Raw genomic sequence first — 57671 nt, forward strand, 5'->3', positions numbered from 1 at the left:
TCTTATAAACTCGATCTTGAATTACCCGATGGTACTCAAATAGAGCTATTCTCTTTTCCTCATCCACCTGAAAGGCTCAATCGACCTGAAGCATTGGGGTTAAGGCACTTGGCGTTTACTGTTGATTCGATTGAGGAAATGACAAGATTTCTAATATCCAAGGGCGTATCTGTCGAACCCATTAGGGTTGATGAATTCACAAATAATCGATTTACATTCTTTCGTGACCCTGATGGATTGCCAATAGAGATAGTGAGCTCTTAGTTCTAACCGGTTCGTTCGACGATTACCATTATGCGTTGTATGCTGCGGCGAGCTGCATTCTTCACTGGTGATAATAGAGGTGTAATTAGTATGGCAAGATTAATTTTAGTTTGTGGTCCAACAGGCGTGGGTAAAACGACGTATTCACTTTCTCTCGCAGAAGAAATTAAGGGCATACGGTTTTCGATTGATCCTTGGATGCAGACTCTGTTTTCCAAAGACATGATAGAGCTTGATTTTGAATGGATGATGGAACGAGTAAACCGTTGTTCAGACCAGATTTGGCAAGTCAGTGAGCAAATCTTAGCGCTCGATGGCAATGTCATTTTAGACCTTGGCTTTACTACCAAAGCACAAAGAGACATATTTGCCGATAGAGCAAGGCAGCTAAATATCGACCCCGAGATACATTATTTAAACGCTTCCAGCGAGACACGAAAGCAACGAGTCCATAAACGCAATACCGAAAAAGATCCATCGGTATACGCTTTTGAAGTGACAGATATGATGTTTGAATTTATGGAGCCAAGGTTTGAGGCTCCAGGTGAAGAAGAACTTAAATTTGGCCGAACTGTTAGCACATAAGGCGATAATAAAAGTCGTCAACGCTATGGTTATTAAACCGACAATGTTTGGTAAGTGGTGTTATTGAACTTCGCTTACAGATCCGTGTCTTAATCGAATAAATTTAAAATTGGAGAGGCAGAATGAGTAAGCATTTATTGTCGGTTTTTGCGGTATTGGTTGTTGCAGGGTGCAGTAATGAACAATTATATAAGGCCGGTCAAGATTACCAAAGAAGCCAATGTCTAGCAGACGCTTCGTCTGGACAGCACCGAAGCGATTGTGTCAATTCTGAAGATATCAGCTTTAAAGAATATAGTCGCGAGCGTTCAGACAGCATTCATTAACTCGTGGTGCTTGGAGACGATTCTTTTGGTTCTGATGGCGTTCTCTCTTGACTCAAAATGACGCCAAAAAAGATCACCCCAATCGTAATCCATTGTATGGTCCCTAAACGCTCGCCCAGTAGTAGCATCGAGAAGATCAACGTAAAGGCCGGAAGTAAGCTGACATAACCTGCTGAAGTAGAAGCTTTAATGTAAGAAAGCGAATAGTTATACAAGCCATAGCCACCCAGAGATACGATCAAACCTAAATAGATGATGCTACCAACCGCGTTACTTGATACCTGACTTGGCCAGTCTGATGCCAATGCCAGCGGCAAGAAGAAAATCGTACCGGCAAAGCTTTGAAGTGCGGTTAAAAAAAATGCCGAATATCGTTGGGTTAAGTGCTTAATGAGTAGGGTATAACCCACCGCCATCACCATCGCACCAAACTCAAGTAAATTGCCCAGTATTGGGTTAGGGGCTTGTTCACTTTCTGTCCCGCTTAGAGTCATCCACACCACACCAAGAACGGCAATAAGCAATCCAACCCATTGTCGTGGCGTGTTACGTTCTTTCAAAAGAAAATATGCCGCCACAGCCACCATCAAGGGCAACATAGCCGTTACCATTCCAGCTTGACCTGCACTGGTGTAACGCATCGCTTGAGCTTCGAAAATAAAATAGAAACAGGGTTCAAATAGGGCCATTCCCACCAACAATTTCCAGTCACCAGCTTGATAGTCGATTTTGTGATTAATCCATTTCCAGATAATCAGAAACGTCAGTGAACCCAAGACCATTCGAGAAAAGATCACTATCATTGGTGCGACTTCGCTTACCGCGACTTTTAAAGCAATAAACGACGTTGCCCAGATAACAACCGCGGCAAATACCGCCAAATGGGCTTTAAATATTTCTCGATTCATAAGGGTTCCAAGAGGAGTGAAACGTGGTAACCAAGATAGCGCTCAAAGGTGATCATAGCGGACGACATGGTAAGTAATAACTTATGATGCCTAAAATTCTATTGGGTTACAAACAATGGTTTACGGCTTTTTAAAAGTCACCCTCAATGACGGAAGTCACGAAAGCAACCTGAAAAGCAGCAGTATGTCTCAGCTTGAAATAGAGCAATATGATCCGAGTCCAAAATGACAATGTTGTCATACTTGTTGCGATTTCGATGGGTCAAATGAGATACTTTATTTCTCTTATCAAGGTCTCCCATTCGATGAAAATATTACTTGTTGAAGATGAACAGAAAATTGCTGATTTTGTTTGCGAAGGTTTGCAGACTAAGCATTTCACGGTCACTCATTGTTCAGATGGCAACCGAGGCTATGAAGTCGCGAAAGAAAATCGACACGATGTTATTGTTCTCGATATCATGCTTCCCGGTCGCGATGGTCTGAATATCCTCCACTCTCTTCGACAACAAGGTATCGATACTCCGATTATTTTACTCACCGCTCGTAACGAACTAGGCGACCGGATTAAAGGCTTAGAGTTAGGCGCCGACGATTACTTGGCGAAACCGTTTTATGTGGAAGAGTTGAATGCTCGTCTTCATGCCTTGCTTAGGAGACACGAAGGAACACAGCAACACATGGTTGAGGTGGGGGCGTTGCAGCTTGATTGCATTCATCGCAACATTCATTGCCATGGACAATCTGTGGATCTGACCAGTCGGGAGTTTAGTTTGCTTGAGTACTTAATGCGTTCGCCAAATCAAATATTCACACGAGGACAATTGTTGGAGCATGTTTGGGGCTACGATTTTGATCCCTGTACCAATGTTGTTGATGTGTGCATTAAACGGATTCGCCGAAAACTGGCCTCTTTGGAGAGTGCCGGGAAAATGGTTGGCGCGATAGAATCGGTACGTGGTACTGGCTACCGTTTAAGCCCTCGTTGAGGAAGTAACATGTATTTTCGTACTCGGATCTTTGCTATCTCGATTCTAACGGTGAGTGTCGTGCTTGCGGTTGTGATTACGTTTGGGTGGTCTCGAATTATGAAGGTTGAGCTCGATCATCTCGATTCTCGCCTGTGTATGGAAGCTAAGCGAGTCATGCCAACTACGGGTGACCAGTATTCTCCGATTAACGTTACTCAATTAAGTGGTCACGATGTTCAGGGTGGCAAACTGATTGATGACTTGGTGGATAAATTAAGAGTCAATCTACCGAATGAGTTGATGGTATTTGTTGAATCCAATGACCATCATATTCTAACCAAATCAGACAATGCGGATATACAAACGTTTACAAATAGGTTTGATTGGGAAAACGTTGATTCAATAGAGTCAACCACGTCAAATAACACTCATCTTCCATGTCAGTTTATTTTCTTCGAACATCAGCAGAATGAATGGCGAGCCAGTTCATTTACTATTTCGGGTATACAAAGTGTGATCGCTGTTGATATTTCGGCCACGACCAGAGAGTTAAAAAGCACGGTAAAATCCGCGCTAATCGTTATTGTACCTTTCTCTCTGATACTGAGTATCCTTGGCGCAGGGTTTATTGCCACTAATTCCATTCGGCCAGTGAAGCGCTTGCATAAATCTATGGATAAGGTGACCCAGAAAGATCTGAGTCATCGTTTATCTACTCACAAAGAAGATAAGGAATTTAAAGCACTAATTGATACCTATAATGAGATGTTAAATCGATTAGAAAACAGCTTTCAACAATCCTCGAGATTTACCGCCGATGCGGCTCATGAATTAAAAACGCCACTTACGATTTTAAGAGGAAAACTAGAGCAAGCGGTGATTAGTGAAGACTTAGCGCAAGTCGATCTTAGCGCCATTCTCGATGAAGTCGGACATCTTTCCGCGATAACTCGAAAACTACTGCTTCTTTCTCAAGCCGATTCTGGCTCGCTGGCACTTCATCTTGAGTCGATAAATATCACCGATTTACTCGATGAGTTAACCGCTGATATGGAGCTATTATCGGATGATTTAGTGTTGAAATGTACGATTGAACGAGAGCTGACTCTTAAAGGTGATGTGGTGTTACTAAGACAGCTCCTCAATAACCTGCTGGTGAATGTGATGCATTATAGTCTTCACGATAAAGGCGTCACTATTCAAGCCAAGCAGTCTGAAACGACAATTGATGTGCTGATCATCAATGCGTGCAAGCCCATTTCTAATCAGACTCGAAGCCGACTATTTGAACGCTTTTTCCGAGGAGAACCTGACTACACACAAGGTATCTCTGGTAGTGGTTTGGGTTTAGGTTTGGCTCGCGAAATTGCGCGTGCCCATGGCGGTTCTCTCACCATTGAACCCTGCGATCAAGAGACGTTTTCTATCCGTTTAGTTCTGCAAAAACACAACGCTTAATATCGTTAAATGACAGCATTGTCATCCTTCTCAGAAGCCCACTGTATAGACTTAAGGTAACGCTTACATTGTTACCTTAATCACTATGGACACTGGGTTATGAATCGTAAAATCATTGTTTCTATCGCAAGTATGATACTGCTTGTTTCGTCGTCAGTAACCGCCGATGCTTCACTTGAACTGACCAGTTCAGCCTTTTCCGATGGTGATTCGCTACCGATCTCCTTTACATGTGAAGGAGAGGGGATTTCTCCACCATTAAGTTGGAGGGGGGTGCCAGAAGGGGCGCAGTCTTTGGTTGTGATCATGGACCATCAACCACAGTTCAACCCAGACCCACAGTTAAAACCGGAACCGAGACCTGAACCCAAACCAAAGTCGGAACTAAATCAAGGCACTAAACCGATGCAAGTTGGGGATGGAATGCCGCCACCGCCACCAAATTCGAACAAGCCGGAAGGACTTCGTTGGTACTGGACGATGTACAATATTCCCACGGATGTATCTGGTGTTGATGCTGGGAAGTCAGTTGGGATTCTAGGTAGCAATGTGGTCACTGAAGGTAACGAATACGCCTCACCTTGCTCAAAAGGCCCAGGTCCAAAAAAGTATACCTTTCACCTTTATGCCCTGTCAGACTCATTGGCAATCCCTCATTCTGAACCCGTTTCAGAAGCCACACTTAGAAAGCACATGAGTGGCATTGTTCTGGATTCGGACTCTCTAACGGTCAGTTTTACACGAAGCTGCCGCTCTCCATCAAACATGCTCGACCAACCTCGACGTCAGCCGATAGATTCAGAGAAAGATCACAGCGCTGGGCAAGCAAAACATCAACGTCCTTCACCTTCAGAGTTACCGTTATGTTCACAAGTTGAAAAAATATCCGTGTTCTCACCAATTTAAGCCAAATAACCGACAAAAACCTGAGAGATTAAGATGAAGAATAAACGTTCTAAAGTTGTGATATTGCTCCTTGTCTTCGGCAGTATTGCGGCCGGTATTACCTATAAATACAGCGTGGCAGGAGAAGATCATCCGGTGTATACCACTGATATTGTTTCACGAGGCAACATTGAAAATGTGGTACTAACCAACGGCGTGTTATACCCGTCAAAATTGGTGAGTGTGGGTTCTCAGGTCTCTGGTCTAATAGAGAGCATTCATGTTCAACTCGGCGAACAAGTAAAAGCAGGTGACTTGATTGCGCAAATCGATAATCTGACGCAACAAAATGCATTAAGAGAAGCTAAGGCATCCCTGAAGAGTAATAGTGCGCAATATCAGGCAAAGCAGGCTCAGATAAAAGATGCATTATCTGAATTTAAACGTAAGAAAAAGATGTTGAAAGATGGCGCGACGTCGCAATCGGATTACGACACTGCGGAGCTCGTATTGTCGGTCTATCAAGCAGAGTTGGAGCAGCTCGACGCTGAGAAAGAGAAGTCGATTATTAGTGTCGATAATGCGGAGTTGGAGCTTGGTTATACCACGATTGCCTCTCCCATTGATGGCACCGTGATTTATGTCTCGGTTGAAGAGGGGCAAACCGTAAACAACAACCAAGGCACACCGAATATTATCGAGCTCGCGCAGTTGGATGTTATGACGATTAAGGCACAGGTGTCTGAAGCAGACATCATTCGTATTCGGGCAGGGCAGGAAGTTTACTTCACAATATTGGGCGCAACGGGAACGAAATTTCGTGGCACATTGCGCGCCATTGAACCAGGGCCAACATTGCTCACGGGCGATGATAGCGATCTGATGATTGGTGATGAAGAAGCCATTTACTATAACGCTCTGTTTGATGTTGAAAACCCGGAAAACCTGCTGCGTATCGGAATGACCGCTCAAGTCTCAATTGTGTTAGATAGCGCAAAGGATGCTTTACTAGTTCCGTCGCAAATCTTGCTCAAGAAGCACGGACCAAATTCATCTTATCAAGTCAAAGTGAAAAACGGATCGACCGTTGAATACCGTGATGTTGAAGTCGGGATCAACAATAAAATTTATGCTCAAGTTCTATCGGGTCTTAAAGCAGGTGAAGAGATTGTAGTCGGTGAAGCAAGCGGCCGCAGTATTCAGACTTCTGGATTATCAATGATTAGCGCTCAGCAAGGCGGTATGCCAAGGCAAGGTGGTCCTCGTCCTGGCGGGGGGCGATAGGTTATGACTGAAGCACTATTGAATATTGTCGGTGTGAGTCGTTGCTTTGCTGCCGGAGAGCAGGACTTGACGGTGTTAAAGGAGATTGATCTTAAGATTCACCGTGGTGAAATGATCGCGATTATCGGTACCTCTGGTTCAGGAAAATCTACCTTGATGAACATTCTTGGTTGTCTTGATAAGCCAAGTAAAGGGCGTTATTTCATCAACGGACAAGATACATCGGCTATGGGGGAAGATGATCTCGCGAAACTGCGACGAGAATATTTTGGTTTTATCTTTCAACGCTATCACCTTTTAGGAGATTTGACCGCGCTCGGCAACGTTGAAGTCCCCGCCTTGTATGCCAATGAAGACAAGCACTCTAGACAAGAAAAGGCAGCAAAATATCTGACTAGACTCGGATTAAGTGATCGCTTAGATCACAAGCCCAGTCAACTGAGTGGTGGGCAACAGCAGCGTGTCAGTGTCGCCAGAGCCCTAGTGAATGGTGGTGATGTCATTCTTGCCGATGAGCCAACCGGTGCATTGGATAGCAGCAGTGGCGAAGAAATGATGAAACTTCTTCAAGAACTTCATAAAGATGGGCACACCATTATTTTAGTGACCCATGACCCGCATGTCGCGAGCTTTGCTGAACGAGTGATTGAAATCAAAGATGGTGAGATTATTCGCGATACTCAACATTGTGCAATAGACAGCAATAGTCAACGTCAAGTACCGAGTGCCAAAGAGAGAAAGCCCAAAGTAAAAATGGCCATTAACTGGGCAGGGCATATGGAAGCGTTGAAAATGGCACTACTCGCCATGTCGAATCATCGCTTACGTACCTTTCTTACCATGCTCGGAATTATTATCGGTATTGCCTCTGTGGTTTCTGTGGTGGCGTTGGGCACGGGATCGCAGCAAACGATTTTGGATAATATTGCTTCAATGGGTACCAATACCATTGAGATCAAACCCGGAACAGGACTAGGGGATCGCCGAGCTGGGCGAGTTAGGTCACTCACAGCAGAGGATGCCTTAGCACTCAAGACATTGTCATTTGTTGATAGTGTGACGCCCACGGTACGAGCCAATGTTGTCATTCGGTATTCGAGTGAAACGGTGAGTGGTTCTGTTCAGGGAGTGGGTACTGAATTCTTTCGGGTGCGGGGGTATTCGTTAGCGCAAGGGCAGTATTTTGACCAGGCAAGTGTCGATACGTTGGAACAAGTTGCAATTATTGACGCCAACACAGAAGAAGAACTCTTTTCTGATGGTGACGCACTCGGCAGTGTTATCTTTCTTGGTCGCCTTCCGGTTCGAGTGATTGGTGTTGCTGAGCCGATTGAAAGTGTGTCAGACAACAGTGATGAACTTAATATCTGGTTGCCTTACACCACGGTTTCCGGACGGATATTTCGGCAAAACTACGTTAACGATATCACGATAAGAGTGAAAGATAGTGTATCCAGTGATGCAGCCGAGCAGGGGATCATTAGCTTGCTCACTATGCGTCATGGCTTGGTTGATTTCTTCACGATCAACACTGATACGGTGCGCAAAAGTATCGAGCAAACTTCAGAAACCATGACATTACTCATTTCAGCCATTGCCTTTATCTCGCTTGTGGTTGGTGGCATTGGGGTAATGAATATTATGTTGGTTTCCGTGACCGAACGAACACGAGAAATTGGTATACGAATGGCCGTAGGCGCAAGGCAAATGGATATCATGCGCCAGTTCTTAATTGAAGCGGTATTGGTCTGCTTTTGTGGGGGTGGTTTGGGCATTGGACTCGCCTATCTCGTTGGCGTTATTTTTTCCTATACCAATAGCGGATTTTCGATGATCTATACCAGTTCTTCCATCATTGCGGCATTCGCCTGTTCAACATTAATTGGTGTTTTGTTTGGCTATTTGCCAGCCCGAAATGCCGCAAAACTCAACCCAGTTGATGCACTCTCAAGAGATTAAGGTGAGGAAGATATAATGAAAATAAGTAGATTCAATTTCATTACGGTGATGTTGTGCTCGACAACGTTAATTGGGTGCAGCACAACTCGCAGTGACTTTCATTCACCAGAACTCGATATATCTACAAATTGGTCTCAGACACAAGGCGAGAAAATTGAAGCGGTGCATCAGCCAAATAAATGGTGGGAATTATTTAACGACTCACAGCTAGACAGTTTAATTGATCAGGTTTTTGCTTCAAATAGTGACTTGGCAAAGGCCACGTTGACCTTAAGAAAAGCTCGATTAGAAGCAGGGTTAAGCGAGAACAACAAATTGCCTAATCTCGGATTCTCAAACAAATCGTCACTTGAGTATGATATTGGTGATGACTCAACGGTGAGCTCTAGTTCGAGTTTGTCTCTAAGCTATGAATTGGATCTGTGGGGACGTGTCGATGCGGTTGCCGATGCGGATGAATGGATGGCGAAAGCGAGTTATCAAGATAGAGAAAGCACCGCACAAAGCTTAGTCGTGACGACGGCAACGCTCTACTGGAAGGTAGGGTATCTCAATCAGATGATAGGATTAACCCAAAAGAATATCGATGGGACTGAGCACGTTGCAAGATTGACTCAAAATAAATACGACAGCGGTTCAGCGACTCGTTTGGAGGTCTTAGAGTCGAAGCAAGCTTTGTTTACTCAACAAATACAACTTAGCAAACTGCAACAAGAGTTAGCGGAAGCTCAAAATGCGATTTCGATCTTGGTTAATCAACCTTTACAGGACATAGGAATCCGTATTGACCAATTGTCGACGATACCGGTACCCGAGGTAGAAGCGGGGATACCTTCGGATCTGTTACTGCGCCGGCCGGACGTAAAAGCGACTTTATATGCGTTGAGATCTTCTCTTGCTAATCAAGATGCCGTAGCGTCTAGTTATATGCCAACAATTACCTTAACCAGCTCATTGAGTTCTTCTTCTTCAAATCTAATAGACTTACTTCAAAACCCCATCGCGACATTAGGCAGCGGCATAGTTCTCCCTTTTCTAGAATGGAATAAGATGAAACTAAACAAACGTATTTCTGAGATAGATTATGAGATTGCGGTGATAAATTATCGAGAGACCATTTATCAAGCGTTGGAAGAGGTTGCAAATCTGCTGGCAACCAAAGAGAGCTACCGTCAACAAGGCAGCGTGTATCAGCAGCAGTATCTTAATGCTCAGGAGATCGAACGTATCTATTCCAGTAAATACCAAAATGGCGCGAGCGATATGATTGACTGGATTAATGCGATGGAATTAAGGCGGAGTATCGAATCGACGGTATTAGAAAACCGATATAACCAATTTGTTACCCAGATTAAACTTTATCAATCACTCGGTGGTGCCGATAGTGTTCCTCAAAGTTAACGTCCTAATCATGCCACGACCGAATCTTTATTGAATTATCACCTAGCAGCCTAAGGTCGTGTTTTGTATTTGCTATCGAGCAGCCTATCCGCGACCATTAATTTCGGGATGATACTGCCGCACTTATCCAACTGTGGCCTAGAGCACATATAATCCTGCTGCGGTTCGGCAATCTATAGACACAAGACTCAGCCGATTCAAGCCAATGAGGTACGGTTTATTGCAAACTCAATGATTCTCATGGCCTTGTTTGAAAATAAATGGAGTTTACATGTTGAATAAACAGCGCATTTCTTTAGTGGTAAATTAAAGAATGTGTTACTTGCTTTGAGAGTCATACAAATATTTAAAATGTTGTTCCAACGTTTTCTCGCCATAGGTTGGTGCGATCATATCTTGGGCACAGACCGTCAGAAAGAACTCGAAAGGGCCACCAATACGTTCCGGGAGACGACGGGCGATAAGTAAAGAGGCGGTTCGAACCCAATCGGGTAAACAGGTTATCTTGGCGGGATTTTGTTGAGTTGAAAACCCAAGTTCAGCAATGTCATTGATTGAGAGAATGTCTGGTCCACCGACATCTAATTCTGTGTCATTTCTATCGATGGCTTCGAGGCAGAAATTGGCCAAATCACTTCCGTGAATAGGGTTGAGCTTAACCTCACCTTGGCCAAATACGTAAGCTCGACCTTGTTGGGCCATCTTATAGTACTCTTCCAAATCTGAGAAAAAACCATTCGGTCGAATCACACATGGGGTGATTGCTTGAGCATTGAGAAGTTCGCTTGCAAACATTTCTTTCGCTTTAAGCAATCGTACACCCTGATAATTTGGAGCGTTAAAGGCAGAGATATAGATGAATTTTTTTACGCCCGATTTTTGTGCTTCCTTCAATAGGTTACTGTTCGCCTGATAATCCACATCTTGATAGCCTAAGCCATCTTTTTGTTTTGTAATCCCGACACACGAAATAACGACATCAATATCGTCACAGCACCCTATCAAACTAACGGGGTTGGTTACTTCTGCGATGGTGATCTGTTTATCGCTCAACCCCATTGTTTTTAGTTTGTGGTCGTGTCTTGCGAGCGCATAAAATTCAGCACCTGAACCTTGTAAAGCTCGGATAATGTAACTGCCTAGATAACCTGTGGCCCCTGCGACCAGAATGCGTTGCTTCAAATTGTTCATTCTCAAATCCTCTTACTATTAAGTCGTCGGTATTATCAACAAATTGATGGAAATTTAAATCACCATATCTGGTGATTCTAAGCTTGGTCATGATTGTTAATCTGATTCTTTTTACAGAAAAGGAGACAGCTTGTCATGACTTCAATTAAACAGGCTCAATATGCGCTTGTCGTGAACCTAGTATGTTTTGCTTATGGTTTCGCTCTGTTGGTGGGAAATTTTACTTACCTTGACGGGCCTTTTAACCATAGTCATACGATACTCGAGTCCTTGCTATCTGATGTTTATCTTTATATCAGTTGGAACGTGGCGATTTATTTTATCTATGGCATTTCCTTATTTGTTCTGAGCCTCTCATTTTTTAATTTAACAAGAAAAGTATCTCCAGACGTCGCTATCGCGATGCTAATTATTGGCAGTATTTGGTCTGGTTTTATGCTTCTAAGTGGTGGTATTTCGATAGAAGCCATTCATCAAATTTCTAAGTTGTACCCTGAAAATAGCCAAGCTGCAATTGAACTTTGGCTAATGCTTGGCGTGATTCAAGAAAGTGTTGGTGGAGGCAATGAACTGGTTGGTTCGATATGGATTTCTTTGGTTTCTCTTTTATTGGTCGAAGAAGACAAACTAAGTCGGATGACAAAATGGATCGGGTTCTCGATAGCGATAATAGGGCTCGGAACCTTGGTTGATTCTGGAGATGTGTTTGCCAGTCTATTTGGCGTCGCGTTCATTGCTTGGTTTCTTCTAATGATTAAAGTGCTGCCATTGGCCTTTGCGGTTCAGCGTTAATGATAATGCTACGGACTAACTTGGCATCTGGTTAGAGCAACAGGTGTTGTGCGGTTATTTTTGCCGATCTTGAGTTGCACAGTGATGTCGAATATTGCATCTTAGATCTTAAATTTAGACTTCATACTGGCTATTAATACCGATTAAGGGTGTACCATGATTATCAAAACGAAGCTCTATTGCCCAGTACTTAAATCTAACGCCATTGCTAGGCCAATATTGACAGAAAGGCTTGGCAGGGCGTTAGACATTAAACTCACGTTAGTTTCTGCTCCTGCTGGTTTTGGTAAAACTCAGTTGGTTGCCTCATGGTGCGCTGAAGCGAAAAACACGATTTGTTGGGTGTCGTTGGATTCAAAAGACAAAAATACCGATACCTTTGTGACTTACTTAATCGCCGCAATCAGAGAAATGGATAGCACACTTGTATTAGAGGCGTGGAACCTAGTGCAAGCAGGAAATGCGAACCACCAACATGTAATTACCTCGCTCACGAATGAATTAACGTATTACTCAGATCAGATCACGATAGTGTTAGATGATTATCACCTTGTGGAGTCACTACAGGTAAACGAGTTAATGAATGCCCTCATTGAACAGTTACCGCATAACGTTCACATCGTGCTTATTACGCGATCCGATCCCACGCTAGCTTTGGCAAAGTTAAGGGCATCAGGTGAGCTTCTTGAAATTAGGTCGTCCGATTTAAGGTTTAGTGATGATGAAGCCAATGAGTATTTAAAGCTAAATACGACTGCAGACTTAAACCGAGCAAATATCGTTGCGGTGAATCATAAAGCTGAAGGATGGGCGGTTGGTTTGCAGTTGTCTTCTTTACTGTTTTCTAACAGTGACACGATTGAAGAAATCGTATCTCAGTTTACAGGTTCCAATACCTTTGTTCTGGATTATCTGACCGAAGAAGTTATCGCCAACCTGCCAAATTCAATTCGTCATTTCTTACTCGAAACCTCAATACTTAGCGAGTTATCTGTCGAACTTTGTAATGCTGTTTTGGATATCGACAATAGCGCTGAACACCTTAGTTATTTAGAGCAAAATAATGTTTTTTTAATTCCTCTCGATAATCAAAAAACGTGGTTTCGTTACCACCATTTATTTGCTGACGCGCTTATGACTCGAGCGCAAATGACCACAGAGCGAAGAGAAGAACTTAATTGGCGAATTGCAACCTGGTATGCGGATCGTGGGCGTCTATCAGATGCGATTTCCTATGCCTTTTCGACTCGAAACACAGAGAAAGCATTAGAGCTTATTGAAACCCATTGGCCTCAACAGCGAGCTGATGGTCATGATTCTATACTGGTTGAATGGTTATCAAACATTGATATAGACGTTATTCAGAAATTTCCCGTGTTGGCTGGCTACTATGCACTTGCCATGCTCTATTCTAACCCTGAAAAAGGCATGTATTTGCTTGATACAACCAGAATATATTTTGAGAATTTAACGTCACGATTCACTCCTCAAGAGAACACAGCATTTGGCATTGTAAATATCGGAGAAGCCTATATTCATGCTGCTCAAGGCAATACCGAAGAGGTGTTATTGAGAGTGCGAAATGCACAAGCGGTGCTCCCATTCGAAGAGCAGGTGTGGCGAGGCTCCTCCAGAGCGCTAGAAGGGATTGCCTTATGGCGCCAAGGAAACATTGAAAAAGCAGAAGATTGCCTTAAAGCCGCCGTTGCCAATATGGATCATTCCAATGATCTAAGTGCTCAAATCACCAGTCGTTTTTTACTCGGTGATTATTACTATCAATTAGGTTGGCTAAACAAGGCGAAAAAGGCTGCCGAGACAGCGGTGACAATGAATGAGCAGCACTCTGGATATACCGTCGAAGGAAGTGCAGATGTGTATCTATTGTTGGGCGAAATAGTGTTTGAACAAGGTGATATTGTTAGCGCGCAAAACCTTCTTGATATCGCTAAGCAGTTCGGTGTGCTGGGTTTTATGCCCGAGGCTCGATACCGATATCCATTAATTGAAGGGAGAATAGCCTTAGCTCAAGGACAAGATGAACAAGCACAGCGCTTGTTTTATGAAGCTGATCAATGTTTCTGTGAACCGCCTAATCCGTGCCACCGTCCACCCTCTTTTTGGTTAAAGTTATATCAACTTAACAAGGGTAACTCGACCAGCGTGACACAGACTCCTCCTTTTGAACTTTCGGTTTCTAGTCATAGTTATTCTTATCTTCTCTATATGTTGGCAGAGCCGACCTCGCGGCTTGATGTCCAACAAGCTCTGCATTCTTTACCATTGAATCGGAGTTTTCCTTGCTTACTGTTTACGCAAAAAATTGCTGAAGTGTTACACGCTGTTGAAGTAAAGAACAGTGAGCTTGTTAGAGAGACGTTCGATCAACTAATACTCATTCAACAAGAACACCAGAATACGATTTGGATGAGTGAGCTCGGTCCCATCCGTGAACTTATCGAATTGAACCAGATCAATGTTGAAAAACCGAATTCAGAGGTCATTGAAACGACGCTACTCGACCCATTAAGCACAAAAGAAACTGAAGTGCTGAAATGGCTAGATACAGAGCTAACCGGCCCTCAGATAGCATCTAAATTGTTTGTTAGCCTGAACACGTTTCGCACTCATACAAAAAGCATATATTCGAAGTTAGATGTGTCCAACCGTCGAGCGGCCATTAACAAAGCTCGCCAATACCAAATCCTCAATTAACCTAAATTATTAAATATCACATCATGTGGTGATGTGGGTAATCTGCACTGTGAGTAATCTAGTGGTTAAGCAATAAGGCTTAACCATTTTAGAAATTAAGGACTCACTATGAAGAACACTTTTAACACTGTTGCTATTGCCAGCTTATTACTTTTACCGTTCGGGTTTGCAAATGCGACCGATGGAGACGCGTCTTTTAAAGTACTACTAGGTACCAAATCCCTTGAATCCGATTGGGGAGACGACGATGTGATGGACACTATCGGGTTTCAGTTTACCTACTTACCATCCTCTATGCCGCTAGGTGTTGCACTCGACTTTTACGGCAGTGGGAGTGAGAACAAAACCAATGGCGTGAAGACAGAAACCACTGTTGGTGAAATTAACCTAGGTTTACGTTGGCAAGCGCCTGTCTTAGCCGACTCATTTATGCCTTATTTAGGTGGTGGTGTAAGTTTCGCTGCAGCAGAACTTCAGACTGTCAATTCAGGCTCTAAGAATACTTATGAAGATGAGTCAACAGGCTACTGGGTTGGCGGTGGCGTAGATTACATTGTTGCTGACAATTGGTCTGTTGGTATTAATGCTCACTATTCAAGTATTGATGTAAAACTGAATGGTAATGAGCAAGATGCTGGTGGGGTAACTTGGGGTGCGACCGTAGGTTATCATTTCTAAGTAAGATAAAGGCAGAAGCGCATGACAGATTCAGCAATGGATACTCCTAAAGCATATAAAATCTATGTAGCCGAAGCTCTTTCGTCTGATTGGCAAAAAACATTCACAAATTTGGCAATCAGACACCGTGATGGTGGGACATGCATCACCGTTATTTGTCGTGACCAATCTGAGCTCCATGGGGTGATACGCATGGGGTTCAATATGGGGCTAACGCTGCATGCTGTTGTCGAAGAAGGCTACTTCATTGACTAGTAACAAAAATGGCATCGCGGCTTCAAGGCTTCAGTTTGTGAACCTTTGGATAGCCGCGGTTCATTTAAAGCATCTTAAACGTTTCCAATTTAAACTTTTTATCCAGTCCGTTCACATAAAAACGGACATGTATAGAATAGGTTACCTATGATCGAGCTTGCTGCAGTTTTGTATTCTGTAATGGTTGTCGCCGTGATTATCTTTCAATTTTGCTTAATTGGCGGAGCGCCTTGGGGAAGAATAACACAAGGGGGCACTCACGAAGGTTCTTTGCCAATTACTGGCCGAGTCTTCGCCCTAATATCTGTTTTTGTACTGTTCGCTATGGGAGCAGGAATTACGTCGGCTGCTAATATTGAACCGAATTGGCCGATCTGGACAACTTACGCCGCCCTAGGTGTACAAGCTCTTAGCATGATATTGAATTGGGTCACGCCATCTCAACTTGAAAGGCAGTTATGGGCACCAATTACTACGCTGATGTTTTCATTGGCTGCTTATGTGGTACTAGGATGAAAACGATTATAGTTGCGCCACCTTTAAGGGGAATATGGCACGCCATCACCACACCAGGAGATAAAGTTCCTAGTCATGGTACTGATGAATGGGGAATGACTTATGCTTATGATTTTATTAAAACACAAGCTGGAACCGACGGTAAACAGAGCTGGCATCGAAAATCAAACAGAGATTACTATTTAGGCCAAGTGACGTTACTTGATACTTATGGTTGGGGTGAACCTATTTATGCACCGATGAAAGGAAAAATCATCGCCATTGAAAACCACGTACAGGAGCGTCATCGTTTAAATATCTTCTCTGATTTAGGTTTAGCGATTATAAATAACCTGTTTTTCTCGTATCAATCTGGTGATATAAAAAAGTTAAGTGGGAACTATCTTATGATCGAAGGTAAGTGCTGTGTTGCGTTGATCGCTCACGTGAAAGCTGGCTCCATAAAACATAGTGTGGGTGACATTGTTGAAGTGGGTGAACACATCGCACAGGTTGGACATTCAGGAAACTCGACTGCACCACACTTACACTTTCAAATAATGGACAATGCCGATATTAAACGAGCAAAGGGGCTTTTATGTGGTTTTGAGGGTTATGAAATATGCAAAAATAATGTGTGGCTTACTGCTACAGAAAAGGTCCCGCGCAGCACCTATCCAATGAAATTTCGCGTTTAACTTTTCGTTTTACATTCCAACTCTTAGTAAGGTAATCCGATGTTTAGACTAGAGACGAATCGCATGATTCTTCGAGACATGAAGCCCGAAGATGAGAGTGTATTTGTTGAAATATCTCAAGATCCCAAGTATCAGCGTTTCTACGATGAAAGGGATTGTGAACCTAGTAAGTATCGAGAGCTTACTCAGTTGTTTATCTCTCAGGCTTTTGAAAGTCCGCGCCAGACTTATCAACTTTCGGTTGAAAGTAAACGAACAGGAAAGTTTATTGGTACCGTTGGCCTACGTCTTGAAAAGAACCAACAGGCGTCTATGGGGTGCGCTTTCTCCAGGGAGGCTCAGGGAAGTGGATTAAGTCTTGAGGCAGCAAAGGCTCTTGCTCATTATGGCTTCACAGAGCTCGGTATTCATCGAATCTATTGTGAAACGATCAGTAAAAACTTAGCAGCAATTAAATTATGTTATTCGCTAGGTATGAGGCAGGAAGCGTATTTTAAAGAGCATCGATTTTTCAAACAGCAGTGGTGGGATACCGTAGTATTAGCAATGCTGCGAACGGAGTGGAACAATATTACGAGTGACCATTAAATCAGATAGGTAGTCATTAAAGAGTGAGTTAATAGGTGAGAGTTATGGAAGATAAAAGTCAGGTATATTTGGATGCGTATCTAGGTTCTTTGCCTCTAGAAGATGCGAAAAAATACACCTCGTTCAGTAGCGATTATTTTTGCGCTGATGAATATAACGCCAATGTTTGTGCTGATCTTATTTTGCGTGGAGAAAAGCGCGCATCGTGCAGCATGGAATATTGGTATAGCCATGAAGGTGAGTTAATGCCAGAAGTTGGTCATCTCCAAGTTGTCACGGATTGGAATGGTAAACCAATCTGTATCATTGAACTCACTTCTGTGACCAAAAGTAAGTATAGTGATATTACCGCCGAGTTTGCTGCCGAAGAAGGCGAGGGCGATAAATCATTAGCCTGGTGGCGGGAAGCCCATTGGGAATTCTTTAGCCTAGAGTGTGCAGAATTGGGTATTGAGCCAACAGAAGATATGTTATTGGTGTTAGAGCACTTCAAGGTTGTCTATAAGTGAATATTTGCAAATATTTCTTTCGCTTTTAGTAATCGTATATCCTGACAATCAACATCTTGATAGCTTAAGCCATCTTTTTTAGTCGGTGGCCCTTTCTTGCAAACGCAAAAATTGAGTATATGAACCTTGTAAAGATTGGATGATGTAACCGCCTTAATAATCAGTGGCCCTAGAGACCAAAATGTTTTGCTTCAAATCGTTGATTCATAAACCCTCTAACGATTAACTCCTCGGTTTTATTCTCAACGAATTAACGGAAATTTAAGTCACCATATCGGGTGACTTTGGATTGGCAAATTGCTGGGGCGGTTACTGAGTTTGGGGTAAATGGCTAACCAGTAACGCTTAAATGGTAGATCTGTGGCGCTTCTTCTAGTGCGTTTTGGTAATACTCAAAGATAGGCGTAATGTAAGGTTGAGCATAATGCTCTTCTAGTGCTGCGTGATCTACCCACGTTTCAACTAGAACCAATTGTTTCGTGTTTTGTTCTTCATATACCTCAAAGCGCAAGCAGCCGTCCTCCGCTCTTGTAGCCTCCACGATATTTGTGATTTTATCCTTGCAAGCTTGGTAAAACTCAACTTTAGGTGTGATAAAGGCGACGATGTTTAACATTTTAGATTTCTCCTTTGGCTAATGTATTAATTAAAAAGTGGGTAAATTTCATAACAGAAGAACTAAGTAGGTATGCTGCGGTAAATGCGGCTGGCCATGCGTTTACAAATGCAAATGCCCATCGATCAATAAAGTCATGGGTTAACCCAATATTTATGTACGTTACCCAAGCTGACACAATGAAAGAAAGGCAACATGAAAACAGAACTGTAAAAATTAATTTGGTCATATGTTTCTCCTTGTGTTTGTATGTTATGAAGATACTTTCACGCTGACTATGTCAGATTTAGAACTCTAAGATTGCTAGGATTTACATGCTTGATGACTTTTTATTATTTGTTGAGGTGGCGCGCCGAGGCAGTTACGCCAAAACGGCGCACGACCTTAAAATTACGGCTCCAACGCTTTCGAAACGTATTCAGTCCTTAGAAGATCAGCTCGGAGATTCACTTTTTATTCGTTCATCACGAGGGGTGAAGTTAACCAGTTTTGGCAAAGGGTTGTTTGATAAACTTGGAGAGATGACATTAGATTTACAGTCAGCGATATCTGAAAGTAGTGAGCAAGAAAGTGTTTCTTTTGTTTTACATTGCCCACAAAATTTAATGACAGGGCTTCTTTATCCCGCAATTGAAAAATTTGTGTTGGAAAAGCAGCAAGTCAATATGGTGATTGAGCCTGCAAATAATAATGTGTTGTTGAGTCAGACATCATTTGACTTGGCGGTTCGTATTGGTAAACAAAAAGATTCGAGTTTCTATCAAAAACGTATTGCTGATGTGGCTGTGTGCTTAGTTGCGAGGAAGGATAGTAATAACAAAGGGCGGTTACTTATCCCATATTCAGATTCACAGTTACAAGGGAGTAAATTAAGCCAAATAGACAAAGTGTATGCGCAAAAAAACTTTGTAAACGATATTACCTTGGTTCGAAAATTGGTGGCGTCTGGTGCGGGTGTTGGCTTATTACCGATGACAGAAATCAGTGAGTTATGTGACGGTCTACCGGGTCAAATACAATATCAATCGGATATTCTTTTTACTCGTCCAGTCTATGCTTTATGGGCGAACAAGCCGAAACCAACGCTATTAGCGGCTTCTTTAATTCGTTCAATAGAAGAGTGTGTTGAGAATACATCTGCGTTGCAAGGCAAAATGATCGCGATGGAATAATCGAACGCTCCACATTATAACCAACTACTTTAGTCCGCTTAAACTGGTATGCGTATATGTCAATTTTCATTTTGTAGGAGATAAAATGAAGTATATAACGCTATTATTTTCTCTTTTTTCATTTTCTCTGTTTGCTGGAGATAAACATATTAATGAACCATACCTAAAAGACATCTATCTGATAGGGAATACGGCTATTAAGTTACGCTTTTCAGAAAGAATGTCTGAAGAGGCGTTATTAAACTTTGAGAGTTACGTGCTAACGGGAAGCCAGCAAACAGGAGTTGATCATTACACTTCTAGAACTTTAACTATCAGTTCAATAGAAAGTGTTTTAGGGGAAAGTGAGAAGACAGTGATCCTTGTTACTTTTATTGAGCCACTTGAGTATTTTGAAACAATAGTAGTCACTGTCGTTGGGGTTAAAAGCAGAACCGGAATTATGATTAATCTTGATAGAAATTCGTTAAGTGATAATTCATTCACCCCGCCTTTACTTATATAGTAAACAGCCATTTAATAAGATATTTGGCCCCTCGTGGGCAGAATCCCTATAGCCACGTTATGTATTTCAGTTAAGGATTGAATCACCTGTGAAAAGTTCTTTAATTCAAAAGCAAAAAATTGCAGTAGAATTTATTGAAACTGCTGTTGAACTTTTTGAAAAAGGAAAATATTTTTCTTCTTTACATTTAGCGGGTGCCGCAGAAGAAATTTTTGAAGCATACAAGTGTCTCAACAAAACTTTTAACTACATCTATCTAAAGGCCTAACCATGATTAAGCTCAGACCAATGGTCTCAAATGAATACCCAGCGTATTGTGATTACTTCATTGACGATTACAGCCGTGAAATAGCTGAAAACTATGGTCACTCAATGGATAAGTCGACTGAATTGGCTAAATACGAGCTCCTTCGTAGTTTTCCCAATGGTTTGGACACCGATGACCATGAATTATTGTGTATTGAATCAGGGTCAGACTTGGTTGGTTACTTGTGGCACTCGATTAACGCAAATGATAAATCGACGTTCATTTACGACTTCTACATTTTTCCAAACTGCCGCAATAATGGTTATGGGAAATTGGCCATGACTATTCTCGATTCACAATTGAAATCGATTGATATTGAACAAATAAAATTACGTGTTGCGTATCAAAATCAAAGAGCGTTAAAGCTGTATCAAGAGGTGGGTTTTGCTATTTCTGGCTACAACATGTCAAAAAAACTCGTAAGTTAGCGGTCTCGATATAACAAATACATCAGCAAAAATCCTCTTACATGGGAGTTTTACTTCTATAAACCCGAAGATAATTGGTTATTGAGTCAAGCTATTTTCGTAGATCAATTTCAAAATTTGGGTGTTAAAAATTAAATATATAACAATTACTTAAATACTATAGTAAGCACATTTATAGCCTTATTAATGTTTGTCCCTTTTGTGAATTTTGTCATGATTTTCGTTCTAGGTGCGAAAGGGAACGAATGAGCTTGGAAGAATCGCACTTGGCGTGATGTCGAGCACTTCAAAGTTTGTCGAAAGATGAAATGATGCTCGTCTCTTAGCTAGCGTTTTCTAAGCATGCCCCTAACCGGTTATGTCATCTTCCTCTTACGGTTTTTCATCTCTCCAATATAAATAAGCCCAGACAAAAATCCGGTATCGTAACTTGATTTTATTGTTGCCTAAATTAGAACAATTTGTTGGTTAAATAGCACTATTCCTGCCCGGTTGCCTATGGTCTAATCAAAATAGTTCAAGTTGTTTATCTATGTATGCAAGGACGCAAGTGTAGAAACTGATTCTTTTTTATTTGCGTGAATAACATATAAAGATCGACGTAATTTATATTTAATAAGGAAGTTAACGTATGGATAACTTAAAAAATCAGTTGGGAAACTGGAAACTGCACCTTTTGGTTATTGGCATATCGGTTGTTGCTGAATTGGTTGGTGTATTAAAAGTGCCACTTGGTGGTGGAATTGTCATCGTTCTATTGCCTCTATTCTACGCTTTTATCATTGGGTTGTTGTTTAACCCGAACGTCGTTAGTAAAGCAAAAGTGGTTCTGACGTCGAAACAAGCAGAACGCGCCACTCCAATTATCATCATTTCAGTTCTGCCTTTCTTAGCCAAATTCGGTACGCTCATTGGGCCATCACTCGATAAAATATTAGCGGTCGGTCCTGCCATGATTTTTCAGGAATTGGGAAATCTAGGAACGCTAATTATCGCAATACCTGTTGCTGTCATCATTTTGAAAATGGGCCGAGAATCCATTGGCTCGTGTTTTTCCATTGCCCGTGAGCCAAATATTGCGTTAATTTCCGATAAATATGGCCTCAAAAGTCCCGAAGGGATTGGTGTTATGGGGGTTTATGTCATGGGTACTATGTTTGGTACTTTATATTTCTCGATCTTAGCGTCTTTCTTAGCGTCTACCGGCTGGTTTGATATTCGCGCTCTTGCGATGGCTTGTGGTGTGGGTAGTGGCAGTATGACAGCAGCATGTTCAGGTTCTCTGGGTGAAATGCTACCGAATATGAAAGAAGAGATCATTGCGTTAGCTGGAGCCAGTAACTTGCTCACCAATGCGACCGGTTTATTTGTGGGTCTATTTATTGCGTTACCTTTAGCCGAGCGACTCTATAAAATTTGTTCAAAAGTAAGCACGAATAAAACCTCAGAAGAAACAGTAGCGGAGTAATGACCATGACAAATTCAGCAGTTAATAAAAACGTAAATTCATCGATTGATCTTGTGAATTATACTTCGACGTTAGTGATTGTGTGTTTGGTTGCGCTAATCAGTAACTGGGCGGGCACGGGTACGACGCCTCTCGCTTCTCTACCTGGGATGTTTATTATCTTTTTGATGGTAGTGGCGAGCTTAGTTATCGCTAAAATTGTGCCATTTTATTTACCTTCAGTTGCTTGGCTTTCGTTAATCAGTGTATTACTAACCATACCAGCGTCACCTGTTTCTGAATGGATGTTAGGATATATTAGTGAGGTGTCATTCTTAAGCCTTGTAAGTCCTGTTCTTGCTTATGCAGGTATCGCAATAAGTAAGCAAGAAATTACGACGTTTAAGTCGTCTGGCGTCAAGATTGTTGTTATTGCAGTGCTTGTGTTTTCAGGTACATTTATTGGCTCGGCATTGGTTGCGAACCTTCTACTGTAGTGCGTATTCATTAAGTTGATATTCACCAGCGTTTTTCTAAATTTAAATGAGCGAAGTAAAGGCTATGATAAAAGATATTGAACATAATTCTGAATTCCACGAACAGCTGATTCAATGGAGAAAAGATATTCATGCGAATCCAGAAACAGCTTACGAAGAGTTTAGAACATCTGACATTGTTGCTGATATCTTGAGTGCAAACGGGCTACAAATTCATCGTGGCCTCGGTGGTACAGGGGTAGTTGCAACTCTACATGGTAATTTAGGCGCTGGTGATTCTATTGCACTTAGAGCCGATATGGATGCATTGAACTTAACCGAATTAAACTCTTTTTCTCATTGTTCTAAGCACGAAGGTAAAATGCACGCTTGTGGGCATGACGGCCACACGACGATGTTGTTAGGAGCCGCGATCACGTTAGCGAAAAGTCCTATATTTAAAGGTACGGTTCATTTTATTTTTCAACCTGCGGAAGAAAATGAAGCGGGCGCAAAAGCGATGATTCAAGATGGGTTATTCGATTTATTCCCCGTTAAAGCTGTTTATGGTTTGCATAATTGGCCAGCATTACCTTCAGGAAAGGCGGCCGTACATGATGGTGCAGTGATGGCCGCGTTTGATACGTTCGACATCCGTATTATCGGCTCGGGTGGACATGGCGCGATGCCACATGAAGGTGCTGATCCTGTTTTGGCGACTAGCCTTATTATCACGGCGTTACAAGGTATTGTAAGTCGTAGTCTAGACCCTCAAAAAGCTGGCGTTGTAAGTGTGACTCAGGTCAATGGCGGTCATGCGTATAACGTGATTCCTGAAGATGTCACCATTAAAGGGACAACACGATCATTTTGCCCCGATGTGCGTGACTTGATTGAGAAGAGAATGGCCGAAGTTGTCAATAGCATCGCTGCCGCTCAAGACTGTAAAGCTGAAATTACCTACACAAGATGCTATCCCGCAACCGTCAATGTTCCTGAGGAAGCTCAGAAATGTCGAGAAGTGTTGGAATCGATGTCAGACATTGAGAGTGTCGTTGTCAATCCTGCCGCGAGTATGGGAGGTGAAGACTTCGCCTTCATGTTAGAGCAATGTCCTGGAGCGTATATTTGGCTTGGAAATGGCGATGCTGAACACTGTCATAGCTTGCATAATCCTAACTATGACTTTAATGACAAAGTATTACCTATTGGCGCGAATTTCTGGGTCAAGTTGGTACAACATATTCTGGCAGCATAATATATTTAAATGACAATTGATTAGGCTGAATTTATAAGATGGATAATCGTGCATTAAAATATTTTGAAGTGGTCTGCAATACGGGTAGTGTTCGATCTGCGTCAGAAGTACTGCACGTTTCTCCGTCGGCAATCAGTCGCAAAGTCGCTCAACTTGAATCTAAGCTGGGTGTGAAGTTGATGGAGCGAGTAGGGCGAGGGATAAAAATTACCGAGCCTGGATTAAGGTTAGCGGAATATATTCGAGATGTTAACTTGCGTCAAAACATACTCATTACAGAACTTTCAGAGTTAGATAATCTAAAAACAGGGACGCTCCAAATCTCAATTGGTGGCGGCTTTATTCCCGATTTTGTTGATACGGCTTTGTCGAAGTTTTCGAGTCGACATCCGGGAATTAAAACCATTCTTCATGTTGGTGGTGGTGATGACATCATTGAGCGCATCACCCACGATGTAACCGATATCGGAATACTGCTCAACGCTAAGCCAGATCCCAGAGTTGAGGTGCTTTATTCATGTCGTTTTCAGGAACTGAGTCTACTTGTTCCTAACTCAAGCCCGTGGGCAAAGCTTAAACGTTGTTCATCTCAACAGTTAACCGATATCCCCTTAGCGATTCTGAATAATACTTTCGACATCCGAAGAGCGATTGACCTGTTTGAAGTTAGGCAGGGAATTCGTCTAAAACTGGCGATGGAATGCAACTCTTTTGAGGCTCTGAAACAATACGTTGAAGCGGGATTAGGGGGAACGTTGTTGCCACAAGTCTGTGTGACTAAAGAGTTACGTAATCATCATTTTACGACGGTACCTGTTGATGGAATGCACTCACTGGATACGACAGTAGATCTAATTATCCGCAAAGGTAAGGCACAAAGTGCGTCGGTGAAGGAAATGAAAGCGTGTATTATTGATAATATGGGAGCTTTCAATATCAAAGATAATTGCACTTGTGGGACAAAAAGCTAGCTGTTTTATTATTGATAGTGAATAATTTAGATTCTAGAGAGCTCTATATATTACGAGGATAGATAATGAAACTCCAGCAACTGCGTTATATTCGAGAGATACAAAGAAATAGATACAATATATCGTTAACGGCTGAGACGTTATTTACTTCTCAGCCGGGTATAAGTAAACAAGTTGGCTTACTCGAAACAGAGCTCGGGGTTCAGATATTCGAAAGGAGTGGTAAGCATTTATCCGGTGCAACAGAAATTGGCCAAGAGATAATTCGAGAAGCATGCCAAATGCTCGATATCGAAGATAGAATCAAGTCTATTTCTTCCGAGCTAACATCGCCCGATAAAGGTCGTCTAAATATATTTACTACCAACGCAATTGCGAATTTTCTTTTACCAGAAAGTGTCGGTTATTTTATCAAACGCTATCCCAAAGTCGCTCTACACATGGGAACGATAGAGCCAGGTTCAACGAACAATACCTTAGATGCCGGCCCACATGATTTGTTTATTATCGCCCAGGATATTGAAGAAAACAGCGATCTTAGAGTGTTACCTGTTTACAAATGGTCTCTGAGCCTTGTTGTGCCATCGGATCACCCACTCGCAACAGAAGAAAACCTCACGCTAGACTTAATCGCAAAAGAGAAACTGATCAGTTACGAACCCAAATCGACAGGGCGTATGGCCGTCGACAGTGCGTTCCAAGCTCACGGGTTAGATCCTGAATATATTATTACCGCAATGAATGTTGAAGTAATTAAAGAATATGCGAAAACAGGTCTTGGTGTTGGAATCGTTGCTTCCGTTGCGAAAGATAAAGCGGATGATTCGCTTACTTTCCGATCATTAGATGGTTTAATTCCAGATTGTTATGCTTGGCTCTGTTACAGCAAGAATACGTATTTAAAAAAACATGCATATGACTTTATAGAGAAATTTGCACCGCACTTAACTCGTTCCGTTATTGAAGAAACATCGACAATGAGTAAGGCAGAATTGGTCGAACGATTTAAAGATTTGGTGACGTATCGGTAGGGTGTCAGTTCAGACTATTTAAATGTGATTCGTAACGTCTGGCATTGCACCTTTGCTTAGTTACCTTAGCTTAGAGCAACGAAGGTAAGGTGCAATGGCTGAATTCCAGCATCGTTGCGAATCACTTTTTAAGCTCACAAAATATTGGATAGGAACTTTTTTAATCTTGGGTGAGAAGGGTTGTCGAAAAAGTTTTCCGGCGTGTCATCAACAAGCAGTTGTCCATCTTCCATAAACAATACTCGGTCGGCAACTTCATTAGCAAACCCCATTTCATGAGTCACCACAACCATTGTCATCCCTTCTTCTGCCAAGGACTTCATGACATCGAGAACCTCACCGACCATTTCTGGATCTAGCGCTGATGTTGGTTCGTCAAATAGCATCAGATCGGGATTCATCGCCAGTGATCTGGCAATAGCAACACGCTGTTGCTGCCCACCGGATAATTGACTTGGGAAAACATCGACCTTGTCTGCAAGACCAACTCGTGTAAGCAGTTTTACCGCATCTTTATCAACTTGCTCTTTATCTTGGTTTAATACCTTTAGAGGAGCGAGCATGACATTTTTCTTCACCGTTAGATGAGGGAAGAGGTTAAATGATTGGAACACCATCCCGACATTTTCACGCAGCGTATTAATGTTGGTAGAGGGGTCATACATATTGATCCCATCGATAATAATCTCGCCTTCAGAAACGGTTTCTAGCTGATTTAGCGTACGTAAAAATGTCGATTTACCTGAGCCAGATGGGCCAATAATCACGACAACTTCACCACGTTTAACTGTAACGGAGACCTTTTTAAGGGCGTGACAATTATTGGCGTAGATCTTATCGACACCAGAGGCGATCACCATATCTTCGCCTTTATATTCAGTTCTAGTCACTGTTTGATAACCTCTTCTCGATACGTTGAACACCAAAGGACAATGTGGAAGTCAGTACAAGGTAAAGCGCCGCGACTGCAAACCATACTTCAAAGGTGGCGAAACTGCCGGCAACGACTTCACGACCTGCTTTGGTTAGATCGGTGATGGAGATAACAGATACCAGTGATGAATCTTTGATCAGGTTAATTAACTGTCCAGCCATTGGCGGTAAGGTACGTTTAAAGGCTTGAGGCAAGATAACGTAGGTCATCGCCTTTGGGTAACTCATTCCTAGAGAGCGCGCGGCTTCCATCTGCCCAGGAGGAATAGATTGAATGCCCGAGCGAATGATCTCGGCAACATATGCACCGGTAAAAATCGACAATGCCGTAATACCAGCGGTAAATCTATCTAGGTCGAAAATGGTTCCCAAGAAAAAATAGACAATAAATATCTGAACAAGCAGTGGTGTACCGCGAATTATTTCAACATATAAGAAAGAAAAATTTCGGTTGAGCGGATTACCTGAAATACGCATCAATGCTGCAATTAGACCAAGTATGATTGCGAAAAATAGAGAGATAACAGAGAGCTTAATGGTCATTAATAGACCCTTTAATAGCACTCCCATGCTTTGCTGATCGACGTTAGAGATTCTGTCGCCGGCAAAAACAATGTCGCCATCACTCACAAACACTTCATCCGCTTCTTCAATCACTAAAGCGGGATCACCATTGTCAAAATTGACCGTCATAATGCCCGTATCACTAATGGATACCTCACCATCACTTTCAACAATCGTTTCTATCGGAGATGAATCGATTATATAAGGGACAATTCGACCCCATTGCCAAGTATAATCAATCTTTTGCGATGCAGAATAGACTGCATATCCAACCGCGAGCAAGGAGAGTATAAATAGTACCGTCCACTTCCAGTTGCTTTTTTTATATTGCATTTTAATACCAAGATAAACGTGACAAGTAGCCAGACACACAAAGTATCTGGCTTAATGAACTTATTTAATTTGCTTTAACCAAGCGTCACTCTTGAACCATTTGTCGTAGATGCGATCATAAGTACCATCACCTTTGATCTGGCGAAGGAAGTTATTTAAAAAGTTAAGCATATCTGGATCGCCTTGTTTCACTGCGATACCGAGTGGCTCAAATGTGAAGGGTTCAAGTATTGATGCGACTTTATCGCTATTTTGAGCGGCATAGATAGAGACAAATGGCATATCATAAATCATGGCATCGGCTTTACCATTGATGACTTCCATTGCGGCATCGGTTTCTGTTTCAAATGCGTTATATTTCGCCTTGCTAAGCATTCTCTTAACTACCACTTCACCTGTTGTACCAAGCTTACTGGTTACCGTGTGTTCAGACGTGTTCAGATCTTTATAACTCTTTATTTTACCCTCTAGCTTTGGGTTAAGAATAATAGATTGACCAACGATGATGTACGGGTCTGAAAAGTTCACTTTCATATTGCGCTGCGCATTGATAGTCATGCCCGCAATGATCATGTCACATTTACCTGTGATAAGCGCTGGAATAATGCCATCCCACGCGGTGTTCACTGGCACATATTTTACGCCCATCTCTTTTGCCATCACTTTACCTAAGTCGATGTCAAAACCTACGTAGCTGTTATTTTTTGATTTCATTTCAAATGGCATGTAGCCAGCGTCAAAACATGCGCGTAGCTCACCAGATTCGGCAATGCGATCCAATCCTTCACTCGCGTTTGCGGTAGCAGAGCAAAGCACTATTGCACCAAGAGCGAGAACTTTATTTAATGTCACCTTCATTCTATCAATTCCTTGTTATATTTAAATACTATATGGTATGAATGATTATTCATTTATCTGCATAAATTTTCATTTTAGCGGAATAAAAATGTATTATATTTAATATTATTATTTAAATATTGATCTCTCAGTGTATTTATATGCATTCTGGTGGTTGTTTGAGCAATATGTCTGCTGTTTGTGATGATATCCAGTTATTTGCTCTAGCTTTGATGGTGAGCTTTAGCGACTTTTTCTAGATAACAAAACGTGTTTAAACTGGATATGGGTGGTAGAAATAAGCTGGCTGGCGAATAGAAATGTTATGTTTTTGAGGAAAAATCATGTTTACATTAGAAGTAGAGCAAGGCTTAGAATTAGCGCTCATAGAACCTAAATTTGCTCCTTTATATTTTGATATCGTATCAAAGCAGCAAGAATACTTGAGTGAGTGGCTCGCGTGGCCGGCTCATGCTGAAAATGAAGAGTTCTTCCTTAGGTTTATTAAGCGTTCACTACACGACTATGCAGACGGAAAATCTCTTGTATGTGCGGTGATGTACAACGAACAGCTGGTAGGAAATATTAGCTTTAATAGCATCGATCATTCATTACAAAAAGTTGAGATTGGCTATTGGTTGAGAAGTGACTATCGAGGTAAAGGGATAATGAGTAAATCGGTTTCTAAATTGGTCGACTTTGCTTTTACCGAGTTAGATATGCAAAAGGTCCAAATTTCGGTCGCTGTTGAAAATAACCCTAGTCGGAATATTTGTAAGCGTCTTCAATTCAATTTAGAAGGTGTTGTCACAAGAGCAGAAAACTTAAATGGTAAGGTTGTCGATCATGCTATTTATGGGCTTAGCCGTACAGAGTGGGTCAAAATTCATTGCTTAGCCCCACATGGAGTAAGATGATCGACATACCATTTAGTTTTTTGCAAATAGTGTAATGGCTTATGGTGGAGGTTGTCGTAAAGGCCTCCAACTGGGCAATGTTGCTAGAAGGATAGCCTGACTGGATCGGTTCACTGGCATTAAATAATATTTCTAGAAAAAGGCCACTATCACAGTGGCTTTAATACCTAATCAGTCTGCTTCAAACGTAACTACATACTTTTCAAAGTAAAGTCGGCTTACACCTCGATCTAAGTGTTCAAATTTAGTGTACTAGTACAATATTTCCTTATTATTTGAGAGTTGGAATTTAGGCCTTTATTGATAATGTTGCACCAAAAGCAATGAGACCCAAACCACACGCCTGATTAATTCTATGACTCAACTTTTTAATTATGTGACTTGCGTGCACAGAGGTGACTAGGTAAGCGACTATGCAAAACCAAGCCATATGTAGAAGCGCAATGTAAAAGCCATAGCTAATGACGAAAGGCATACTGTCATTATTGGATGAGATGAGTTGGCTAAAGACGCTTAGAAAGAAAAGCATTGTTTTAGGATTCAATACATTACACAAAAAACCTTGAAATATGTACTTTCGAGTATGTAAGGGTTGGTCTGTCGAGTTTTGATCGTCTAATTTCAACTTAGAACTGACTAACCCTGTCACACCAAGATAAATTAAATACGCAGCACCAATATACTTCACTATGCTAAATAAAATAGCATTCTGTGAAACTAAGTGACTGATCCCGATTACAGAATAGGTAATATGAACACAAACGCCAACTCCTATCCCAATCGCCGTCAATATGCCTGATTTTCTGCCAAAGAGTGCACTATTTTTAAATACTAAAACGAAGTCAGCGCCTGGGCTTATTACGATTAAAACCCCAAATACTGCAAAACTTAATAATTCCATTTTCTATCCTAATTACTCATATTATTTAAAATAATTGTATAGATTTATTGGTAAGTTATAATCGAAAAAAAGGCACCCTAAGTGTGAGAAAAAGTCACAGATGAGACATTTAAAAGCGTTCCATGTATTTCATATTACGGCAGAGTCATCGAGTTATAGTGAAGCAGCAGAAAGACTTCATATCACTCACGGCGCAGTGAGTAAGCAAATTAAATTGCTAGAAAGCCATTTGTCGCAGTTACTGTTTTACAAACAAGGTAGAAAAATGTATCTCACGGAAGAAGGTGAGTTACTCAAGGAGTACACAGATATTGCGTTTAATGCTCTAGATAATGGAATTAAGAAGCTAACGAGTGAAAGCAACAAGCATCTTGAAGTTTCCTGTGAGCCTACGTTAACTATGCGGTGGCTAATGCCTAGGCTGACCAGTTTTTTCCAGCTTACGGGTATTGATGTTCGACTATCAACAGCAGGAGGGCCCGTCGATTTAGATGAATCAGGTTTATCTTTAGCTATTCGGCGCGATGACTTCGATATTAGCCCAGAATATACAACACACAATTTAGTCAATGAGTGGGTTGGCCCTGTTTTTTCTCCTGAATATTGGAACAAAGTTAAGCGCAACTTGGATGACATTGTTCTGCTTCATAGTGAAACGAGACCTTCTGCATGGTCGGATTGGTCATTACACTCAACACAAGCCTTCAATATAAATAAGTCTAAGTCCTTTGAGCATTTCTATTTCTGCTTACAAGCAGCAGTTGACGGTTTAGGGGCTGCTATAGGGTCATATCCTTTGATCGTCGATGACTTGAAAAGTGGAAGACTAGTGGCTCCATTTGGGTTTACTCAATCTGGACATGGTTATGTGCTGCTTAGCCATACAGAAAGACTGGGAAGCAATGAAATGGAGTTCTTACACTGGTTAGAAAAGACAATGTCCTTATCTCAGCCTGAAACTCTAGGTTCGTAATTTGTAGTGGTTGAGTGAATCTGATCTGCTATTTGTAGGCGACTCGCGCGGTTTGGACTAGAAAACGTTATATAAAAGAGAGGGCTCTTCATCTCGTAGCGCCTCGGTAATTTCCAGAGACTTGTTGAAACAACGGATTGGCTAACATGATTTTGCCCCAATCCAAGTTTCAGTACCTTGTAAGATCTATAAACAAAACTCATTCGATTACCTGCGAGAGAAAAGTTTTGATAATCTAGTCCCTTTCATCTTTCCGATCCAAAAATCTTTTATCCCGACAATGAGAACTATCTTAGGTGCTCCGTCTTTGAGGTGTGCTGACCATGATGACCTATCTTGTTGCGATGGTTGAGGGAAGTCCTCAGGGTGAGTATGCCACTCTCCGATATAATTAACCGTTCCCTCAGACAACTGGAAACAATTATCTACTTTCTGTTGATGGTGTTTGCCTCGTCTATCCACTAGGTTTCTCTGTCTAAGATCACCAAATCCGGGCTCAGACAGATCAGTAATAACTATATGCTGGCCTCTTTGTTCACCAAGTAGTACACCTGCTGCTTCAGTATCTTGCATTTCAGTTTGTCTATATTTTTCTAGAACGGCTAAAACATGTTCAGTTATTACGACGAGGTGTCCATTGCTATCTTGATACGTAAGCTCTCTCTCAAACTTCATTGCATATCACGCATTGCATTTGAGGCTGCAGTACCTTTCTCTTTCCGGTACGATGGCGAGGGTCTAAGATAAACTCACTGTAAGTCCAAGGTGTGCTTGCATTAAGAGTATTTAGTACGGCCTCCAGCGCCATAGCTGCAGAAATCTGGCTTACTCCAGCGTCATAAACTGTATAAGTATTTCCACAGCTGACTTTTTTTTCTTTAGACAGGTCTAGGTCTTTAAAGCGCATGTCGATATGGTCTTGGTGGATGCTCTTATCAACCGTCATACACCCATAGCAACTCAGACTGTCATCAACTAAAACCTTAGCTGCTCTACCATTACCATCATTGAACACATGAACGATAGTAGGCCGTTTGACTGATATCTGACGAACAACACATGCTAGCCTCTTTGATACAGGGGGGCGACCAGTTGCATCAATAACAATATCGTACTTACTAAGCGTTCTTTCATTGATAGGAAAATTACTATCAAATCCAGAAATATTTTTAGTTAAGTGTGTAGAGTTCTTAAGCTTTTTAGCTAGAGCTGAGGCTTTATTGCTCCCAAAGTCTGATACAGAAAGTGTATGCCGAGAAAAGTTATGAGGCTTTAGAGTATCTCTATCATAGAGATGTAAGCATTTCGCATCTAAGCCAGCTCCGTTTCGAACGAGCAACTCTGCTAAATATCCCCCTATTGTACCGCACCCAATTAGAGCAATGCTTTTTGAGCTTAACTCAAACTCCCTCTGTTGATTACGGCTTAATATGGCGGATTTATCCGCTTTAGTAATTGATAACCGAGCGAACTTGGAGCAAAAACCTTTTCTAGACATAATTCCGATCAGATTTTTGAAAGACGTTTTCTTCCTCTTTCTTCGGGTTTTCCGCGAACTAAACTGGCACTCAATACTATTGACATCTATCTCTAGATAAAGGGAAACCGGATCTTGCTTCTCAATATCAAGCACTACAATATTTCTTTTTGCTTTTGAGTTAGATAGGCATCGAACAAGATGATCTCTTGCGCTGAGATCAACTAGCTCAAGCCAAGATAGCACCTCTTTAAGATCTTGAGGCGGCCACTCTACACCGGATAACCGATTTGGACGAACCCAGACATAATGAGTTTTTATCGAGGGGCTTTCAGGACGAACCAACTCTAAGCCTCTTTGATTTAGCCAGCTTTGTAAGTACTGATTGCTCTGTAAGTCATGCTCTTTTTTAACAACCTCTACGGTAATATACTCACTTGACCGTAGCTTTTCTTTACCTGTCGCTCTTGCTAACACAGATGTGTAAGTGGAGTGTCTTCGAAGTTCGCTGAGTGAATATAATTCGGCAGTAGAAGACCAGTAAGATACAAATTCATTATCAAGCTCCTTGTCTCCCTTGGCATCATTGTTCGTAGCATTTACTGCAATATCCAGTGTTGTCTTTATCTGAAGATCTACAGTTTTATATAGTTCAACTAAGTTATTCGGATTCCAGTCAGCTTCCATTTGTTCAACGTAACACAGGTAGCCTTCATGAGATATATGAGGGATTAGCCGCCCTTTGAGAGCTAGCGGCATCTCAATTACAAAGACAGTTGGTAGCTCAATATGTGGGTCACTCGCTTGTATCATTGCAACTTCAAACGCACCATACTTTGTATCGTATCTTTTTATATATACCCCACCTAAAATGGAGTATTTATGTAAAAAGGATTCTTTTCTTAAACGGTTTATAGGTCTGTAACTATAACCAAGCTTAAGTAGAGCCTGATGAGTAATACTCACGATATTTATCCACTCACCATTGAAGAACTGATTTGTGTAGAAGAGTTTGCTTGAGTTGGTTCCTGACTAAATGCAGGAGCGGCAGCCTTATGCTTAATAAGCTCTCTGTCAAAAACTCGCTCTCCGAAAACTAAAGACAATTTAGATAGAGCATCACTTTTTGATTCAGCACTTTCTGCTTCTCTTAGTTGTTCAGGTAATAACCTCAACTTACCAACAATATCTCGCTCTCTATTGGTATGCTGACTTTCTGGCGGAAATAATGGTCTTTCATCAGTGTCATCTGGACTTTCAACCCCTTTAAGAAACTCTTGGTATAAGTTGTCAGCAACAACCTTCATTGTCTCTCCCATATCTTGAGCGTCAACAGAGCGTTGTTGCAAAACTTCAACCGTTGCAGCCATCAAACTGATGGACGATGGGCCACCAACTTGCCATTGTGCATCACGCCAAGCTTTCATATACCTGCATACTTTTCGCAAATGTTTGCCTATACGGCGGCACTCGCCTTCAAACCAATCTTCAACAATCTTCGGATCACTATTCATCCACTTAGGACTACCAGGTTCTCCATCTCTAAGAGCAAGGTTTACATTTTCAGAGTCTAACTTTTCATACTCTAGGTCATCAGCTGAATCTTGTATAAAGCCATATGCTTCCATCCCCGCTGACTCATACATAGTACGATTATTTAACGCCTTAAGCATGGCAGTTTCTTTTTGCAAGAACTGTTCTTTTGGGATTGCATACATTGGCACATCAATGTGTGTTCGCTCTTGAGGGATTTTTATACGAGCACAAGTTCGTTTGCTATCGAACTCCCAGCCAATACTTTCTTCAACAAGTGATTTAAGGGAAGCATTAATCAGAAGAGTTAAGAGTTGGTGGCCAATCTTTGGTTCAGACTCAAAGAAAGTCATTGGAAGATAGGTTCCATCATCAATGTCCATTTCTTGACCTGGGTGAAAAGGGCGGTTTAAAGTTTTGTATTTGAAGCTACCCTGAGTCCAAAATCTAGGCTTTAAGATTGAAAGCTCCTTTAAGGTATCTCTGTCCATTTGACTCAACAAACTGCTTGCTTCAATGATTTTTTGTTGGGTAAGATATTGAAGATTTGTCTTTTGTAGACGAGTGTACAGATAGTCACTATTTTGGCTAAACGCAGCCTGCTCTTTGGCTATAGCCCCAACTTCCTCAAAGACACTTGTAATGCGCTTCCGGACAGTATTACGAAGATACAATAGCTTTTCATCTTCTTCTTTATTGAGAAGAAGTTTACCCATTAAACCGTCTGTTCGATTAGTGTAGTAATGGTGTAGATTCCAATTCATGCTAATGTTCCTTTTTCGTTTGAGGTATCAGCCCTCGTTTTAGATTTAAATGGTTCAGCTGGTTTAGAAAAAATTAATTTTAGCCGTTTATCTTTTGCAAACTCTTCATTTGCCAACTGCTTGCCTCTAGAAGCCAAATTGTTTAGCGCTTCAATACTAGAGTTATCAAGTGTAATATCTCCTGCTGCTTCATTTGGGACTCGGCTATCTAAGCTAATATAATTGCCAATGGCACCGTGCACACTCAACTCTCTTGATAGCATAAACTGATGTAAAATCTGATTAGCGGTCATAGTAGTAAGAACTAATCGCTCTCCTAACCCCCACATCCCTAGGTAACCCTTTTTTGCTCTCAATAGTTTCGGACTAAGTGCATATTCTTCACCCATAGTCCCAACATTCATAACATGGATATCTGAGTATGAAGCATCTGGAAAATCACTTTTCATATCACCAAAAACCTCATGCAACCCTACAAAGCTAGGATTGTTTGCAACCAACCCCCCATCAACAAAGTACGCTTTAAGGTCTTCGCAAAAATATGGTTCGAAATAAGTAGGTGCAGCAGACGTAGCTAGAGCAGCATCCACCAACTTCAAAGGGCCATCACGAGTGAAATCTGGGTTATGTGGTGTCTTAAAAAACTGAGGACGCCCCGTTGATAAGTTGACAGTAGGGATCATTACACGCCTATCAAGATCGTTAAATGTTGTGCTTTCCCCAATCATTTCAATAATGGCTTCTTTTAGTGGCCCAGTTTTATAAGTGGCACCAAACGCTTTCTTGATTGTTTTTAGTAGATTATTGAAACATTTATGCTGAGGAAATATCTTATCGCTTTTACTATAAAAAACGTTTTTTAGCTCTCGTGCAGATTTTCCCTCGGCCAACCCTAAAGCGAGAAGTCCTCCTATGGATGTACCTGTGATCAGATCAAAGTAGTCACCAATCTTAATCGTCTTCTCGTTTGAAGACTCTTCAAGGATTCGCTCTAATTCAGCTAACACGCTAATAGTAAAAAGGCCTCGGACGCCTCCGCCATTGAGGCTCAAGACTCGGACTGCATTTGAGGGAAGGAGGTTGTCGCTCATTTATTTTCCTTTAATCTGATGTTACTTGAGTACTTTATAAATGCCATCTGTACTTATAGTACCTATCCATATATTGACGCTTAGATATCAACTAAACACAATATATGGGCATAGGCGGTGTTTTTCAATAGTTTGTAAAGGATAAAATGAACGATAATTCCAAAGAGGGATCTTTCTTGTTAGTGTCTGCTAACCCTGGGCTGTAGGAAATGCCTTCTGTTGATATATACAGTGAGCATGTTTGTGCATTAATTCTCTGAGAATAATTTTGTATTGAATTTATTTAGGACGCAGATGAACCTCATGGATCATCAGGCTTGGTTAGCATTGCATAGACACGATTGTGTGCTTTTTGATACCAAAAGTTATCCGCACTGCTCTAATTTAGCAAATTCCCTAACACAAAGATGTCCAAAAACGTGTTTAGGAGAGAACGTAGAGCAACTCGTTTTCCTATTTCTATTCTACTTTTTATACTGAAAGTTTCTGGGCGAAAATAGGCGTGAATTTTTTTTTGGTTAGAACTATTTTATAAGTTCACTCTTTGTCAGATGTTTTAGCCCTCAAAAACGGCGAAAACCCAGATGTTGGTAGCATCTGGGTTTTCTAATTTTTAGATGTCTCGGATGGTAAGGCCGATAATCTTTATGCAAAAGGCTGGATTAAATCCGGCGCATTCCTTGGTAGGGAATTAAACGCGGATGAAGTCCATGTGCTCAACTTTTGGCTTGAAAGCGTGACGTTGAACGTCTTGAGGCTTAACTTTCACGTCTTTGCCGTCGATCACTAGAACGATACCTTCGTAGAACTCAGGTTTGTCCATTTGGTTGATCACGTTTGAGTGATCAAGAGCGATAGATACTGGTGCTGCTTCACCACCGTAAATGATAGCTGGGAATTGACCAGCATGGCGTAGGCGGCGGCTCGCACCTTTACCTAGTTCAGTACGTACTACTGCTTCAAATTTCATAGTAATTACTCTTAAATTTGTGTAATAAAATTCACGTGAATAATGCGACCTTATTCTACGCGGTTAAGCTTATGACAAAATTATGTCGATAAACGAGCGCGGATACTAACACTCACGAGTATTTTGAGCAACATCTTCACTACGAAAACCGAGTAAATTATTGAATTGCTGATTGTTAGAGATAAGTGTGTCATCAAAAGTGTTGGAATTCATGCCTACTGGCTGAGTTCGTCATCAAATATCTTATCTCGCAGTTTCCAAAAACGGCCCGATTTTCGAGCAATCACAAACTGGGGAAGCCTGAATCGGTGCTGGTTATTGGCAACTTGAGTCGGAGAGCTGTGGGAAAAAGGGCGATGTCGATCTGCAAGGTGAGGGCGTACAAATTTGCTTTCGAATGCGACTTTTTGAGCCTTAGTTCGCAACGACCAAAACTCGTGAACTTGTGCGTTGTTGTCACCAATATAGGTTACTTTGAGTTGGGTTTTATCTTGTTCATTTTTGACAACCGACAACGTCATATCTCTACACTCAAACACCAAGGCATCTTTTAGGTTTAGCGCTTCTTTTAGTTTCTTGTCGGGGTCGACCAGTGTCGCGTCGCACTCATGGCATATTCTTGCGGCAATGTCGTTATCTGCGCCGCATTCAGAGCAATATTTGGCGCGAAAACGGTAGCCACAATGTTCGCGTTCCCCGGTCTCTTTATCTTCAAAATAGCCCTGACAACGGCGACCAAAATGCTCAAGTAGGAAGCCATTACTATCCAATTTCCCCCAGAAATTATTGTTAAAGCCACAGGCAGGGCAGGGAATGGTGACGATCTCACTGTCACTGTCTGGTTTTTCAGCGCCGATTTCCGGTTGATATAAGTCGTATTGATTACCCGCATAATCGAGCACCAGACACTCAGACTTACCTTCAGCAAGACGCAAACCACGGCCAATGATTTGTTGATATAAGCTGACCGATTCTGTCGGGCGCAAAATTGCAATTAAATCGACATGCGGCGCATCAAACCCAGTAGTTAACACCGACACGTTTACAAGGAACTTAATCTCCTGTTGCTTAAATTGCGCAATGATTGAATCGCGCTCAGTGGCAACGGTATCCCCGATCACGATTGCACTGTGTTCAGGTGGAAGTAACGATAGAATTTCCTGAGCATGACGCACAGTTGCGGCGAAAATCATCACTCCTTTTCGAGTGCGAGCCTGCTGAATGATCTGTTCCACGATTTGGGGAGTCGCACGTTTGTATTGGTCGATCACTAAGTCAAGTTCCGACTCTTTATAACGGCCAGTAGACGCCGGTTTAAGCTGAGAAAAGTCATAGCTAAGAACTGGAGCGTCAATTAACTTGGCTGGGGTGAGGAAACCTTCATCTAACAGATAAAATATTGGAAGCTCGAAGATACAATCACGAAAGAAGCGGGGTGTTTCGCTGCGAATTAAACCGCGAGTGTGATATTGGTAAATCCAACCTACGCCTAATCGATAAGGGGTCGCAGTTAACCCTAAAACTTTGATGCCCGGATTGACTTGGCGAAGATGCGAAATCACCTTTTGATAGCTACTGGTTTTTTCTTCAGGAACGCGGTGGCATTCATCAATAACCAGAAGTGAAAATTTATTGGTAAATGCGTCTAAGTTGCGAACCACCGATTGAACCGAAGCAAACACCACTTGTTGATCGGTTTCTTTGCGACCCAGCCCAGAGGAAAATATCGCGCCTTGGAGGCCGTAGCTTTCGTATTTTGCGTGGTTTTGCTCAACCAGCTCTTTGACATGAGCAAGAACAAGAACGTTGCCTTTTGCTAAACGAGCCAGTTCAGCAATCACCAAACTTTTTCCGGCACCTGTTGGGAGCACAATCACTGCCGGTTCCGAGGTACGGCGGAAATAATGAATAACGGCTTTTACCGCATCGGCTTGATAAGGACGTAATGCATACATAGTAAATGAACGCTGCAACAAAGCAGTGAAATGACTCAACTAAAACCTATTGGGCGGGTATAATAGCGCACTTAATCATAATGAGGTAAGTATGCGTCTCGATAAGTTTTTATCTGACACTTTGGGAATTACGCGTAAAAACGCGACTCAGTTAATTAAATCCAAAGAAGTCGAAGTCAATAATGTTATTGCCAAAAATGGCGCACTCAAGTTAACCGATGAATGCGAAGTGACGTGGCAAAATCGCACTTTAGAGTTACGTGGTAACGTATATATCATGCTGTATAAACCCGAAGGCTATGTTTGTTCTCATGAAGACGCGTATAACCACTCCGCCTTTTTATTACTCGATGAAGCGAATGTTCAAGACCTGCATTTTGCCGGCCGGCTCGATGTAGATACCACTGGCTTAGTTTTAATTACCAACGATGGAAAGTGGTCGCACCGAGTGACGTCACCGAAACATAAGTGCGATAAAACTTACCGAGTCTGGTTAGCCGATCCCGTTCAAGATCATTATTTTTCAGCTTTTGAGAGTGGTATAGAATTACGCGGTGAGAAAAGTGTAACCAAGCCTGCACAGTTAAAGGTTCTTGATAGCAATGAGGTGTTACTCACCATTCATGAAGGAAAATATCATCAAGTAAAACGAATGTTTGCCGCGTTGGGAAATAAAGTCGTTGGGTTGCACCGCGAACGTATCGGTACGATTGAGTTGGATGATATGTTGGAGCCGGGAGAATATCGGAATTTAACTCCAGAAGAAGTGGCGTCTTTTTTGCCGTAGCGAAATGATCGCGAATAGATTAACAGTGAATGTGGGTTGGTTAAGCGAAAACCATTAACAGCCTTTAAATATCGTACATAGTGTGTGGAAGAAAAATACCGTGACTCAATATTATCAAGAAATTCAAAATGTCGTAAACCAAGCGCTAGAAGCGATGGAAGCGTTACATCAGCAAGGAAAACTGATTGATGCTCCTAATTCAAACAAGCAGTTTTTAGTGCGTTGGGTCACCAAAGCGATTAAAGATCAGCGCTTCGATACCTGCGTCGCACGTGATCTGATTAGTTGGCAGAAAATGGGACGTTCACAAGGAAATGGCTTGGCGCTTGAACAGATCTTTAAACGGATATCTAAGTTTTACGCTCAGTTCTTTACCGAGCAAGCACAAAACATTACTGATGCAAATATTGAAGCGTTTCTCGATTTGATGGAAAGTTTAGATTGGGAAGTCTCGACATCGGAAGCGATTGTTGGCCAAGGTAAAGTTCAGATCTACACTGAAGGACAAAATTCTCTGGCGTTATGTGCCGATCAGTGTGATTCGTGTTTTGATGGTGAAAATTTAGTTAAACCAATGAGTTTCTTCGTCCGTGGAAATCATGCTCAATTTGTAGAACAAGCCGGTCAATCGGGTTTTATGCTGCATAAACGTACCGATTATAAATCGAACGTGAAATACCATGGCGAATATCTTATTTTCCCGAGTAATCAGGGCAAACAATTGGCAGAAATACCCTTAAGCTTTAACGCTTAGTAGGAATTAGAAAAACGTTGGCGCACTTTTTTCGCTGGCGTTTTGGTTAGCTTTTGAACAAAGTCAAAAGGCACAGTTGAAAGTTGGTAGCTGTGCTGAATCTGAATGAGCATTTCTAGCCAAACTTTTGCTGTCATCTCTGAATCGTATAGTGCGCGGTGAAACTCTCCATCGCTGGGAAGGTTAGTGTATTCAACTAATGTACCCAACTTATGATTGGGCGCATCTTGCAATACTCTTCTCGCTAACAGCATTGAACAGACAAATTGCCCACTATATTGATGCGAAATACGCTCAAATTCAGCATCGAGAAAACGTTTATCGAATGATGCGTTGTGTGCGACTAGGTTGGCGTTTCCAATGAAATTAGCAAACTCTAACATCACCTCATCCGCTGGTGGGGCATCCATCAACATCGCATTACTGATGCCAGTATAGTTTTCGATAAACGGGCTGATTCGTCGGCCGGGATTCATCAAAGCTTGAAAACGATCGGTAATCTCTCCGTTTTCTATCCGCACAGCACCAATCTCGATGGCACGATCCCCCATATCTGGTGATAACCCGGTAGTTTCAAAATCGAGTACGACAACGGAATATGCATTGGCCATGGGAACGTTCCTTACTAACTAGAGCCGGTTGTTGTGGAGAATATTGTCATTAACGGTAACGTTAAGCGGTGGTTTAACCGCTTTGAAAGCTGCTACACACGAAGCGCTTTTTTCACAATGGCACGTACCATACCACGAAAAATAAATAAGTGAGCAGGCATCATGGCAAACCAATAAAGTAACCCACGGAAGCCTTGTGGGTGCCACCAAGCAGTAATGTTTAGCTCGCGCGTATCGCCATGGTCGACAACCGTGAACTCCAACCGGCCTAATCCCGGTCCTTTTAGACCAAATAATAGCGAAAGAAAACGTTGTTCTTCACAGCGGATAACTTTCCAAGAATCAATAAAATCGCCCGCTTTGACTTCGTCGCCGGCAGGAGAGCGCCGAACAGGGACTCGTCCACCAAAGGGTACATCGAGCCATTCACGTATGCGCCAGAGTGCATTGGCGTAAAAATACCCTTCTTCTCGACTGCCTATTTTTTTGATGACTTGCCATAACTGCTGGGCAGATGCCTGAGTGGTTATCTTGGCTCCGGTCTGTTTAGGGTAATAGCCATATCCGGGTTGCCAACGTTTTAACGCATTCGGGTCAAATCCCCACACTTGGCTCCGAATGAAGGTGCCTTCTTCTGCAATTGTATGGTGAACCGAATCGTAATAACTCAACAGTGACTGTGGATACTTAGCGTGAATTTCTCTGTTGTTGGCAACGTAATCATGAGATAGGCCAGCCAAGAGCGCTTTACCAATATTACTGGGTACAGATGTCACCATGCCTAGCCAATAAGAGGCGAGTTTTGGCGTTAGCAGTGGCGTTGAATAGAGTCGAAATGGCTTATGTGCAAGTTGACAAATAATTCGAAACTGTTCTCGATAAGTCAACGTATCAGGGCCGCCAACTTCAAATGTCTGGTGTTGATCTGGCGTGTCGTCGATAAGTTTAAGCAGGTAAAAATTGAGGTTTTGCAGCGCGATTGGATTTGCACTTGAATATACCCACTTCGGCGTAATTAATACGGGTAAGTTGTAGACAAAGTCACGCATAATTTCAAACGCTGCTGAGCCGGGACCGATGACGACACCGGCGCGTAATTCTGTTACCGGAATCGGTAATTGACGCAGGAGTTCTCCCGTTGCTTTGCGAGCTAATAGGTGCTCTGATGCTGCCGATTGCGGCTGAATGGCACTGAGATAGATAACATGTTGAGTCGTACTTTTTTTGAGTGCAGCGACCACGTTTTTGGCCATGGATATTTCGTAGTCGAGAAAATCATCGCCGTGGTTCATACCATGAACAAGAAAAAAGACGAGATCGTAACCTTGAATCTGCTCTAGGACTGAGTCTGGGTCGCTAAGATCGAGGTATTGTAGCTGCAAATTAGGGTGCGGTTTTGTCCGTGCGCTTAAGTAATCTATTTGTCGACCAGATGCGGTGACATGGTGGCCTTTGTTGATCAGCAGTGGCAGAAGTTGAGAGCCAATATATCCAGAAGCGCCTAAAACCAAGATCTTTTTCATTTTATAGTCTCGCGAAAATGAGCCCTTTAATCTAGCGTAATTGATTCAATCAGTGAATGAATATTCCAGAGAAGAGTCACAAAACCTTTATTTAGGCTGATTCTAGAGAACAATTTGGTGTTAATTTTACTATTTCATGTCGACATCTAGCACGAAAATAGCCCGAACACTAGCTAATTAGTCTCAATTTTACGGCTAAAACTTCCTCATTTCTATTTTTTGGTGTAGATTCACATTCCCATACGGAAATTATGTGAGTTGGTTAATGTTATTTCTGAAAGATCTCTGCAAAGGTTACGTTGATGGTGATGAATTTCATCCTGTCTTGCAGGGTGCCAATCTTAGATTAGAACGCGGCCAACAATTAGCATTAATGGGAGAGAGTGGTTCTGGAAAAAGCACATTGCTCAACCTTATTTCAGGTCTCGATAAAATAGATTCAGGTGAGATATGGTTTCCTAACTTTTCGATGCATAAAACATCGGAGCATAAAAGGGCTGCATTTCGTCGACATACTATTGGCCATGTATTCCAGCAATTCAATCTTCTTCCCACGTTGAATGTTGCAGATAACATTCGATTCTGCCGTCAGTTACGCGGATTGCCTGAAGATAACAACCTATGGCGACAAATCATTTCTAATTTAAACTTAATGCCGTTGCTTGGCCGTTATCCAGAAGAAGTTTCGGGTGGTCAGCAGCAAAGAGCAGCCATTGCAAGGGCGCTCTATATGGAACCCAAGTTGCTACTTGCCGATGAACCTACAGGCAGTTTAGATGAACGTAACGCAGATGCGGTTATGCGCCTCTTAACATCGCTGACTCGAGAACTCGATTGTACGCTTTTGCTTGTGACACACAGTGAAACTGTCGCCAGCCATATGGACGGGTGTATCCGGTTGCAAGGGGGCCAGCTGCATGTTGTTGCCCGTAGTTAAAGCACTACTAGGACACTATCGTCGCTACCCTTTACAATTTATTCTGGTTTGGTTGGGGTTAACACTGGGTGTTTCTCTGCTGATTGGTGTTACCACCATTACCTATCATGCCCAAGTCGGTTATCAAGAAGTTGATCAGCTCACGGCGAATCCATTTCCGTATCAAATAAAAGCTAAAAAAGGGGAGGCGATTCCGAACTCACTGTTTGAAACAGTTTCAAATGCTGATGTTGGCCAGTGTACCCCTTATGCTCAAGCTAAAGTTACGACTGACTTTGGCGTAGACCTGACTATTATTGGGATTGATAGAACGATAGCGAATCGCGCTTTTAGCTCGCCTATTCCAGATAAGTATCAGGTTGTCGTTAGTCGAAAATTTGCGCAACAGGCGCTACTTGATTCCGGCGATTCTTTGGTTTTAAAAAACGGAAAAACACTTGGGCCAGTTTGGGTTGAAGATAACAATCTTGTTTATGGTCTTCGTGCGGCTTCCAGTATTCAATTGGTTCAATCTCTCAATGAAAAACAGTCTTTATCTATGGTGGCATGTGCTGATATGCCTCCGTTTAAACTCACAAAACTCAAATCGATCTTGGGAGATAAATACAAAGTTAAGCGCAATTATCGCTCGGAATTAAGCGCATTAACTCAAGCTTTCAATATGAATTTAAAGGCGATGGGTCTGCTTGCTTTCTTAGTGGGGCTGTTTATCTTTTCTCAAGCCATTTCACTGTCGTTTATTCAACGCCAGCGTTTGGTCGGGATGCTACGTCAGGCGGGTGTTGCGAGACGAGACCTTACCAAAGCGATCGTTATTGAATTATTGTTTTTTATTATCATTTCTTGGTTGTGTGGCAATATTTTCGGATTGGTGTTAGCGAACCAATTACTCCCTAGTGTCTATGGCTCGGCAGGGATTGTGGAAAATCCGAATATGTTTTATGGAATCGATCTGTGGTGGTGTTTCTATAGTTTGATATTAACCATCGTCGGAGCTGCATGCGCATGTATCTGGCCGGTAATTCGCCTACTAAAATCCGAGCCTATTCGATTAACCGAACGTTTATCTTTGATCCGGTTTGCTGGCTCTGAGTTTACGGTTCAGACCTATTTTTCTATCGTATTTGCGATACTGGCCATTGTGCTTTTTTACTATATCCATATTCCAGAGGTTGGATTAGGGGTGCTGGTGTTAGTGCTGGTGAGTGTGGCATTTATTACGCCTTTTATCGTATGGAAGTTTTTTGATTTTCTCTCTTATAGTTTGAGTTCGGTTAGGCTTCGATGGTTCTTTGCCGATTCCGCAGCCAGTATGAGTTACCGTGGTATTGCGACCATGGCATTTCTGATTGCACTTGCTACTAACATTGCCGCAGAAACCTTGGTTGGCAGTTTTCGAGAAACCACTTCTCAATGGTTAGAACACCGTCTTGCAGCCGACCTCTATTTTCATGGTACCGCAGAGCAGTCTCAGTATATTGATGAATGGTTACGAGACCAGCCAGAAGTGAGTGATTTCTGGCAACGCTGGGAAACGGATGTCACTACCGATAATGGAACTGTGCAAGTGGTGAGTGTCGGAAGAAGTGACGTCGAGCTCCAAGCGTTAACCATTAAAGTGGGTGCTCCTGATTATTGGTATAAGTTACATCACAGTAAGACCGTATTACTGAACGAATCAACGGCGAGTAAATTGGATTTGCGACCTGGAGATCACCTGAATTTGCCAAGTGAAATGGGTGATGATTGGCTAGTGGGGGGGATCTATTATGATTATGGGAATCCACACTTCCAAGTCGTGATATCCGACTTTGAATGGCGGCATCATTTTCAGACTAATGGAGATTTGATTTACGCTGTTGATCTTCATCACTCAAGCTATTCAGACTCAGTTCGCTCTAAGTTGGATAACATGTTCCATCTGACGCCTGACCGAATTTATGGCAACAGTCAGATTTATAATGCGGTGATTCGAGTTTTTGATAAGACATTTTTGGTGGCAAAGAAATTAGGAAATATCACACTTTTCATTGCTATCTGTGGTGTGTTTGTTGCAACACTCGCCGGAGAAGCCGCCCGTCAACGTCATTTTACTCTGTTACGTTGCTTCGGAGTATCTGGTAAAGAGCTCATTCTTATCGGAAGTTTGCAGCTTCTCACGTTTGGGCTTATCTGTTTAGCGATAGCAGTACCGCTTGGTATCGGACTCGCTCAGTTAATTATTAGCACTTCTATAAAAGGCTCGTTTGGTTGGTCTATTCCTTTAGATTACTTCAGCGCAGACCTATTTTCTATGGCGGCATGGTCGTTGGGCGCCTTAGTGATTGCAGGCGCATTTCCTATCATCCGCCTCGTTCGTCGGTCACCAATGAATATTTTACGCAACTCAATGTAACCTCAAAAATCATTTAGTTCGATATTTCCGAGGTTTAACGCTTTTTAAATCGATTTTTATATTCCTTTCAATCCGACTAAACTTTTACTATAACTAGTTAAGTCAGTGTTGGTTAAAAAAGGTACGAATATGGATAATTTTCTTCGCGATTTTTTCAAGAACGACTCATCAGGTGGGATTCTACTCGTTCTCGCGACCGCGGCAGCTATGATGTTGGCTAATTCAGGTTTTTCTGATGTGTATCACGGATTTCTTCATGCCAAAGTTGTCGGTATGTCATTGAGCCACTGGATCAATGATGGTTTGATGGCAGTCTTTTTTCTTTTGATTGGGTTAGAAGTTAAAAGAGAATTGCTTGAAGGTGCTTTAAAAACACGAGACAGCGCCATTCTTCCGGCTGTGGCAGCATTAGGTGGTATGGTAGTACCTGCGTTAGTGTACGCCAGTTTTAACATGGGTGACCCAGTGACCTTGAGTGGTTGGGCGATACCTGCGGCAACGGACATTGCGTTTGCTTTGGGTGTTATGGCACTGTTGGGTGATCGCGTGCCTCTGAGTTTGAAAGTGTTTTTGCTCGCACTCGCGATTATTGATGACCTTGGGGTTATCGTTATTATTGCTTTGTTTTACAGCAGTGACCTATCCACACTTGCGTTGACGGTTGGTTTTATTGCAACGACTGCCTTATTAATCATGAACTATTTAGGTGTGACTCGTTTGGCAGCTTACCTTGTGGTTGGGTCAATCTTATGGATTGCGGTGTTGAAGTCCGGGGTTCATGCTACATTAGCAGGGGTTGTTATCGGTTTTGCGATTCCTTTAAAAGGTAAAACTGAAGATGCACCATCACCATTGAAATCTCTTGAACATGCATTACACCCCTATGTCACATACGCGATTCTGCCTTTATTTGCATTGGCCAATGCAGGGCTAAGCCTAGAGGGCGTTTCTATCGAAAGCTTGAGTAGCGCTGTTCCAATTGGTGTTGCGTTAGGCTTGGTGTTCGGCAAACCAGCCGGTATCTTCTTGTTCAGTTGGCTAGCAATTAAGTCGGGTGTGGCAAGTTTGCCCGTTGGTGCCAATTTACGACAAGTGTTTGCTGTTGCGTTGCTCTGTGGTATCGGGTTTACGATGTCGATATTCATCTCTTCGTTGGCCTTCGGTCAATTGCATCAAGACTTGGATACATTGGCGAGAATGGGGATTTTGATGGGTTCAACTATTGCGGCGGTCTTGGGTTATGTGGGACTTTCTCTATCACTACGAAAAGCCTAATGTAAAAGATTAATACACACTGGTTCCTATCGGATAAATCCCTAGCTTGGTCATTGGCTAGGGATTTTTTATTAGCGCTAACATTTTGATTTTAGAATGACTTCATTTCTTATGTTGATTATGTTGTTAATTACACTGCAAAATTCATTGCTTTTATCGCTATTTTTGTGGTAATTTCCGCAACAATCTCGGAGTAATTGTGATCTGGGGGATACGCGAAGTGAGCATTCAAGCTGATTGTGTCATTTCGTAGGGTAGGTACTGATAAAAGCCTATTTATCAGTAGAAGGGATACTCTTGTCGTGGGAACGGCATTAATTATGGGAAACCCAACAGTGAATATACGTACAATACCTTCAATAATCAGCTTTTTGCTACCAGAATGCCCTGTTTTAGAAAATAGAAGCATTACCGAACCTTGATTATCTAGGTCTATTCAAGTTTGCCATTTTAATTGGCTATTAACTCATCCTATTTTGCGAAATTTGGGTGGTTTGATGTTCGTCCGTTTTATTAATTCTTCAGTTTGATGGATGAAAACGGTTCGGTTTTGACATTTTTATAAGGGGCGCCTAATGAGCACAGCCTTTATCGTTGATGATGCATTATCATCTCCATTTTCTAATCAAGTTCCTACGCCAACAGGAATTTATGATCTTACACCTGATCAAGTCTTGCTTGATCAAGAGGAGAGTGAGTCTGCTGTTCGCTCATATCCTCGTCGTTTACCGATAGCGATTAAACGCGCCTCAGGTTTGCTGGTGGAAGATACGCGTGGTCAGGTTTATCTAGATTGCTTAGCGGGTGCTGGTACTTTGGTACTGGGCTATAACCATGCAGAGATTAATCAAGCATTAAAAGATCAACTTGATTCCGGTTTACCTTATCAAACACTTGATATTACTACTGAAACGAAACGAGATTTCATTAATCAAGTTAATGCGTTTCTGCCTAAAGAATTAGCTGATAACAGTGTGATTCAGTTCTGTGGTCCCTCTGGTGCCGATGCTGTAGAAGCGGCGATCAAGTTGGCGAAACAGACAACAGGTCGCAATACCATGTTTTCGTTTCGCGGTGCTTATCATGGTATGACAAACGGAACCATGGGCATGATGGGTAACTTAGGAACAAAAGCGCGCCGCACTGGCTTGATGTCAGATGTGCACTTTATGCCTTTTCCATATAATTTACGCTGCCCATTTGGCCTTGGCGGTGATGAGGGAGCGAAAGCCAGTATTCGTTACATCGAACGCCTATTAAATGATGATGAAGCTGGGGTAATGAAGCCAGCTGCCATTATTGTTGAGCCGGTTCAGGGTGAAGGCGGTGTTATTCCTGCACCTGCATTTTGGTTACGCGAATTACGTCGTATTTGTGATGAACACGGAATCTTATTAATTTTTGACGAAATTCAATGTGGCGTTGCGAAAACCGGTTACAACTTCGCCTTTGAAGAGTCGGGTATCGTTCCTGATGTTTTGTGCTTGTCAAAAGCGATTGGTGGTGGTTTACCCATGTCTCTTCTTGTGTTGAAGAAAGACATCGATACTTGGAATCCAGGAGAGCACACTGGAACGTTCCGTGGTAATCAATTAGCGATGGTGTCTGGTGCAAAGGCACTCGAAATTATTCAACGCGATAACTTAGTCGAACATGCCAATATCGCGGGTCAATATTTGCGTATGGGATTGGAAAAAATCCAGAGTCGAGTTAATTGTATAGCGGAAGTACGTGGCAAAGGGTTGATGCTTGGCGTTGAAGTTAAGCATACGAATGGAGAGCTTAATAAGTTTGATGAGCCTCTACCGGATGGTGATCTAACCCTAAGAATTCAACGTGCAGCTCTGGAACGAGGATTGATGGTAGAAAAGGGTGGCCGAGACGGTTCGGTAATTCGATTCTTGCCGCCTATTATTATCTCGTTTGAGCAGATTGATTTTGCACTACGTGTACTTGAAGAGGCCATAATTGTGGCTGGTGGTGACTATAAGTCATCAAGCGATACGACCAGTGATTGGAGTGATCACTTTGTTCAAACTGGTCTATCGGGAAGCAATGAATTTGCGGCAGTACTCAATCACACTGCTTCATCTTTGAAGACCGTTTTTGAATCTGTGGATGCTCCTTATTCTGGCTTTGAACCCAAATTATTAGAAAAGATAATTCATGAAGTCGATATGGATCATCAAAATGCGCCATTGAAAGATGTGGTAAGCAATATGTCGGAATTGATCGCAAAAAATTCCATTATTGTTCAACATCCCGACTGCATTGCGCACTTGCATACACCACCACTTTTAGCATCGATTGTTGCTGAAACCATGATCGCGGCGTTAAACCAATCGATGGACTCTTGGGACCAAGCTTCGGCGGCAACGTACGTTGAACAGCGGGTGGTTGATTGGGTTTGTGATAAATACGATTTGGGTGATCAGGCTGATGGTGTGTTTACCAGTGGCGGAACTCAAAGTAATCAAATGGCGTTGCTGCTTGCTCGTGATTGGATTGCAGATAAACTCTCAGATCATTCTATCCAAAAACTCGGCTTACCGGATTATGCAGATAAGCTGCGAATTATTTGTTCCGAGAAGGCGCATTTTACGGTGCAAAAATCTGCATCGTGGATGGGATTGGGAGAGAAATCCGTCTTAACCGTTAGCTCTAACGCAAATGGCACAATGGATGTTTCATTGCTTGAACATGAGGTTACAAAGGCAAAAGAGGAAGGACTCATTCCGTTTGCGATTGTAGGCACAGCAGGAACGACCGACCATGGTGCGATCGATAACTTAAATGCTATTGCAGATGTCGCTGAAAAACATCAGCTGTGGATGCATGTTGATAGTGCTTATGGTGGCGCGCTGATGTTGAGTAGCCATAAAGCGCGGTTATCTGGTGTGGAGCGGGCGGATTCGGTGACGGTAGATTTCCACAAGATGTTCTTCCAAACAATCAGTTGCAGTGCGGTGCTGTTGAAAGATAAGTCACGCTTTAAGTATTTACTTCATCATGCGGATTACTTAAATCGTGAGCATGATACTTTGCCAAACTTGGTGGACAAATCGATGTCGACAACCAAGCGCTTTGATGCTTTAAAAGTCTTTATGACAATGCAAAGTGTTGGCCCTACAGCCTTGGGTGAGATGGTTGATCATCTCATCACACAGACAAAACGGGTTGCGGATAAAGTAGATGCGCTACCTTCGTTTGAGTTATTGGCAGAGCCGTCTTTATCGACTGTACTGTTCCGAGTTGTAAATGAAGAAGTAACAGATCTGGACGCCTTGAATCAAGAATTACGCCTTGAAGCGTTAACTCGTGGTATTGCAGTACTTGGTGAAACGGTTGTTGATGGAAAATCAGCACTTAAATTTACAATTTTGAATCCATGTTTAAAAATGTCGGATTTCGACGCATTGTTAACAAAAATTGAAGATCTAGCCGTGAGGCTAATCCAACAAAGGGACAGAAACTAATGTCTATTTTACAGATTGGCGCAGGTGGCGTCGGTTGGGTTGTTGCACATAAAGCAGCACAGAATAACCATATTCTCGGTGATATTACGATTGCCTCTCGCACGATAGAAAAGTGTGAAAAAATTATTGAGTCAATTAAAGGTCGTAATAACTTAAATGACTCGGCTAAGAAGCTCGAAGCGCGAGCTGTAGATGCAGATGATGTCGAGGCATTGGTGGCTTTGATTCAGGATGTGAAACCAGACCTAGTGATAAATGTCGGTCCTCCTTGGGTTAATATCACCATCATGGAAGCGTGTCATCAGGCGAAAGTGTCGTATCTTGATACCTCAGTAGCCGTCGACCTGTGCTCTGAAGGACAACAAGTACCACAAGCTTATGATTGGCAGTGGGAATTCCGTGACAAATTTAAAGAGGCGGGTATTACCGGTATTTTAGGGGCCGGCTTCGATCCTGGAGTGGTGAGTATTTTTGCCGCTTACGCAGTGAAGCACCTTTTCGATGAGATCGACTCAATTGATGTGATGGATGTTAATGCTGGCGATCATGGCAAAAAATTTGCGACTAACTTTGACCCAGAAACCAATATGCTTGAAATTCAGGGAGATTCGTTTTTCTGGGAAAATGGTGAATGGAAGCAGGTAGAGTGTCACTCACGGATGCACGAGTTTGATTTCCCGGTTGTTGGCAAGCATAAAGTGTATTCAATGGCGCATGATGAAGTGCGTTCACTAAAAGAATTCATTCCCGCGAAACGCATTGAATTTTGGATGGGCTTTGGCGACCGTTACTTAAACTACTTTAACGTGATGCGTGATATTGGTTTGTTAAACCCAGAACCAGTAACGCTACCGGATGGTCGTGAAGTTCAACCTTTGCATGTCTTAAAAGCACTTTTACCAGAGCCGACTTCTTTGGCTCCGGGATACAAAGGTAACACCTGTATTGGTACTTGGGTTCAAGGCACCAAAGATGGAAAACCTCGTAGTGTATTTATCTATAACATTGCGGATCATGAAGTGGCGTATAAAGATGTTGAACATCAAGCTATCGCTTATACCACAGGTGTTCCTGCGATTACAGCCGCGATTCAATATTTTGCTGGGAAATGGGCAGAGCCTGGCGTGTTTAATATGGAACAGCTCGACCCGGATCCGTTCTTAGACACAATGCCTACGCTTGGTCTTGATTGGGATTATCAAGAGTTGGATGTGCGTCAACCGGACATTCAGATTCTTAAGTAACGTTGTAACAGAATTAAAAGCACTTTATGTAAGTGCGCTTTTGTTATTGTAAACCTCAGCCATGGTAAATACTGTGGCTGTTTTTATTTTATTCGGAGCGATGAGCTGCTGAGCCATTATTCCGATGATTAGGAGTCGAGTAAGATGGAACTATCATCTCTTAATACACCTTATTTTATGATCGATGAATCTAAGTTGATTCGAAACCTCGAGATAGCGGCACGGTTGAAGACACTCTCTGGGGTTAAGCTGGTGCTTGCTCTTAAGTGTTTCTCGACGTGGGGCGTGTTTGACATCATTAAACCCTATTTGGACGGTACAACAAGCTCTGGGCCTTATGAAGTAAAATTAGGGCATGAGACGTTTGGTGGTGAAACGCACGCGTATAGTGTTGGCTACAGTGAGCGGGATGTTGTTGAAGTTGCGGATATCTGCAACAAAATGATTTTCAACTCGCAAAGTCAACTTGCCGCATATCGTCATCTTGTTGAAGGTAAAGCTTCAATCGGACTGCGATTAAACCCGGGTGTGAGTTATGCGGGGCAAGATTTAGCGAATCCAGCGAGAACTTATTCACGCCTAGGGGTACAAACGAATCATATTGAACCAGCGGTGTTTGAGACAATCGATGGTGTGATGTTCCATATGAATTGTGAGAATAAAGATGCCGACGCTTTTATTTCGTTACTTGATTCAATATCTAACGACTTTGGAGAGTACCTCGATCAATTAGATTGGGTCAGTTTAGGTGGTGGTGTGTTCTTCACATGGCCCGATTATGAAATTGAAAAGCTTGCTGCGGCACTGAGAGCCTTTGCTGATAAACATGGAGTTCAACTTTACCTAGAGCCGGGAGAAGCCATTATCACCAAGACGACAGACTTAGTGGTGACGGTTGTCGATATTGTCGAGAATGAAATGAAAACTGCCATCGTCGATTCTGCGACAGAAGCTCATCGGCTTGATACGTTAATTTATAATGAACCTGCGGAAATTTTAGAAGCTTCAGAAAATGGGCAATATGAATATGTCATCGGGTCGTGCTCTTGTTTGGCGGGGGACCAGTTCTGTGTTGCCAAGTTTGATCAACCCTTAGAGATTGGACAAAAGCTTCATATCTTAGACAGTGCAGGTTACACAATGGTCAAATTGAATTGGTTTAATGGTTTGAAGATGCCTTCGGTGTATTGTCAACGCCAAGATGGACGAATCGAAAAACTTAATGAGTTTGGCTATGATGATTTCAAACGTTCTCTTTCTCAGTGGTCGGTGAGCTAAGTGCTAGTGTTTGAAGTAGCTGAAGCAAGCTAACTGATTGATTTAAGGTAATAAAAAACGCCAAAAGATTATTCATCTTCTGGCGTTTTTATTATCCTGTTGTTTTAGGATCGAGTATTGTTTGACCGAGTGTTTAAATCGTGAACTGGGCAAGCCTGTCATCGAGTTGACGAGACATATCCGCAAGTGTTTCACTCTCGCTGGCCAAATGATTGGCCGCTTGAGACATTTCTAATGCTGAATCACTGATTCCAGCGACATTACGGTTCATGTCTTCTGTCACGGCATTCTGCTCTTCAGCAGCGGTTGCAATTTGTACAACACTTTCATTAACATGGCGAATGTGTCCTTCAATTAAATCAAGATCAGAACCACAACTCTCTGCTTGTTTAACACTGTTATGAGCTAAGTCTTGACTGCGCTTCATTACATCAGCAGTACCCAAAGCTAAACCTTGTAAGCGGTTAATGGTGCTTTGAATTTCTTCGGTTGACTGACTGGTTCTTGCAGCTAGGTTCCTAACTTCATCAGCAACAACGGCAAAACCACGACCTTGTTCACCGGCACGAGCTGCTTCAATTGCTGCATTAAGTGCTAGTAGGTTGGTTTGCTCTGAAATACCGGTAATTACGGAGGTGACTTCACTAATTTCCATCACGCCTTCTTTGAGCTTTTCGACTTGATCTGTTGCAGAATCTAGTTCAGTAACCAATGACTGAATACTCTCGACATTTGAAACTAAATCTTGGCTGCCTTTTCCTGCTTCACGAGTCGCTTCTTCTGTGTCATTTGCAGTGGATTCGGCATTATTGGCAACCTCAGCGACTGTCGTGCTCATTTGGTTCATCGCCGTGGCTAATTGATTTAATTGGTCGCGTTGACTCATTACAGCGGTCGATGTTTCTTCGGCTGAAGAAGCAATTCGAGTCGCTGCGTCAGCAAGGTTTCTCGATGACTGAACTGAGCTACCCAATGCTTCTCGAATTGACGCTAAACTTTTGGTAGTCTGTAACGCGACTACGCCAATCTCGTCAGTTCCATACGTGGGAATTTCGGCAGTAAGATCGCCCTTAGCAACTTTGTCCATAGCGCCCTGAATGGCTTTAAGTGGCACAACAATCGCTTTGCTAATAATGTACCCGCATATGCCCATCACAGCAGATATTGCTAATGTAATAAGCCCCATTTGAAGGTATTGCTGATTGATTTCTACATTGATGGTATTTGTTAACATTCCAGCGCCAACAATCCAGCCAAGTGATGGAACCGAATCAACATAAGCGAGCTTGTCTGCTGGTTTACCATTGGTATCTTGCCATGGATACATTACAGTGCCACCTGCCGCACCTACCTCGACCATCTGAAACCAAAAGTGATCCTTGGCATTGACATCACGACTCCCCATCTGTTTACCAATCAAACCTGCATTGGGGTGAGCCAAAAGATAGCGATTTGTGTCAATTACGTATAGATAATTATCTCCGTCAAAGCGAGTTGCATTGATAAGTGCTTTCGCTTGAATTTCAACTTGGTCAGTGGGAAGTGTATTGGTGAGGTACTCGATTTGTGAAATAGTGGAATGAACGACCGCACTAAGACGTGCTTCTTTTTCATGGAATAAGTTTCGTTTAAGAGCGTTTTCGGATATTACGAGTAGTGCGATAAACCCTACAACACCCACACCAATGATCAAAGCAAGCTTGCAGCTCACTCTCATATTTTTTAAAAACATCAATGTTACCACCTTAGCCAAAGGACAAATTAGTTATTACTTTAAATGTATATATTTGAGTCTAAATTTATATTTTTTATTATGAGTATTGGTTTATATAAATATACAATCAATTTCGTATTAATATTATGTGTTTAAGTTCGTATGTATATTATTGTCATTTAAATCATTAGCTTAAATAATAATAACTATATTTTTTATTCTTCTAACATATAGTTTTGAAATAGGTGATTTGCAAGATTTATTCGTCATAAGTATATGAATTAAATAATATTTAGCATATGGCATTAATATTTTATTTACATTGTCTATTTTCAAGCATTACCTTAGTTTCTTCACTTAATGATTCCAGCTCTTTTATTATGTCGTCGATAGAGAGTAGTTTTGGAAGCTTTACCGAAATATTAGCGGTAAAAATGGTTGAGCTTATTCCTGAATTACCCGTTATAAAAACACGCTGACAATTGAGATCGAGCACACGTACTCGTTGGCTGTCGAGCAGATGAGTAATGTCATTTACAATTCCAGCTCGATCTCGAGCATCCATACGTAGTTGGTAGATATGTTCATCGTTGTTATCGATGATTTGATTGCATTCGCTAACCTTGGCAGTTAAATTGGGATGAGAAATAAACGCATCAATTACCGCGTCCTTATGTTCAGTGGGTAATTCAATTTTAATTACGGCAGCGACTTGGCTATCGAGAAAATTGACTTTGCTGACGAGCCAAGTTCCAAAGTTTTCATGAGTTATGGTTGCCAGCTGTTGAATATCGCTCGGGTTCGCTTCACCGATGAAACTCACGATAAATGTAGACATCATAATTATTCTCCGACAGTTATATATGAGGTGATTCGTTTTATTCCTTATACTGTAATAGTTTAGATGCAGCAGTTTGAATTGCCGTGTTGTCGCTAGAAATTGCTGTTGGGATCTAACTTCATTGCGATTAAAATACAAAAAATGTGGATTAGGTAAAGTAAACCGTTATGTCCATTTCATTAAGTTCGCGTCATTATTGTCGATAGCACTAACCATCTAAGTTGAGAGTAAAAAATGTTAAAACTGGCAATGTTAAGTACTGGTGAAGAAGTGTTGCATGGGGATATTGTTGATACCAATGCTTCATGGTTGTCGGGTCTTCTTTTTGAAGAGGGATTTAGCTTATCAAAACGTTCTACGGTCGGCGATAGTCACCAAGCTTTAACCGAAGAGTTGATCTTACTGACGTTGAATTCAGATGTCCTAATCGTCAATGGGGGGCTCGGTCCTACATCCGATGATGTTACAACAGAAGTTGCTGCTAATGTCGCTGGTGTGGAATTAGAGCTGTTTCCAGATTGGCTCGAGCAAATGAATGCTTTTTTCGCAACTCGCAACCAAGTTATGCCCGATAGCAATGTCAAACAAGCCATGTTGCCAGCGGGCTCAACATTTATTGATAACCCAATTGGAACCGCATGCGGTTTTCAGTGCGTGATCAATGAGTGCCTTTGTTATTTTACACCAGGTGTACCGAGTGAATTTAAACGGATGGTTGTAGAACAAATTGTTCCTGATCTTCAACATCGTTTTCCAGAACTTGTTGGGTCGGATTGTCATCGTATATATACGGTCGGGAGTTCTGAATCTGAACTTGCTCAGTGGTTAGAGACCATTCCGTTACCTCCTGAATATCAACTTGGCTATCGTTCTTACATTCCTTTTATTGAAATCAAGGTTTTTGGGCCTAAAAGGGATTATGAAGGTGCGCTAGAGCTGATTGAACAGATTAGAGATAAGGTAGAAGACAAGGTCGTTAGTATCGATCAGACCATGTTGACTCGTTTAGGAGATTGCGTTGCCAAAACTGAAGTAACTTTAGCACTCGCGGAGCAAAGTACGCGTGGTTGGTTAAGTAATTGGTTATTTTCAGACCCGAGTATCAGCGAAGCGCGAGGCAGTTGCTGGATACTGAGTTCACACGTTGCTGGTGCCATGGATGATAAGGATGCGTTAAGTGCAGCATTAGCATTAGCTGCAGCGACAAAAGAGAAAAGTGCAACAGATATCGCCATCGCGACCGGAGAATATCGTAACCGAACCTTTACTTTAGCCCTGTCTACACCATACGGAGAATGGGCTCAGAGTCATTCATTCAATCGAGATTATTCCGATGAAGATAGTAAAATTGTTATTGGTACCATTGCCGCTGATATGTTGTTGCGCTATCTAACAGGTAAACCGGTATTTGGCGA

55 protein-coding genes (2 of these 55 only partly in view) are annotated in these 57671 nt (G+C 42.0%); 37 read left to right on the forward strand and 18 right to left on the reverse strand.

What is annotated here, in order from left to right; translation table 11 throughout:
• From gloA2 to ACWU4D_RS01340, 3 genes are all read left to right on the forward strand, one after another.
• Positions 1-264: the 3' portion of an SMU1112c/YaeR family gloxylase I-like metalloprotein gene (gene gloA2, locus ACWU4D_RS01330; RefSeq protein WP_456049571.1), read on the forward strand. The gene continues 120 nt to the left of window position 1, outside the view; only the last 264 of its 384 coding nucleotides appear in the window; its start codon lies off the left edge, out of view; it ends in the stop codon at positions 262-264.
• 90 nt (positions 265-354) lie between these two features.
• Positions 355-849 (forward strand): AAA family ATPase, encoded by a 495-nt coding sequence (locus ACWU4D_RS01335; RefSeq protein WP_456049572.1) that lies wholly within the window; start codon positions 355-357, stop codon positions 847-849.
• Between the two features lie 122 nt (positions 850-971).
• On the forward strand, positions 972-1175 hold the full coding sequence (locus ACWU4D_RS01340) for a hypothetical protein (RefSeq protein ID WP_456049573.1): 204 nt from the start codon (positions 972-974) through the stop codon (positions 1173-1175).
• Here the strand turns inward: ACWU4D_RS01340 and ACWU4D_RS01345 are convergent.
• Complete coding sequence (locus ACWU4D_RS01345; protein ID WP_456049574.1) at positions 1172-2083, reverse strand: DMT family transporter; 912 nt, start codon at positions 2081-2083, stop codon at positions 1172-1174. The genes ACWU4D_RS01340 and ACWU4D_RS01345 overlap by 4 nt on opposite strands.
• Positions 2084-2292: 209 nt before the next feature.
• Between ACWU4D_RS01345 and ACWU4D_RS01350 the strand changes: the two genes are divergently transcribed.
• The 6 genes from ACWU4D_RS01350 to ACWU4D_RS01375 all read left to right on the forward strand — a co-directional run bounded on the left by ACWU4D_RS01350 (position 2293) and on the right by ACWU4D_RS01375 (position 10041).
• Positions 2293-3072 carry a response regulator transcription factor gene (locus tag ACWU4D_RS01350; protein ID WP_456049575.1) on the forward strand — a complete coding sequence of 260 codons (780 nt, stop codon included), beginning with the start codon at positions 2293-2295 and terminating at the stop codon, positions 3070-3072.
• 9 nt (positions 3073-3081) lie between these two features.
• Entirely contained in the window at positions 3082-4512 is a 1431-nt protein-coding gene (locus ACWU4D_RS01355) for an ATP-binding protein (RefSeq protein WP_456049576.1), read from the forward strand.
• Positions 4513-4611: 99 nt separating this feature from the next.
• Positions 4612-5418 carry a YbhB/YbcL family Raf kinase inhibitor-like protein gene (locus tag ACWU4D_RS01360; RefSeq protein WP_456049577.1) on the forward strand — a complete coding sequence of 269 codons (807 nt, stop codon included), beginning with the start codon at positions 4612-4614 and terminating at the stop codon, positions 5416-5418.
• Positions 5419-5451: 33 nt separating this feature from the next.
• Complete coding sequence (locus ACWU4D_RS01365) at positions 5452-6681, forward strand: efflux RND transporter periplasmic adaptor subunit (protein WP_456049578.1); 1230 nt, start codon at positions 5452-5454, stop codon at positions 6679-6681.
• Positions 6682-6684: 3 nt separating this feature from the next.
• Positions 6685-8640 (forward strand): MacB family efflux pump subunit, encoded by a 1956-nt coding sequence (locus tag ACWU4D_RS01370; RefSeq protein WP_456049579.1) that lies wholly within the window; start codon positions 6685-6687, stop codon positions 8638-8640.
• Between the two features lie 15 nt (positions 8641-8655).
• Positions 8656-10041 (forward strand): TolC family protein, encoded by a 1386-nt coding sequence (locus ACWU4D_RS01375; protein WP_456049580.1) that lies wholly within the window; start codon positions 8656-8658, stop codon positions 10039-10041.
• Between the two features lie 318 nt (positions 10042-10359).
• Here ACWU4D_RS01375 and ACWU4D_RS01380 read toward each other — a convergent pair whose 3' ends face one another.
• Entirely contained in the window at positions 10360-11232 is an 873-nt protein-coding gene (locus tag ACWU4D_RS01380; protein WP_456049581.1) for an SDR family oxidoreductase, read from the reverse strand.
• Between the two features lie 135 nt (positions 11233-11367).
• On the opposite strand from ACWU4D_RS01380, the gene ACWU4D_RS01385 reads away from it, so the two are divergent.
• The 8 genes from ACWU4D_RS01385 (at position 11368) to ACWU4D_RS01420 (ending at position 17962) form a co-directional block, all read left to right on the forward strand.
• Complete coding sequence (locus tag ACWU4D_RS01385) at positions 11368-12024, forward strand: hypothetical protein (RefSeq protein ID WP_456049582.1); 657 nt, start codon at positions 11368-11370, stop codon at positions 12022-12024.
• Between the two features lie 156 nt (positions 12025-12180).
• The gene (locus ACWU4D_RS01390) at positions 12181-14739 is read left to right on the forward strand and encodes a LuxR C-terminal-related transcriptional regulator (protein WP_456049583.1); all 2559 of its coding nucleotides are present in this window, start codon (positions 12181-12183) and stop codon (positions 14737-14739) included.
• 108 nt (positions 14740-14847) lie between these two features.
• Positions 14848-15417 (forward strand): outer membrane protein, encoded by a 570-nt coding sequence (locus ACWU4D_RS01395; protein ID WP_456049584.1) that lies wholly within the window; start codon positions 14848-14850, stop codon positions 15415-15417.
• A 21-nt stretch (positions 15418-15438) separates the two neighbouring features.
• On the forward strand, positions 15439-15672 hold the full coding sequence (locus ACWU4D_RS01400; protein ID WP_456049585.1) for a hypothetical protein: 234 nt from the start codon (positions 15439-15441) through the stop codon (positions 15670-15672).
• A gap of 147 nt (positions 15673-15819) precedes the next feature.
• Positions 15820-16188, forward strand: coding sequence for a hypothetical protein (locus ACWU4D_RS01405; protein WP_456049586.1), 369 nt, complete (start codon positions 15820-15822; stop codon positions 16186-16188).
• Positions 16185-16865 (forward strand): M23 family metallopeptidase, encoded by a 681-nt coding sequence (locus tag ACWU4D_RS01410; RefSeq protein WP_456049587.1) that lies wholly within the window; start codon positions 16185-16187, stop codon positions 16863-16865. The genes ACWU4D_RS01405 and ACWU4D_RS01410 overlap by 4 nt, the downstream gene beginning before the upstream one ends.
• 39 nt (positions 16866-16904) lie before the next feature.
• Positions 16905-17453 carry a GNAT family N-acetyltransferase gene (locus ACWU4D_RS01415; RefSeq protein WP_456049588.1) on the forward strand — a complete coding sequence of 183 codons (549 nt, stop codon included), beginning with the start codon at positions 16905-16907 and terminating at the stop codon, positions 17451-17453.
• 44 nt (positions 17454-17497) lie between these two features.
• Positions 17498-17962 (forward strand): ASCH domain-containing protein, encoded by a 465-nt coding sequence (locus tag ACWU4D_RS01420; protein WP_456049589.1) that lies wholly within the window; start codon positions 17498-17500, stop codon positions 17960-17962.
• Between the two features lie 331 nt (positions 17963-18293).
• Here ACWU4D_RS01420 and ACWU4D_RS01425 read toward each other — a convergent pair whose 3' ends face one another.
• Both ACWU4D_RS01425 and ACWU4D_RS01430 read right to left on the reverse strand, forming a co-directional pair.
• Entirely contained in the window at positions 18294-18578 is a 285-nt protein-coding gene (locus tag ACWU4D_RS01425) for a putative quinol monooxygenase (protein WP_456049590.1), read from the reverse strand.
• Position 18579: 1 nt separating this feature from the next.
• Positions 18580-18807, reverse strand: coding sequence for a DUF2798 domain-containing protein (locus ACWU4D_RS01430; RefSeq protein ID WP_456049591.1), 228 nt, complete (start codon positions 18805-18807; stop codon positions 18580-18582).
• An 85-nt stretch (positions 18808-18892) separates the two neighbouring features.
• Between ACWU4D_RS01430 and ACWU4D_RS01435 the strand changes: the two genes are divergently transcribed.
• The 9 genes from ACWU4D_RS01435 to ACWU4D_RS01475 all read left to right on the forward strand — a co-directional run bounded on the left by ACWU4D_RS01435 (position 18893) and on the right by ACWU4D_RS01475 (position 26173).
• Positions 18893-19750, forward strand: a complete 858-nt coding sequence (locus tag ACWU4D_RS01435) for a LysR family transcriptional regulator (protein WP_456049592.1) — start codon at positions 18893-18895, stop codon at positions 19748-19750.
• A gap of 85 nt (positions 19751-19835) precedes the next feature.
• Positions 19836-20255, forward strand: a complete 420-nt coding sequence (locus tag ACWU4D_RS01440) for a hypothetical protein (protein WP_456049593.1) — start codon at positions 19836-19838, stop codon at positions 20253-20255.
• 88 nt (positions 20256-20343) lie between these two features.
• Complete coding sequence (locus ACWU4D_RS01445) at positions 20344-20523, forward strand: hypothetical protein (RefSeq protein WP_456049594.1); 180 nt, start codon at positions 20344-20346, stop codon at positions 20521-20523.
• Between the two features lie 2 nt (positions 20524-20525).
• On the forward strand, positions 20526-20990 hold the full coding sequence (locus tag ACWU4D_RS01450; protein WP_456049595.1) for a GNAT family N-acetyltransferase: 465 nt from the start codon (positions 20526-20528) through the stop codon (positions 20988-20990).
• A 631-nt stretch (positions 20991-21621) separates the two neighbouring features.
• Positions 21622-22458: a DUF3100 domain-containing protein gene (locus tag ACWU4D_RS01455; protein WP_456049596.1), complete on the forward strand. Its 837-nt coding sequence runs from the start codon at positions 21622-21624 to the stop codon at positions 22456-22458.
• Between the two features lie 5 nt (positions 22459-22463).
• Positions 22464-22934, forward strand: coding sequence for a hypothetical protein (locus ACWU4D_RS01460; protein WP_456049597.1), 471 nt, complete (start codon positions 22464-22466; stop codon positions 22932-22934).
• A 64-nt stretch (positions 22935-22998) separates the two neighbouring features.
• Positions 22999-24171, forward strand: coding sequence for a M20 aminoacylase family protein (locus ACWU4D_RS01465; RefSeq protein ID WP_456049598.1), 1173 nt, complete (start codon positions 22999-23001; stop codon positions 24169-24171).
• 38 nt (positions 24172-24209) lie between these two features.
• Positions 24210-25142, forward strand: coding sequence for a LysR family transcriptional regulator (locus ACWU4D_RS01470; protein WP_456049599.1), 933 nt, complete (start codon positions 24210-24212; stop codon positions 25140-25142).
• Positions 25143-25207: 65 nt separating this feature from the next.
• Positions 25208-26173: a LysR substrate-binding domain-containing protein gene (locus ACWU4D_RS01475; RefSeq protein WP_456049600.1), complete on the forward strand. Its 966-nt coding sequence runs from the start codon at positions 25208-25210 to the stop codon at positions 26171-26173.
• Between the two features lie 134 nt (positions 26174-26307).
• On the opposite strand, the gene ACWU4D_RS01480 is transcribed toward ACWU4D_RS01475, so the two are convergent.
• From ACWU4D_RS01480 to ACWU4D_RS01490, 3 genes are read right to left on the reverse strand one after another with little or no spacing between them, the layout of a single operon-like run.
• Positions 26308-27033 (reverse strand): amino acid ABC transporter ATP-binding protein, encoded by a 726-nt coding sequence (locus ACWU4D_RS01480; protein WP_456049968.1) that lies wholly within the window; start codon positions 27031-27033, stop codon positions 26308-26310.
• A 22-nt stretch (positions 27034-27055) separates the two neighbouring features.
• Positions 27056-28003, reverse strand: coding sequence for an amino acid ABC transporter permease (locus ACWU4D_RS01485; protein ID WP_456049601.1), 948 nt, complete (start codon positions 28001-28003; stop codon positions 27056-27058).
• Positions 28004-28063: 60 nt separating this feature from the next.
• Entirely contained in the window at positions 28064-28861 is a 798-nt protein-coding gene (locus ACWU4D_RS01490) for a transporter substrate-binding domain-containing protein (RefSeq protein WP_456049602.1), read from the reverse strand.
• Positions 28862-29184: 323 nt separating this feature from the next.
• Between ACWU4D_RS01490 and ACWU4D_RS01495 the strand changes: the two genes are divergently transcribed.
• Positions 29185-29757, forward strand: coding sequence for a GNAT family N-acetyltransferase (locus ACWU4D_RS01495; RefSeq protein ID WP_456049603.1), 573 nt, complete (start codon positions 29185-29187; stop codon positions 29755-29757).
• A gap of 289 nt (positions 29758-30046) precedes the next feature.
• Here the strand turns inward: ACWU4D_RS01495 and ACWU4D_RS01500 are convergent, their stop codons facing one another.
• A complete protein-coding gene (locus ACWU4D_RS01500) occupies positions 30047-30658 on the reverse strand; it encodes a LysE family translocator (RefSeq protein ID WP_456049604.1) in 612 nt (203 codons plus the stop codon).
• 100 nt (positions 30659-30758) lie between these two features.
• Between ACWU4D_RS01500 and ACWU4D_RS01505 the strand changes: the two genes are divergently transcribed.
• A complete protein-coding gene (locus ACWU4D_RS01505) occupies positions 30759-31631 on the forward strand; it encodes a LysR family transcriptional regulator (RefSeq protein ID WP_456049605.1) in 873 nt (290 codons plus the stop codon).
• 207 nt (positions 31632-31838) lie between these two features.
• Here ACWU4D_RS01505 and cap3 read toward each other — a convergent pair whose 3' ends face one another.
• The 6 genes from cap3 to ACWU4D_RS01535 form a co-directional block, all read right to left on the reverse strand.
• Complete coding sequence (gene cap3, locus ACWU4D_RS01510; protein ID WP_456049606.1) at positions 31839-32306, reverse strand: CBASS system CD-NTase/cGAS isopeptidase Cap3; 468 nt, start codon at positions 32304-32306, stop codon at positions 31839-31841.
• On the reverse strand, positions 32296-34074 hold the full coding sequence (locus ACWU4D_RS01515; RefSeq protein WP_456049607.1) for a ThiF family adenylyltransferase: 1779 nt from the start codon (positions 34072-34074) through the stop codon (positions 32296-32298). The genes cap3 and ACWU4D_RS01515 overlap by 11 nt, the downstream gene beginning before the upstream one ends.
• A gap of 5 nt (positions 34075-34079) precedes the next feature.
• Positions 34080-35405 carry a CBASS cGAMP synthase gene (locus ACWU4D_RS01520; RefSeq protein ID WP_456049608.1) on the reverse strand — a complete coding sequence of 442 codons (1326 nt, stop codon included), beginning with the start codon at positions 35403-35405 and terminating at the stop codon, positions 34080-34082.
• A complete protein-coding gene (locus ACWU4D_RS01525; protein ID WP_456049609.1) occupies positions 35402-36496 on the reverse strand; it encodes a CBASS cGAMP-activated phospholipase in 1095 nt (364 codons plus the stop codon). The genes ACWU4D_RS01520 and ACWU4D_RS01525 overlap by 4 nt, the downstream gene beginning before the upstream one ends.
• 691 nt (positions 36497-37187) lie before the next feature.
• The gene (rplY, locus tag ACWU4D_RS01530; RefSeq protein WP_456049610.1) at positions 37188-37466 is read right to left on the reverse strand and encodes a 50S ribosomal protein L25; all 279 of its coding nucleotides are present in this window, start codon (positions 37464-37466) and stop codon (positions 37188-37190) included.
• 215 nt (positions 37467-37681) lie between these two features.
• Positions 37682-39421, reverse strand: a complete 1740-nt coding sequence (locus ACWU4D_RS01535) for a DEAD/DEAH box helicase (protein WP_456049969.1) — start codon at positions 39419-39421, stop codon at positions 37682-37684.
• A 91-nt stretch (positions 39422-39512) separates the two neighbouring features.
• Between ACWU4D_RS01535 and rsuA the strand changes: the two genes are divergently transcribed.
• Both rsuA and ACWU4D_RS01545 read left to right on the forward strand, forming a co-directional pair.
• Complete coding sequence (rsuA, locus tag ACWU4D_RS01540; protein WP_456049611.1) at positions 39513-40208, forward strand: 16S rRNA pseudouridine(516) synthase RsuA; 696 nt, start codon at positions 39513-39515, stop codon at positions 40206-40208.
• A gap of 100 nt (positions 40209-40308) precedes the next feature.
• Positions 40309-40962, forward strand: a complete 654-nt coding sequence (locus ACWU4D_RS01545; protein WP_456049612.1) for a DUF2913 family protein — start codon at positions 40309-40311, stop codon at positions 40960-40962.
• Here ACWU4D_RS01545 and ACWU4D_RS01550 read toward each other — a convergent pair.
• The gene (locus ACWU4D_RS01550; protein WP_456049613.1) at positions 40959-41573 is read right to left on the reverse strand and encodes a 3'-5' exonuclease; all 615 of its coding nucleotides are present in this window, start codon (positions 41571-41573) and stop codon (positions 40959-40961) included. The two genes, ACWU4D_RS01545 and ACWU4D_RS01550, sit on opposite strands and share 4 nt — an antisense overlap.
• 92 nt (positions 41574-41665) lie before the next feature.
• The gene (locus ACWU4D_RS01555) at positions 41666-43096 is read right to left on the reverse strand and encodes a DUF2867 domain-containing protein (protein ID WP_456049614.1); all 1431 of its coding nucleotides are present in this window, start codon (positions 43094-43096) and stop codon (positions 41666-41668) included.
• A gap of 265 nt (positions 43097-43361) precedes the next feature.
• Here ACWU4D_RS01555 and ACWU4D_RS01560 point away from each other — a divergent pair, with 265 nt between their 5' ends.
• The 6 genes from ACWU4D_RS01560 to nspC all read left to right on the forward strand — a co-directional run bounded on the left by ACWU4D_RS01560 (position 43362) and on the right by nspC (position 53701).
• Positions 43362-44033, forward strand: coding sequence for an ABC transporter ATP-binding protein (locus ACWU4D_RS01560; RefSeq protein ID WP_456049970.1), 672 nt, complete (start codon positions 43362-43364; stop codon positions 44031-44033).
• On the forward strand, positions 44014-46428 hold the full coding sequence (locus tag ACWU4D_RS01565) for an ABC transporter permease (protein WP_456049615.1): 2415 nt from the start codon (positions 44014-44016) through the stop codon (positions 46426-46428). The genes ACWU4D_RS01560 and ACWU4D_RS01565 overlap by 20 nt, the downstream gene beginning before the upstream one ends.
• Positions 46429-46557: 129 nt before the next feature.
• Positions 46558-47703 carry a Na+/H+ antiporter NhaA gene (gene nhaA / locus ACWU4D_RS01570; protein WP_456049616.1) on the forward strand — a complete coding sequence of 382 codons (1146 nt, stop codon included), beginning with the start codon at positions 46558-46560 and terminating at the stop codon, positions 47701-47703.
• Positions 47704-48278: 575 nt separating this feature from the next.
• Entirely contained in the window at positions 48279-51179 is a 2901-nt protein-coding gene (locus ACWU4D_RS01575; RefSeq protein WP_456049617.1) for a diaminobutyrate--2-oxoglutarate transaminase family protein, read from the forward strand.
• Complete coding sequence (locus tag ACWU4D_RS01580; protein ID WP_456049618.1) at positions 51179-52423, forward strand: carboxynorspermidine synthase; 1245 nt, start codon at positions 51179-51181, stop codon at positions 52421-52423. The genes ACWU4D_RS01575 and ACWU4D_RS01580 overlap by 1 nt, the downstream gene beginning before the upstream one ends.
• A 144-nt stretch (positions 52424-52567) precedes the next feature.
• A complete protein-coding gene (gene nspC, locus ACWU4D_RS01585) occupies positions 52568-53701 on the forward strand; it encodes a carboxynorspermidine decarboxylase (protein WP_456049619.1) in 1134 nt (377 codons plus the stop codon).
• A 133-nt stretch (positions 53702-53834) separates the two neighbouring features.
• On the opposite strand, the gene ACWU4D_RS01590 is transcribed toward nspC, so the two are convergent.
• Both ACWU4D_RS01590 and ACWU4D_RS01595 read right to left on the reverse strand, forming a co-directional pair.
• Entirely contained in the window at positions 53835-55436 is a 1602-nt protein-coding gene (locus ACWU4D_RS01590) for a methyl-accepting chemotaxis protein (protein ID WP_456049620.1), read from the reverse strand.
• Positions 55437-55728: 292 nt separating this feature from the next.
• Complete coding sequence (locus ACWU4D_RS01595; RefSeq protein ID WP_456049621.1) at positions 55729-56256, reverse strand: glycine cleavage system protein R; 528 nt, start codon at positions 56254-56256, stop codon at positions 55729-55731.
• A 234-nt stretch (positions 56257-56490) separates the two neighbouring features.
• Here ACWU4D_RS01595 and ACWU4D_RS01600 point away from each other — a divergent pair, with 234 nt between their 5' ends.
• Positions 56491-57671, forward strand: the 5' portion of a protein-coding gene (locus ACWU4D_RS01600; RefSeq protein ID WP_456049622.1) for a CinA family nicotinamide mononucleotide deamidase-related protein. The gene runs 58 nt beyond the window's last position; the window shows 1181 of its 1239 coding nt (coding positions 1-1181); it begins with the start codon at positions 56491-56493; the stop codon falls past the right edge of the window.

The sequence above is a fragment of the Vibrio phycocola genome (assembly GCF_053850235.1).

What these genes read in the sequence shown, in the direction of transcription:
- ACWU4D_RS01335 (WP_456049572.1), top strand. Translation starts at nt 355, where the DNA reads ATGGCAAGATTAATTTTAGTTTGTGGTCCAACAGGCGTGGGTAAAACG.
- ACWU4D_RS01340 (WP_456049573.1), top strand. Translation starts at nt 972, where the DNA reads ATGAGTAAGCATTTATTGTCGGTTTTTGCGGTATTGGTTGTTGCAGGG.
- ACWU4D_RS01345 (WP_456049574.1), bottom strand. Translation starts at nt 2,083, where the DNA reads ATGAATCGAGAAATATTTAAAGCCCATTTGGCGGTATTTGCCGCGGTT.
- ACWU4D_RS01350 (WP_456049575.1), top strand. Translation starts at nt 2,293, where the DNA reads ATGATCCGAGTCCAAAATGACAATGTTGTCATACTTGTTGCGATTTCG.
- ACWU4D_RS01355 (WP_456049576.1), top strand. Translation starts at nt 3,082, where the DNA reads ATGTATTTTCGTACTCGGATCTTTGCTATCTCGATTCTAACGGTGAGT.
- ACWU4D_RS01360 (WP_456049577.1), top strand. Translation starts at nt 4,612, where the DNA reads ATGAATCGTAAAATCATTGTTTCTATCGCAAGTATGATACTGCTTGTT.
- ACWU4D_RS01365 (WP_456049578.1), top strand. Translation starts at nt 5,452, where the DNA reads ATGAAGAATAAACGTTCTAAAGTTGTGATATTGCTCCTTGTCTTCGGC.
- ACWU4D_RS01370 (WP_456049579.1), top strand. Translation starts at nt 6,685, where the DNA reads ATGACTGAAGCACTATTGAATATTGTCGGTGTGAGTCGTTGCTTTGCT.
- ACWU4D_RS01375 (WP_456049580.1), top strand. Translation starts at nt 8,656, where the DNA reads ATGAAAATAAGTAGATTCAATTTCATTACGGTGATGTTGTGCTCGACA.
- ACWU4D_RS01380 (WP_456049581.1), bottom strand. Translation starts at nt 11,232, where the DNA reads ATGAACAATTTGAAGCAACGCATTCTGGTCGCAGGGGCCACAGGTTAT.
- ACWU4D_RS01385 (WP_456049582.1), top strand. Translation starts at nt 11,368, where the DNA reads ATGACTTCAATTAAACAGGCTCAATATGCGCTTGTCGTGAACCTAGTA.
- ACWU4D_RS01390 (WP_456049583.1), top strand. Translation starts at nt 12,181, where the DNA reads ATGATTATCAAAACGAAGCTCTATTGCCCAGTACTTAAATCTAACGCC.
- ACWU4D_RS01395 (WP_456049584.1), top strand. Translation starts at nt 14,848, where the DNA reads ATGAAGAACACTTTTAACACTGTTGCTATTGCCAGCTTATTACTTTTA.
- ACWU4D_RS01400 (WP_456049585.1), top strand. Translation starts at nt 15,439, where the DNA reads ATGACAGATTCAGCAATGGATACTCCTAAAGCATATAAAATCTATGTA.
- ACWU4D_RS01405 (WP_456049586.1), top strand. Translation starts at nt 15,820, where the DNA reads ATGATCGAGCTTGCTGCAGTTTTGTATTCTGTAATGGTTGTCGCCGTG.
- ACWU4D_RS01410 (WP_456049587.1), top strand. Translation starts at nt 16,185, where the DNA reads ATGAAAACGATTATAGTTGCGCCACCTTTAAGGGGAATATGGCACGCC.
- ACWU4D_RS01415 (WP_456049588.1), top strand. Translation starts at nt 16,905, where the DNA reads ATGTTTAGACTAGAGACGAATCGCATGATTCTTCGAGACATGAAGCCC.
- ACWU4D_RS01420 (WP_456049589.1), top strand. Translation starts at nt 17,498, where the DNA reads ATGGAAGATAAAAGTCAGGTATATTTGGATGCGTATCTAGGTTCTTTG.
- ACWU4D_RS01425 (WP_456049590.1), bottom strand. Translation starts at nt 18,578, where the DNA reads ATGTTAAACATCGTCGCCTTTATCACACCTAAAGTTGAGTTTTACCAA.
- ACWU4D_RS01430 (WP_456049591.1), bottom strand. Translation starts at nt 18,807, where the DNA reads ATGACCAAATTAATTTTTACAGTTCTGTTTTCATGTTGCCTTTCTTTC.
- ACWU4D_RS01435 (WP_456049592.1), top strand. Translation starts at nt 18,893, where the DNA reads ATGCTTGATGACTTTTTATTATTTGTTGAGGTGGCGCGCCGAGGCAGT.
- ACWU4D_RS01440 (WP_456049593.1), top strand. Translation starts at nt 19,836, where the DNA reads ATGAAGTATATAACGCTATTATTTTCTCTTTTTTCATTTTCTCTGTTT.
- ACWU4D_RS01450 (WP_456049595.1), top strand. Translation starts at nt 20,526, where the DNA reads ATGATTAAGCTCAGACCAATGGTCTCAAATGAATACCCAGCGTATTGT.
- ACWU4D_RS01455 (WP_456049596.1), top strand. Translation starts at nt 21,622, where the DNA reads ATGGATAACTTAAAAAATCAGTTGGGAAACTGGAAACTGCACCTTTTG.
- ACWU4D_RS01460 (WP_456049597.1), top strand. Translation starts at nt 22,464, where the DNA reads ATGACAAATTCAGCAGTTAATAAAAACGTAAATTCATCGATTGATCTT.
- ACWU4D_RS01465 (WP_456049598.1), top strand. Translation starts at nt 22,999, where the DNA reads ATGATAAAAGATATTGAACATAATTCTGAATTCCACGAACAGCTGATT.
- ACWU4D_RS01470 (WP_456049599.1), top strand. Translation starts at nt 24,210, where the DNA reads ATGGATAATCGTGCATTAAAATATTTTGAAGTGGTCTGCAATACGGGT.
- ACWU4D_RS01475 (WP_456049600.1), top strand. Translation starts at nt 25,208, where the DNA reads ATGAAACTCCAGCAACTGCGTTATATTCGAGAGATACAAAGAAATAGA.
- ACWU4D_RS01480 (WP_456049968.1), bottom strand. Translation starts at nt 27,033, where the DNA reads ATGGTGATCGCCTCTGGTGTCGATAAGATCTACGCCAATAATTGTCAC.
- ACWU4D_RS01485 (WP_456049601.1), bottom strand. Translation starts at nt 28,003, where the DNA reads ATGCAATATAAAAAAAGCAACTGGAAGTGGACGGTACTATTTATACTC.
- ACWU4D_RS01490 (WP_456049602.1), bottom strand. Translation starts at nt 28,861, where the DNA reads ATGAAGGTGACATTAAATAAAGTTCTCGCTCTTGGTGCAATAGTGCTT.
- ACWU4D_RS01495 (WP_456049603.1), top strand. Translation starts at nt 29,185, where the DNA reads ATGTTTACATTAGAAGTAGAGCAAGGCTTAGAATTAGCGCTCATAGAA.
- ACWU4D_RS01500 (WP_456049604.1), bottom strand. Translation starts at nt 30,658, where the DNA reads ATGGAATTATTAAGTTTTGCAGTATTTGGGGTTTTAATCGTAATAAGC.
- ACWU4D_RS01505 (WP_456049605.1), top strand. Translation starts at nt 30,759, where the DNA reads ATGAGACATTTAAAAGCGTTCCATGTATTTCATATTACGGCAGAGTCA.
- cap3 (WP_456049606.1), bottom strand. Translation starts at nt 32,306, where the DNA reads ATGAAGTTTGAGAGAGAGCTTACGTATCAAGATAGCAATGGACACCTC.
- ACWU4D_RS01520 (WP_456049608.1), bottom strand. Translation starts at nt 35,405, where the DNA reads ATGAATTGGAATCTACACCATTACTACACTAATCGAACAGACGGTTTA.
- ACWU4D_RS01525 (WP_456049609.1), bottom strand. Translation starts at nt 36,496, where the DNA reads ATGAGCGACAACCTCCTTCCCTCAAATGCAGTCCGAGTCTTGAGCCTC.
- rplY (WP_456049610.1), bottom strand. Translation starts at nt 37,466, where the DNA reads ATGAAATTTGAAGCAGTAGTACGTACTGAACTAGGTAAAGGTGCGAGC.
- ACWU4D_RS01535 (WP_456049969.1), bottom strand. Translation starts at nt 39,421, where the DNA reads ATGTATGCATTACGTCCTTATCAAGCCGATGCGGTAAAAGCCGTTATT.
- rsuA (WP_456049611.1), top strand. Translation starts at nt 39,513, where the DNA reads ATGCGTCTCGATAAGTTTTTATCTGACACTTTGGGAATTACGCGTAAA.
- ACWU4D_RS01550 (WP_456049613.1), bottom strand. Translation starts at nt 41,573, where the DNA reads ATGGCCAATGCATATTCCGTTGTCGTACTCGATTTTGAAACTACCGGG.
- ACWU4D_RS01555 (WP_456049614.1), bottom strand. Translation starts at nt 43,096, where the DNA reads ATGAAAAAGATCTTGGTTTTAGGCGCTTCTGGATATATTGGCTCTCAA.
- ACWU4D_RS01560 (WP_456049970.1), top strand. Translation starts at nt 43,362, where the DNA reads ATGTTATTTCTGAAAGATCTCTGCAAAGGTTACGTTGATGGTGATGAA.
- ACWU4D_RS01565 (WP_456049615.1), top strand. Translation starts at nt 44,014, where the DNA reads ATGTTGTTGCCCGTAGTTAAAGCACTACTAGGACACTATCGTCGCTAC.
- nhaA (WP_456049616.1), top strand. Translation starts at nt 46,558, where the DNA reads ATGGATAATTTTCTTCGCGATTTTTTCAAGAACGACTCATCAGGTGGG.
- ACWU4D_RS01575 (WP_456049617.1), top strand. Translation starts at nt 48,279, where the DNA reads ATGAGCACAGCCTTTATCGTTGATGATGCATTATCATCTCCATTTTCT.
- ACWU4D_RS01580 (WP_456049618.1), top strand. Translation starts at nt 51,179, where the DNA reads ATGTCTATTTTACAGATTGGCGCAGGTGGCGTCGGTTGGGTTGTTGCA.
- nspC (WP_456049619.1), top strand. Translation starts at nt 52,568, where the DNA reads ATGGAACTATCATCTCTTAATACACCTTATTTTATGATCGATGAATCT.
- ACWU4D_RS01595 (WP_456049621.1), bottom strand. Translation starts at nt 56,256, where the DNA reads ATGATGTCTACATTTATCGTGAGTTTCATCGGTGAAGCGAACCCGAGC.